Source organism: Synechococcus sp. Lug-A (genome assembly GCF_024345655.1).
Classification (GTDB): Bacteria; Cyanobacteriota; Cyanobacteriia; order PCC-6307; family Cyanobiaceae; genus MW101C3.
In genome coordinates this window covers 1-54,740 of sequence record NZ_JAGQBN010000012.1, presented here as the reverse complement: position 1 = coordinate 54,740, position 54,740 = coordinate 1, and the positions used below count along the sequence as shown (strand labels likewise).

55 protein-coding genes and 1 tRNA gene (1 of these 56 running past the window's edge) are annotated in these 54,740 nt (G+C 68.2%); 25 read left to right on the top strand and 31 right to left on the bottom strand.

Annotation, left to right across the window (positions count from 1 at the left end):
- A protein-coding gene (locus tag KBY86_RS10275) for a sulfurtransferase TusA family protein (protein WP_255100476.1) crosses the window boundary here: on the top strand, positions 1-107 show its 3' portion. 157 nt of this gene lie to the left of the window's left edge; only the last 107 of its 264 coding nucleotides appear in the window; the start codon falls outside the window, past its left edge; its stop codon occupies positions 105-107.
- 2 nt (positions 108-109) lie between these two features.
- Positions 110-1,144, top strand: coding sequence for a ribosome small subunit-dependent GTPase A (rsgA, locus tag KBY86_RS10270; RefSeq protein ID WP_255100477.1), 1,035 nt, complete (start codon positions 110-112; stop codon positions 1,142-1,144).
- Here rsgA and KBY86_RS10265 read toward each other — a convergent pair.
- The 3 genes from KBY86_RS10265 to murC form a co-directional block, all read right to left on the bottom strand.
- Positions 1,119-1,454, bottom strand: coding sequence for a YbaB/EbfC family nucleoid-associated protein (locus KBY86_RS10265; RefSeq protein ID WP_094511181.1), 336 nt, complete (start codon positions 1,452-1,454; stop codon positions 1,119-1,121). The two genes, rsgA and KBY86_RS10265, sit on opposite strands and share 26 nt — an antisense overlap.
- A gap of 91 nt (positions 1,455-1,545) precedes the next feature.
- A complete protein-coding gene (gene murB, locus KBY86_RS10260; RefSeq protein WP_255141025.1) occupies positions 1,546-2,466 on the bottom strand; it encodes a UDP-N-acetylmuramate dehydrogenase in 921 nt (306 codons plus the stop codon).
- 3 nt (positions 2,467-2,469) lie between these two features.
- A complete protein-coding gene (gene murC, locus KBY86_RS10255) occupies positions 2,470-3,912 on the bottom strand; it encodes a UDP-N-acetylmuramate--L-alanine ligase (protein ID WP_255100480.1) in 1,443 nt (480 codons plus the stop codon).
- A gap of 162 nt (positions 3,913-4,074) precedes the next feature.
- Here murC and KBY86_RS10250 point away from each other — a divergent pair, with 162 nt between their 5' ends.
- Positions 4,075-5,097 (top strand): type I glyceraldehyde-3-phosphate dehydrogenase, encoded by a 1,023-nt coding sequence (locus tag KBY86_RS10250; RefSeq protein WP_094511178.1) that lies wholly within the window; start codon positions 4,075-4,077, stop codon positions 5,095-5,097.
- A gap of 168 nt (positions 5,098-5,265) precedes the next feature.
- On the opposite strand, the gene thiL is transcribed toward KBY86_RS10250, so the two are convergent.
- Both thiL and KBY86_RS10240 read right to left on the bottom strand, forming a co-directional pair.
- The gene (gene thiL / locus KBY86_RS10245) at positions 5,266-6,309 is read right to left on the bottom strand and encodes a thiamine-phosphate kinase (RefSeq protein WP_255141024.1); all 1,044 of its coding nucleotides are present in this window, start codon (positions 6,307-6,309) and stop codon (positions 5,266-5,268) included.
- On the bottom strand, positions 6,302-7,318 hold the full coding sequence (locus KBY86_RS10240; RefSeq protein WP_255141023.1) for a peptidylprolyl isomerase: 1,017 nt from the start codon (positions 7,316-7,318) through the stop codon (positions 6,302-6,304). Before KBY86_RS10240 ends, thiL begins: the two co-directional genes overlap by 8 nt.
- A gap of 203 nt (positions 7,319-7,521) precedes the next feature.
- Between KBY86_RS10240 and efp the strand changes: the two genes are divergently transcribed.
- Both efp and accB read left to right on the top strand, forming a co-directional pair.
- Complete coding sequence (efp, locus tag KBY86_RS10235) at positions 7,522-8,082, top strand: elongation factor P (RefSeq protein WP_094511175.1); 561 nt, start codon at positions 7,522-7,524, stop codon at positions 8,080-8,082.
- A gap of 6 nt (positions 8,083-8,088) precedes the next feature.
- The gene (accB, locus tag KBY86_RS10230) at positions 8,089-8,577 is read left to right on the top strand and encodes an acetyl-CoA carboxylase biotin carboxyl carrier protein (protein WP_255141022.1); all 489 of its coding nucleotides are present in this window, start codon (positions 8,089-8,091) and stop codon (positions 8,575-8,577) included.
- 48 nt (positions 8,578-8,625) lie between these two features.
- Here the strand turns inward: accB and pdxA are convergent, their stop codons facing one another.
- Positions 8,626-9,642, bottom strand: coding sequence for a 4-hydroxythreonine-4-phosphate dehydrogenase PdxA (gene pdxA / locus KBY86_RS10225; RefSeq protein ID WP_255141021.1), 1,017 nt, complete (start codon positions 9,640-9,642; stop codon positions 8,626-8,628).
- On the opposite strand from pdxA, the gene KBY86_RS10220 reads away from it, so the two are divergent.
- A complete protein-coding gene (locus KBY86_RS10220) occupies positions 9,641-9,859 on the top strand; it encodes a hypothetical protein (protein WP_255141020.1) in 219 nt (72 codons plus the stop codon). The two genes, pdxA and KBY86_RS10220, sit on opposite strands and share 2 nt — an antisense overlap.
- 33 nt (positions 9,860-9,892) lie before the next feature.
- Here KBY86_RS10220 and KBY86_RS10215 read toward each other — a convergent pair whose 3' ends face one another.
- Positions 9,893-10,849: an SDR family NAD(P)-dependent oxidoreductase gene (locus KBY86_RS10215; RefSeq protein ID WP_255141019.1), complete on the bottom strand. Its 957-nt coding sequence runs from the start codon at positions 10,847-10,849 to the stop codon at positions 9,893-9,895.
- A 34-nt stretch (positions 10,850-10,883) separates the two neighbouring features.
- Here KBY86_RS10215 and KBY86_RS10210 point away from each other — a divergent pair, with 34 nt between their 5' ends.
- Entirely contained in the window at positions 10,884-11,129 is a 246-nt protein-coding gene (locus KBY86_RS10210) for a hypothetical protein (protein WP_255141018.1), read from the top strand.
- 15 nt (positions 11,130-11,144) lie between these two features.
- On the opposite strand, the gene KBY86_RS10205 is transcribed toward KBY86_RS10210, so the two are convergent.
- On the bottom strand, positions 11,145-11,561 hold the full coding sequence (locus tag KBY86_RS10205; protein WP_094511169.1) for an HNH endonuclease: 417 nt from the start codon (positions 11,559-11,561) through the stop codon (positions 11,145-11,147).
- A 261-nt stretch (positions 11,562-11,822) separates the two neighbouring features.
- On the opposite strand from KBY86_RS10205, the gene KBY86_RS10200 reads away from it, so the two are divergent.
- Positions 11,823-13,367, top strand: coding sequence for a DEAD/DEAH box helicase (locus KBY86_RS10200; protein WP_255141017.1), 1,545 nt, complete (start codon positions 11,823-11,825; stop codon positions 13,365-13,367).
- 103 nt (positions 13,368-13,470) lie between these two features.
- Here the strand turns inward: KBY86_RS10200 and KBY86_RS10195 are convergent, their stop codons facing one another.
- The 3 genes from KBY86_RS10195 to KBY86_RS10185 form a co-directional block, all read right to left on the bottom strand.
- On the bottom strand, positions 13,471-13,866 hold the full coding sequence (locus tag KBY86_RS10195; protein WP_255100489.1) for a hypothetical protein: 396 nt from the start codon (positions 13,864-13,866) through the stop codon (positions 13,471-13,473).
- 16 nt (positions 13,867-13,882) lie between these two features.
- Entirely contained in the window at positions 13,883-14,449 is a 567-nt protein-coding gene (locus KBY86_RS15310; RefSeq protein WP_399221393.1) for a DUF6554 family protein, read from the bottom strand.
- A 97-nt stretch (positions 14,450-14,546) separates the two neighbouring features.
- Positions 14,547-15,077 (bottom strand): AbrB family transcriptional regulator, encoded by a 531-nt coding sequence (locus tag KBY86_RS10185; RefSeq protein WP_255100712.1) that lies wholly within the window; start codon positions 15,075-15,077, stop codon positions 14,547-14,549.
- 85 nt (positions 15,078-15,162) lie between these two features.
- On the opposite strand from KBY86_RS10185, the gene KBY86_RS10180 reads away from it, so the two are divergent.
- Positions 15,163-15,459: a hypothetical protein gene (locus KBY86_RS10180; RefSeq protein WP_255100490.1), complete on the top strand. Its 297-nt coding sequence runs from the start codon at positions 15,163-15,165 to the stop codon at positions 15,457-15,459.
- A gap of 429 nt (positions 15,460-15,888) precedes the next feature.
- Positions 15,889-16,110 (top strand): hypothetical protein, encoded by a 222-nt coding sequence (locus KBY86_RS10170; protein WP_255141016.1) that lies wholly within the window; start codon positions 15,889-15,891, stop codon positions 16,108-16,110.
- 471 nt (positions 16,111-16,581) lie between these two features.
- Here the strand turns inward: KBY86_RS10170 and KBY86_RS10165 are convergent.
- Positions 16,582-16,653, bottom strand: a tRNA-Gly gene (locus tag KBY86_RS10165).
- Positions 16,654-16,717: 64 nt separating this feature from the next.
- Entirely contained in the window at positions 16,718-17,869 is a 1,152-nt protein-coding gene (locus tag KBY86_RS10160; protein WP_094511162.1) for an alanine--glyoxylate aminotransferase family protein, read from the bottom strand.
- A gap of 53 nt (positions 17,870-17,922) precedes the next feature.
- On the opposite strand from KBY86_RS10160, the gene cbiD reads away from it, so the two are divergent.
- The 5 genes from cbiD (at position 17,923) to mrdA (ending at position 23,714) form a co-directional block, all read left to right on the top strand.
- Complete coding sequence (gene cbiD, locus KBY86_RS10155) at positions 17,923-19,068, top strand: cobalt-precorrin-5B (C(1))-methyltransferase CbiD (RefSeq protein ID WP_255141015.1); 1,146 nt, start codon at positions 17,923-17,925, stop codon at positions 19,066-19,068.
- An 86-nt stretch (positions 19,069-19,154) separates the two neighbouring features.
- The gene (guaA, locus tag KBY86_RS10150) at positions 19,155-20,753 is read left to right on the top strand and encodes a glutamine-hydrolyzing GMP synthase (protein ID WP_255100493.1); all 1,599 of its coding nucleotides are present in this window, start codon (positions 19,155-19,157) and stop codon (positions 20,751-20,753) included.
- A 103-nt stretch (positions 20,754-20,856) separates the two neighbouring features.
- The gene (locus tag KBY86_RS10145; protein ID WP_255141014.1) at positions 20,857-21,465 is read left to right on the top strand and encodes a hypothetical protein; all 609 of its coding nucleotides are present in this window, start codon (positions 20,857-20,859) and stop codon (positions 21,463-21,465) included.
- A gap of 81 nt (positions 21,466-21,546) precedes the next feature.
- Positions 21,547-21,951 carry a hypothetical protein gene (locus KBY86_RS10140; protein ID WP_255141013.1) on the top strand — a complete coding sequence of 135 codons (405 nt, stop codon included), beginning with the start codon at positions 21,547-21,549 and terminating at the stop codon, positions 21,949-21,951.
- A gap of 5 nt (positions 21,952-21,956) precedes the next feature.
- Positions 21,957-23,714, top strand: coding sequence for a penicillin-binding protein 2 (gene mrdA, locus KBY86_RS10135; RefSeq protein ID WP_255141012.1), 1,758 nt, complete (start codon positions 21,957-21,959; stop codon positions 23,712-23,714).
- 48 nt (positions 23,715-23,762) lie between these two features.
- Here the strand turns inward: mrdA and KBY86_RS10130 are convergent, their stop codons facing one another.
- From KBY86_RS10130 to KBY86_RS10115, 4 genes are all read right to left on the bottom strand, one after another.
- Positions 23,763-24,896, bottom strand: coding sequence for a glycosyltransferase family 1 protein (locus KBY86_RS10130; protein WP_094511156.1), 1,134 nt, complete (start codon positions 24,894-24,896; stop codon positions 23,763-23,765).
- Between the two features lie 28 nt (positions 24,897-24,924).
- A complete protein-coding gene (locus tag KBY86_RS10125; RefSeq protein WP_094511155.1) occupies positions 24,925-26,121 on the bottom strand; it encodes an NAD-dependent epimerase/dehydratase family protein in 1,197 nt (398 codons plus the stop codon).
- Between the two features lie 82 nt (positions 26,122-26,203).
- The gene (psb34, locus tag KBY86_RS10120; RefSeq protein WP_094511154.1) at positions 26,204-26,371 is read right to left on the bottom strand and encodes a photosystem II assembly protein Psb34; all 168 of its coding nucleotides are present in this window, start codon (positions 26,369-26,371) and stop codon (positions 26,204-26,206) included.
- Between the two features lie 74 nt (positions 26,372-26,445).
- Positions 26,446-27,294: a thiazole synthase gene (locus tag KBY86_RS10115; protein ID WP_094511153.1), complete on the bottom strand. Its 849-nt coding sequence runs from the start codon at positions 27,292-27,294 to the stop codon at positions 26,446-26,448.
- A 54-nt stretch (positions 27,295-27,348) separates the two neighbouring features.
- Here KBY86_RS10115 and KBY86_RS10110 point away from each other — a divergent pair, with 54 nt between their 5' ends.
- Positions 27,349-27,897, top strand: coding sequence for a hypothetical protein (locus tag KBY86_RS10110; RefSeq protein ID WP_255141011.1), 549 nt, complete (start codon positions 27,349-27,351; stop codon positions 27,895-27,897).
- A 117-nt stretch (positions 27,898-28,014) separates the two neighbouring features.
- On the opposite strand, the gene KBY86_RS10105 is transcribed toward KBY86_RS10110, so the two are convergent.
- The 3 genes from KBY86_RS10105 to rpmI are packed head-to-tail and all read right to left on the bottom strand — an operon-like array spanning position 28,015 to position 29,304.
- Positions 28,015-28,674: a tetratricopeptide repeat protein gene (locus KBY86_RS10105; RefSeq protein ID WP_094511151.1), complete on the bottom strand. Its 660-nt coding sequence runs from the start codon at positions 28,672-28,674 to the stop codon at positions 28,015-28,017.
- A 26-nt stretch (positions 28,675-28,700) separates the two neighbouring features.
- The gene (gene rplT / locus KBY86_RS10100; RefSeq protein WP_094511150.1) at positions 28,701-29,048 is read right to left on the bottom strand and encodes a 50S ribosomal protein L20; all 348 of its coding nucleotides are present in this window, start codon (positions 29,046-29,048) and stop codon (positions 28,701-28,703) included.
- Between the two features lie 55 nt (positions 29,049-29,103).
- Positions 29,104-29,304, bottom strand: coding sequence for a 50S ribosomal protein L35 (gene rpmI, locus KBY86_RS10095; RefSeq protein ID WP_094511149.1), 201 nt, complete (start codon positions 29,302-29,304; stop codon positions 29,104-29,106).
- Between the two features lie 91 nt (positions 29,305-29,395).
- On the opposite strand from rpmI, the gene KBY86_RS10090 reads away from it, so the two are divergent.
- On the top strand, positions 29,396-30,973 hold the full coding sequence (locus KBY86_RS10090) for a SpoIID/LytB domain-containing protein (protein WP_315855859.1): 1,578 nt from the start codon (positions 29,396-29,398) through the stop codon (positions 30,971-30,973).
- Positions 30,974-31,058: 85 nt separating this feature from the next.
- Positions 31,059-32,432, top strand: a complete 1,374-nt coding sequence (locus tag KBY86_RS10085) for a glycosyltransferase (protein ID WP_399221410.1) — start codon at positions 31,059-31,061, stop codon at positions 32,430-32,432.
- Here KBY86_RS10085 and KBY86_RS10080 read toward each other — a convergent pair.
- The 5 genes from KBY86_RS10080 to tig form a co-directional block, all read right to left on the bottom strand.
- A complete protein-coding gene (locus KBY86_RS10080) occupies positions 32,429-34,480 on the bottom strand; it encodes a DNA polymerase III subunit gamma/tau (RefSeq protein ID WP_255141008.1) in 2,052 nt (683 codons plus the stop codon). The genes KBY86_RS10085 and KBY86_RS10080 overlap by 4 nt on opposite strands.
- Positions 34,481-34,511: 31 nt before the next feature.
- On the bottom strand, positions 34,512-35,183 hold the full coding sequence (locus KBY86_RS10075) for a lecithin retinol acyltransferase family protein (RefSeq protein WP_255141007.1): 672 nt from the start codon (positions 35,181-35,183) through the stop codon (positions 34,512-34,514).
- Positions 35,184-35,195: 12 nt separating this feature from the next.
- Positions 35,196-36,542 (bottom strand): ATP-dependent protease ATP-binding subunit ClpX, encoded by a 1,347-nt coding sequence (clpX, locus tag KBY86_RS10070; RefSeq protein WP_094511144.1) that lies wholly within the window; start codon positions 36,540-36,542, stop codon positions 35,196-35,198.
- A 98-nt stretch (positions 36,543-36,640) separates the two neighbouring features.
- The gene (gene clpP / locus KBY86_RS10065) at positions 36,641-37,321 is read right to left on the bottom strand and encodes an ATP-dependent Clp endopeptidase proteolytic subunit ClpP (RefSeq protein WP_094511511.1); all 681 of its coding nucleotides are present in this window, start codon (positions 37,319-37,321) and stop codon (positions 36,641-36,643) included.
- Between the two features lie 51 nt (positions 37,322-37,372).
- Positions 37,373-38,755: a trigger factor gene (gene tig / locus KBY86_RS10060; RefSeq protein ID WP_255141006.1), complete on the bottom strand. Its 1,383-nt coding sequence runs from the start codon at positions 38,753-38,755 to the stop codon at positions 37,373-37,375.
- Positions 38,756-39,204: 449 nt separating this feature from the next.
- Between tig and KBY86_RS10055 the strand changes: the two genes are divergently transcribed.
- From KBY86_RS10055 to KBY86_RS10045, 3 genes are all read left to right on the top strand, one after another.
- Complete coding sequence (locus KBY86_RS10055) at positions 39,205-40,323, top strand: aspartate-semialdehyde dehydrogenase (RefSeq protein WP_255141005.1); 1,119 nt, start codon at positions 39,205-39,207, stop codon at positions 40,321-40,323.
- On the top strand, positions 40,320-41,216 hold the full coding sequence (dapA, locus tag KBY86_RS10050; protein WP_094511141.1) for a 4-hydroxy-tetrahydrodipicolinate synthase: 897 nt from the start codon (positions 40,320-40,322) through the stop codon (positions 41,214-41,216). Before KBY86_RS10055 ends, dapA begins: the two co-directional genes overlap by 4 nt.
- A gap of 126 nt (positions 41,217-41,342) precedes the next feature.
- Entirely contained in the window at positions 41,343-43,319 is a 1,977-nt protein-coding gene (locus KBY86_RS10045; protein ID WP_255141004.1) for a ribonuclease J, read from the top strand.
- A 25-nt stretch (positions 43,320-43,344) separates the two neighbouring features.
- Here the strand turns inward: KBY86_RS10045 and KBY86_RS10040 are convergent, their stop codons facing one another.
- Both KBY86_RS10040 and tilS read right to left on the bottom strand, forming a co-directional pair.
- Positions 43,345-44,055: a hypothetical protein gene (locus tag KBY86_RS10040; RefSeq protein WP_255141003.1), complete on the bottom strand. Its 711-nt coding sequence runs from the start codon at positions 44,053-44,055 to the stop codon at positions 43,345-43,347.
- Positions 44,055-45,131: a tRNA lysidine(34) synthetase TilS gene (tilS, locus tag KBY86_RS10035; RefSeq protein ID WP_255141002.1), complete on the bottom strand. Its 1,077-nt coding sequence runs from the start codon at positions 45,129-45,131 to the stop codon at positions 44,055-44,057. Before tilS ends, KBY86_RS10040 begins: the two co-directional genes overlap by 1 nt.
- A 15-nt stretch (positions 45,132-45,146) precedes the next feature.
- Between tilS and KBY86_RS10030 the strand changes: the two genes are divergently transcribed.
- The 3 genes from KBY86_RS10030 to uvrB all read left to right on the top strand — a co-directional run bounded on the left by KBY86_RS10030 (position 45,147) and on the right by uvrB (position 48,571).
- Positions 45,147-45,902 carry a DUF561 domain-containing protein gene (locus KBY86_RS10030; RefSeq protein ID WP_255141001.1) on the top strand — a complete coding sequence of 252 codons (756 nt, stop codon included), beginning with the start codon at positions 45,147-45,149 and terminating at the stop codon, positions 45,900-45,902.
- Between the two features lie 136 nt (positions 45,903-46,038).
- Entirely contained in the window at positions 46,039-46,464 is a 426-nt protein-coding gene (locus tag KBY86_RS10025) for a phage holin family protein (protein ID WP_255141000.1), read from the top strand.
- A 100-nt stretch (positions 46,465-46,564) separates the two neighbouring features.
- On the top strand, positions 46,565-48,571 hold the full coding sequence (uvrB, locus tag KBY86_RS10020; RefSeq protein ID WP_255141048.1) for an excinuclease ABC subunit UvrB: 2,007 nt from the start codon (positions 46,565-46,567) through the stop codon (positions 48,569-48,571).
- A 20-nt stretch (positions 48,572-48,591) separates the two neighbouring features.
- Here the strand turns inward: uvrB and KBY86_RS10015 are convergent, their stop codons facing one another.
- Genes KBY86_RS10015 through holA form a run of 3 tightly spaced genes read right to left on the bottom strand, consistent with a single transcriptional unit; the run spans position 48,592 to position 52,786 of the window.
- Entirely contained in the window at positions 48,592-49,938 is a 1,347-nt protein-coding gene (locus tag KBY86_RS10015; protein ID WP_255140999.1) for an exopolysaccharide biosynthesis polyprenyl glycosylphosphotransferase, read from the bottom strand.
- On the bottom strand, positions 49,939-51,783 hold the full coding sequence (locus KBY86_RS10010; RefSeq protein WP_255100507.1) for an aspartate kinase: 1,845 nt from the start codon (positions 51,781-51,783) through the stop codon (positions 49,939-49,941).
- Between the two features lie 34 nt (positions 51,784-51,817).
- The gene (gene holA, locus KBY86_RS10005; protein WP_255140998.1) at positions 51,818-52,786 is read right to left on the bottom strand and encodes a DNA polymerase III subunit delta; all 969 of its coding nucleotides are present in this window, start codon (positions 52,784-52,786) and stop codon (positions 51,818-51,820) included.
- An 11-nt stretch (positions 52,787-52,797) separates the two neighbouring features.
- On the opposite strand from holA, the gene KBY86_RS10000 reads away from it, so the two are divergent.
- Complete coding sequence (locus KBY86_RS10000; RefSeq protein ID WP_255140997.1) at positions 52,798-53,421, top strand: precorrin-8X methylmutase; 624 nt, start codon at positions 52,798-52,800, stop codon at positions 53,419-53,421.
- An 8-nt stretch (positions 53,422-53,429) separates the two neighbouring features.
- Here the strand turns inward: KBY86_RS10000 and mutS are convergent.
- Positions 53,430-54,740: DNA mismatch repair protein MutS (mutS, locus tag KBY86_RS09995; protein WP_255140996.1), on the bottom strand; the 1,311-nt coding region annotated here is incomplete at its 5' end.

Below are 54,740 nucleotides of genomic sequence, written 5' to 3'. Positions count from 1 at the left end.
AGTTACTGGTGAGCGAGGGCATCCGCGAAGAGGGGCATGAGGTGCTGCGCATGAAGCCCACCGATGGCGCCGGGGCGCGTCTGCTGATCTGCCGCGACGGGGCCTGAGCGTGGAGCAGGAGCCGGTCACCGGCCGGGTCGTGGCTCTGCAGGCCAATTTCTGCAGGGTTTGGCTCGATCGGGCCGGCCCTGACCATCAGCTCGAACTGCTGTGCGTGCGGCGCACCCGGCTGGGCAAGAGCGGCCAGCAGGTCCATGTCGGGGATCAGGTGAGCCTCGATGGAATCGACTGGGCCGCCGGTCGCGCTGCGGTGAGCCGCCTGTTTCCTCGCGGCAGCCGGCTGGAGCGGCCCGCCGTGGCCAACTGCAGCCGGTTGCTGGTGGTGGTGGCGCTGGCGCAGCCGGAGCCGGATCCCGTCCAGATCACCCGCTTTCTCCTGGCGGCAGAGGCCACCGACCTGCAGGTGGAGCTGGTGCTCAGCAAGGTTGACCTGGTGCCCCGCCCCGTCCTGGAGGCGTGGCTGGTTCGCCTGAAGGGCTGGGGGTATGACCCGATCGGCCTGAGCGTGGCCACAGGTGAGGGGCTCGAGCTGTTGAGGCAGCGGCTGGTGAAACCGGGTATCACCGTGCTGTGCGGCCCTTCCGGCGTGGGCAAGAGCAGCCTGCTGAACGCCCTGATTCCAGCGCTTCAGCTGCGGGTGGCTGCAGTGTCCGGGCGGTTGCAGCGTGGCCGCCATACAACGCGGCACGTGGAGCTGTTCGCGCTGGGATCCGAGGCCCTGCTCGCCGATACGCCGGGATTCAACCGGCCGGATCTGCCGCTCGATCCCACCCGGCTGGCCGCGTTGTTTCCTGAAATGCGAGAGGCGCTGCGCTCGGGTGCGTGCCGGTACCGCAACTGCTTGCACCGCGGCGATCCCGGTTGCTGCGTCGGCACCGACTGGGACCGTTACCCCCACTACCTGCAGGCCTTGGAGGAGTTGTTGGCGGCCGGTGGCTCAGGGCCAGCGCGCCGTACGCAGGAGCCAGATGTTCAGGCACAGCGGACCGAGGTGCGGCTGGATCGCCGGCAGCGCCAGCCTTCTCGCCGCCGGCTGCGGCAGAGCCAGCAGGAAGGGCTCAGCCCCCCATCCCCGTCAGATTGAGCCCACCGGTGAGCTCTTCCATCCGCTCCTTCATGGTCGCGGTGGATTTTTCGTAGGCGGCCCGCAGCGCTTCGAGGGCGGCGGCTTCGGTGGCTTCGGCGCCGCAGGCCACCAGTTCGGGAGCCAGCCTGACCCGCAGGGGCTGTTGATTGCCCGAGAGCCACACGCTGGCGCGGCCGTCCTCACTGGTGCCCTCCAACTCCATGGCATCCAGTTCGTCCTGCAGTTTCTGGGCGTCCTGCTGGATCTGCTGCGCCTTGCGGAACGCTTCGGTGAGCTGGCCGAAGTTGGGAAGACCGAAGCCTGCCATGGGGACGATGTCGTGGGGCCACAGCGTACGTGGGCCGCCACGGTCGTTCAGCAGCACCTCTGGAACGGCTTGCCCCCCGCCGACACCCTGTTCAATCGGACATCGTTGCCCGATCGAAGCTGCCCAGGCGCTTCACTTCCGGGTGGAGCTCCAGGCCATGGGCCTGACGCACCCGCTCCTGCACCCGTTCGATCAGGCGGTTGATCTGCGCGGCGGTGGCCTCCCCCGTGTTGACGATGAAGTTGGCGTGCATGGGCGACACCATGGCGCCGCCCACCGTGCATCCCTTGAGGCCGAGTTCCTCGATCAGCCGGCCCGCCTTGAGCGGTTCCGGGTTGCGGAACACGCTTCCGCAGCTGGGCAGGTGGTAAGGCTGCGTTCCGGTGCGGCTCTGCAGATTGGCGCTCGTGCGCCGGTCGATCGCACGCGGATCATGGCCGGCGCTCAGCTGGAACCGGGCCGAGAGCACCAGCAGCGGCTCCTCCTGCAGGCGGCTGTGGCGGTAGGCGAACTCCAGGCTCGATGCCGGCAGGATGAAGGGAACGCTGCCCGGATCCGGCGCCACCACGGTGATGTCGCGCAGCACTTCTGCCGTGCAGCCTCCCTGTGCACCGGCGTTCATCGCCACACCACCCCCCACGGTGCCCGGGATGCCCACGGCCCATTCCAGCCCGCTCAGGCCCGCCCGGGCCGCCCGGCGCGCCAGGGTGGGAATCGGCTCTCCCGCTCTGGCTTCCACCAGGCCCGTGCTGGCGTCCAGCTGGCTGCCCTGGAGGCGGCGTGAGCAGAGGGTCAGGCCCGCCAGGCCGCTGTCGCTGATCAGCAGATTGGAGCCCGCGCCGATCAGGCGCCAGGGCAGACCGCGCTCCCAGGCCCAGCGGGCCATGGCCTGCAGTTCTTCCTCACTGGAGGGTTCCCCGAACCATTCGGCGGGGCCGCCCACCTTCCAGGTGGTGTGAGCGGCGAGCGGCAGCTGGGCGCTCAGGTTGGCCGGTGGTTCGCCGCCCGCCATCCCTCAGGCAGCCAGGGGTGTGACGACAGCGGCGCCGGGCAGGGCCTTGAGCCGGTCCCACAGCCCGTTGACGTCCCCGGCCCCCATCGCCAGCACCAGATCACCGTCCTGGCTCAGCGTCGCCACGTCCTGGGCAAGGTGCTGCATGTCGGCTGCCACACGCACCTCAAGGGCAGGGTGCAGCGCGGCGATGCGCTCCGCCAGCGATCCGCTCGACACCCCGGGGAGTGGCGCTTCGCCGGCGGCATACAAGGGCGCCAGCAGCACAGCATCGGCCTGGCCGAGGGCCTGGGCAAACGCTTCGCCGAATTCCGCCGTGCGGCTGTAGCGATGGGGCTGGAACACCGCCACCACCCGCCGCGGCACCGCCGGCAGCGGGCTGCGGCCGGTGCTCACCATCAGCCGCGCCATGGTCAGGGTGGCATTCACTTCGCTGGGATGGTGGGCGTAGTCGTCGACCACCAGACGCCCCTGCCAGCTGCCGCGGAAATCGAAGCGGCGGCCGGGAGCGCTCAGGGAGGGAATGGCCTGGCTGAGCGCTTCGAACGGCACCCCTTCCAGCCGGCAGGCGGCCAGGGCGCCGGTGGCGTTGCTGAGGTTGTGACGCCCGGGCAGCGGCAGCCGGAACTGCCCCACCTCTGTGCCCTGCTCGTAGAACGCGGCCAGGGTGCCGTCCCCCTCTTCTGCCACTGCGATGGAGGCGAAGTCGGCCCCGTCCGCGCTCTCGATCGACCAGCAGGCACTGGGCTGGAAATGCTGGTGCAGCACCGGGCAGTCCCGGTTGGTCAGCAGCCGGCCGCAGCCGGAGGCGAATTGCTGAAGGGTGCCGATCAGGGCCTCCAGGTCGGCGTAATGGTCGGTGTGGTCGAGTTCGAGGTTGGTGATCACCCCCAGGCTGGGCCGAAACTTGACGAGCGAACCGTCGGATTCGTCGGCTTCCGCCACCAGCAGCCTGCCGTTGCCCACCCGGGCGTTGCTGCCGAAGCCTGGAACGATGCCGCCGATCACGGCCGTGGGGTCGTTCGCGGTGGCGGCCAGCAGGGTGGCGACCATGGTGCTGGTGGTGGTCTTGCCGTGGCTGCCGGCGATCGCGATCGCGTCCTGGCTGTTGATCAGGGCCGCCAGCACATCGGAGCGGTGCACCACTGACAGACCCACGCGGCGGGCTTCGACCAGCTCGGGATTGCTCTGGGGAACGGCGGAGCTCACCACGATCTGCGGATCGGCCGCGGCTGTGGTGCGGATCGCCTCGATGGTGGCGGCGCTCTGCTCCTGAAACACCCGCACACCCCGGCGGCGCAGGGCCTGCAGCACGCTGTTGTCGCGGGGGTCGGAGCCGCTGACGGAAAAGCCCCGCTCCACCAGGATCTCGGCCAGGGCGGACATGCCGATCCCGCCGACACCGATGAAGTGCAAAGGCTGCCCGCGATCGACCAGCAGTCCCAACGGCGTCTCCAGGATGAACCGAAACTTAAGCGGCAGGATCCCCGCTTGTCCCTGCTGAGACACCTTGTGGCACCCGGCATGGCTCCCGTGGGGGCAGGGGCGCCATTTCTGTATGATCGGCAGCCAAAACCTCCCTTGTTAGCGGGTTTGCCCGCTGTTGCCATGGCTTTGCGTGTTGCGATCAATGGATTTGGCCGGATTGGTCGCAACTTCATGCGTTGCTGGCTGAGCCGCGGCGAGAACACCGGCATCGAAATTGTCGGCCTCAACGACACCTCCGATCCGCGCACTAACGCACACCTGCTTCAGTACGACTCCATGCTCGGAAAGATCCGGGACGCCAAGGTGAGCCACACCGATGACGCCCTGATCGTCAATGGACGCACCATCAAGTGCTTCTCCGACCGCAACCCCCTGAACCTTCCTTGGAAGGAATGGGGTGTGGATCTGGTGATCGAAGCCACCGGCGTGTTCATCGACAAGGAAGGGGCAGGAAAGCACATTCAGGCCGGTGCCCGCAAAGTGCTGATCACCGCTCCCGGGAAAGGTGATGGCATCGGCACCTTCGTGGTGGGTGTGAACGCCGATCAATACACCCATGACGGCTTCGACATCATCAGCAATGCCAGTTGCACCACCAACTGCATGGCGCCGATCGTCAAGGTGCTCGATCAGGCCTTCGGCATCGTCAAAGGCACGATGACCACCACCCACAGCTACACCGGTGACCAGCGCATCCTCGATGCCAGCCACCGTGATCTGCGCCGGGCCCGCGCTGCTGCCATCAACATCGTTCCTACCTCCACTGGCGCTGCCAAGGCTGTGGCTCTGGTGTATCCCCCGATGAAAGGAAAGCTCAACGGCATCGCCCTGCGGGTGCCCACCCCGAACGTGTCGGTGGTCGACCTGGTGCTGGAGGTGAGCCGCGGAACAACCCGCGAAGAAGTGAATGCGGTGCTTGAGGAATCGTCACGGAACGGCATGAAGGGAATCATCAAGTATTCCGATCTGCCGCTGGTGTCCTCTGACCATGCCGGCACTGATGAATCCACGATCGTGGACGCTGACCTCACCCTGGTGATGGGCGACAACATGGTGAAGGTGATCTCCTGGTACGACAACGAGTGGGGCTACAGCCAACGCGTTGTTGATCTGGCCGAAGTGGTGGCCCGCAACTGGGTCTGATCCTCCCGTTCCTCGTTCGCCCGGATCGCCCTTCCTCCGAATCGGGCCGTATTGCCAACTGAATCGGGTCTTCCTGCACGGCCTCTCCTGAGGGGGGGGTCGCAGGGAGGCCCTTTTTTGTGGGGCCGCCGCAACGCTGGTTTGCCCGGCCACGTGCTCCGGCACGCTTCAGCCGAAGTGCCGGAACCCGGCTGGGCCCTGCAGTGGCTCCTCTGTTCCCTGCCAGAGCAGCCGTCCTGTGCCGGCCACCAGCCGGCCGAGGCAGTGCACCCCCGGCAGGCAGGCCTGCAGGCGCTGGGCCCACCGCTCCGGCAGGGCCAGCACCAGCTCGAAATCTTCTCCGCCGCCGAGGCACCAGTCGGTGGCCTCCCGTAACGGCGCCATGGCCGGATCGATCGGCAGGGCTGAGCGATCCAGCAGCGCATCGCAGCCGCTGGTGCCGGCGATGGCAGTGAGTGCCGCCGCGAGCCCATCGCTGCTATCGGTGCCGCCCACCCGCCAGGGATCCCCGGGGGGCTGGCTTTGCTCCAGAGCCGCCACCACATCAAGACGCGCCTGAGGGCGCCGGTGTGCTGCGATCGCCCGCTGCCGCAGGTCTTCATTCAGGTCGGTGGCGGCGATGCTGCCGGTGATGAGCCCGTGCAGCGGCTGCTCCAGCAGCAGCGCCAGGCCCAGGCGGCTGAGCCCGTGGAGACCACTGCACACCAGCACGTCACCAGCACAGCCGTCCTGCCGCCGGATCGGCCCCTGCGGGCCCAGCCGGCCCAGGGCCGTCACCGCCAGCAGGCGCTCGCTGCCGCTGCTGCAGTCGCCCCCGAGCAGCGGCGCGCCGGTGGTGGCCAGCGCCGCGGTCAGGCCGCCGTACACCCCTTCCACCCAGGCCCAGGGGGTGCGGGGTGGGGCCACCAGGCCCACGGTGAGCCCCACCACCTCACGGCAGCCCATGGCGGCCAGATCCGACAGGTTGGCGGCGGCGGCACGCCAGCCCAGATCGCCAGGGCCCATGGTGGCGTCGTTGAAGTGCACCCCCTCCACCAGCACATCGGTATTGACCACCAGCACCCCGCCAGCGCGCTCCTCGATCAGGGCGGCATCGTCATCGAACTGGCCCGGCGGCGCGAAGGCCCGCAGACGCTCGAGCAGTCGCCATTCGCCCAGATCGCCGAGCGTGGGCGTGGAGCCCTCGCCGCAGGCGGCCGGTGGCTCAGGCATGGGGCCGCAGGTTCTCGGCCCCCTCCAGCACCGTGGCCTTGACGATGCCGTCATCGGCGGTGAGTTCTTCGAGCACATCAAAGCCGTCGGTGACGTAGCCGAAGGCGGCATAGCGCCCATCGATCAGGTTCAGCCCAGCGGGGGTCAGCTCGGCTTCGAACAGGAAGAGGAAGAACTGGGAGGAGCCGTCGTCGAGGGCTTCATCGGAATGGGCCCAGCCCAGGGTGCCCTTGGTGGCGAAGGGCAGGGTCGGGGTGGCCTTGTACAGGCCCAGGTCCTCGAAGGTCTGGTTGTAGAAGGGGGCCGCTTCGCCGGGTACCTTGATCTCCAGGGGCACCGGGCGGTTGTGCTGTGTCCTGGGATCCACGAAGCCGTCGGCGGGACCGGCGGGATCGCCGGTCTGGAGCACATAGAAGTCTTCGGCCCGGATGAAGGGCAGAGCGTCATAGAAGCCCCGCTGCACAAGATCCACGAAGGCCCCCGCGGTGATCGGCGCGTTGTAGCCATCCACCACGGCAGTGAGATCGCCCTTGGTGGTGGTGAGTCTCACGGTGGCCCGGCCCAGCAGCCGCGGCAGGTCGTCGAAGGCGGCAGGAATGGTGAACGGGAACGGACCCACCAGCTCGGCCTCGGCGGCGCCGATCCGGCTGAGTGCCTCGCGGCGGGCATCCAGGAAGGCCTCCCGGTCCTGGCGCTCAGCTGCTGTCGCCATGTCCTGGAGGGATCCTTGCAACTGTTCGAGCAGGGCTTCCGCTTTGTCGCGGTCCGCCGGGTCGAAGCTGTCGAGCAGACCCACACGACGGGTACCCAGCAGCGACTGGGAGCGGCGCACCACATTGTTCAGGGCGCTCCAGCGCTTGGCGCGCAGGTCGTCGCTGGTGCTTTCGAGCCGGTGCTGGAGATCCTGCAGATCGGTGGCTTCGATCGGCAGCGCATCCCGCAGCAGGGCAGCGGGATCGGTGACGGCATTGCCTGGGGGTAGGGCTGCAGCGACAGGCCGGGGCGCCATCAGCCCCGTCGCTGCGCAAAGCACCACGGCCAGGAGCAGGGCCCACAAACCACCGACCCGGGTCCTCCGCATCTGTCCGTCTGCCGTTTTCCGGACTTTGGCACAGCCGGCCGGTCCCGTTCCATCCGGCGCTGTCGCTGCAGCCGCACGGCGGGGAGGGGCCGAAGGGCAGCCGTACAATCCCGCTGACCCGTTCCCTCGGAATGATCTCCAGCAACGACTTTCGTACAGGCACCACGATCGAGCTGGATGGTCAGGTCTGGAGGGTCGTCGAGTTTCTGCATGTAAAGCCCGGTAAGGGTTCCGCGTTCGTGCGCACCAAGCTCAAAGGTGTGCAGAGCGGCAGCGTGGTGGAGAAAACCTTCCGCGCCGGCGAAACCGTTCCCCAGGCCCTGCTGGAGAAGTCCACCCTTCAGCACACCTACATGGAAGGCGACGACTACGTGTTTATGGACATGGGCAGCTACGAGGAAACCCGCCTTACCGCCAACCAGATCGGCGATGGGCGCAAGTACCTCAAGGAGGGCATGGAGGTCAATGTGGTGTCGTGGAATGGGTCCCCACTTGAGGTGGAGCTGCCCAACTCCGTGGTGCTGGAAGTCACCCAGACCGACCCCGGCGTCAAGGGTGACACCGCTACCGGCGGCACCAAGCCGGCGATCGTGGAAACGGGCGCCCAGGTGATGGTGCCGCTGTTCATCTCGATCGGTGAAAAGATCAAGATCGATACCCGCACCGACAGCTACCTGGGTCGGGAGTCCTGAAGCGCCATGCAACTCGATAACAACCAGCTCCACGCCCTGCTCACCTTCCTTGAAGGCAGCGACATCCAGGAGTTGAAGCTGGAGGGGGAGGATTTTCGTCTTGAGGTGCGCCGCAACCTGCCGGCCCCCTACCCCGTTCCTGCGCCTGCCGCCTACGCCCCGGTGGCGATGGCAGCCCCCGCACAGGCTGCGCCGGCCCCAGTCGCCCCCCAGCCCTCCAGCGCGCCGCCTGCCGCCGCCGCCCTGCGGGCCGATCTGGTGGAGGTCACCGCACCGATGGTGGGCACCTTCTACCGGGCGGCTTCACCGGGAGATCCCCCCTTCGTGGAGCTCGGCAGTGTCATTTCGATCGGCCAGACCGTCTGCATCCTCGAAGCGATGAAGCTGATGAATGAGCTGGAGGCGGAAATGACCGGCCAGGTGGTGGAAATCCTGGTGGAGAACGGCACCCCGGTGGAGTTCGGCCAGGTGCTGATGCGCGTCAAGCCCGGCTGATCCGCGCTGGTGTCCAGCAGCCCCGCTCCGTACCCGCGCTGCTGCCGATCAGCCCAGGTCCCAGGCGGCGGTGAGCGCCGCCACCATGCTGTCGGCGCGGGCGATGCCAAGTCCGGCGATGTCGAAGGCGGTGCCGTGATCGGGGGAGGTGCGTAGGAAGGGCAGCCCCAGGGTCACATTCACGGCCGCATCGAAGGCGAGCAGCTTCACCGGAATCAGGCCCTGATCGTGATACAGAGCCAGATAGCCGTCCGATCCCTCACCGTCACCACGCCAGGCGGCGGCGGCACCCAGCCAGCAGGTGTCGGGCGGCACCGGCCCCACCAGCTCCACGTCCGGATGGCGTCGCCGCCAGCGGTCCAGTGCCGGCACCAGCCACTCGACCTCCTCCTTCCCGAGCTGGCCTGCTTCGCCGGCATGGGGGTTCAGGCCCGCCACTGACAGCCGCGGATAGGGCTTGAACCGCTGGCAGAAAGCCAGCAGAACGTCAAGCTTGCGCTCCACCAGCGCCCCATCGAGACAGCGCGGGATGGCCGCCAGCGGGATGTGCGTGGTGGCCAGCAGCGTGTTCAGACGCCAGGTGGTCAGAGGGGAGCGGGCTGTGAACAGCATCGAGGCCTCCATGCCGCCGGCCAGTTCCGCCAGCCGTTCGGTCTGGCCGGGGTAGTGATGGCCCGCTGCATGCCAGGCGTGCTTCGCGATCGGCGCTGTGGTGATGGCGCGGCAGCGGCCGCTGGTCACCAGCGCTGTGGCGGCGGTGAGCCAGGCGAAGCTGGCGGCACCACTGGCCGCTGAACCCTGGCCGGGCTGTGGCGCTACCTCCAGCGGCAGGTCCAGCACCTCCAGGCCGCCGGGGTCGGCCAGGGGAACGCTGCTCAGCGGCTCCAGGCGCCGGTAGGTGTCTTCCAGCCAGCGGCGGCAACCCACCAGCACCACCTCCGCTTGCCGATCGCCGAGCAGGGCCAGAGCCTTGAGAGCCACTTCCGCGCCGATGCCAGCCGGGTCACCGAGGGAGACGGCAATGGCAGCGGGCTTAGTCTCGCGCTGATGGGAGAGTGACGACATGTTTCGGTGGTTTCTGATCGGATTGGCGGTGGTCGGAACAGCCGTCGGTCTGGAGCGGGGCTGGGTCACCGTGGATGGCTGCCGCTTCATGCAGGACACGAAGCTCCCCACCCTCAAGAACCTTCAACCGGATGCGGCCGGAGTCTGCCCCGAGCCCGGCGCTGACGCCTCCCCCGCCGACAGCCAAAGCATCGAACGGGTGTTCACCCGCCGCTGAACGGGCCCGGCGGAGTCGGCCGGAGACGTGGGCTCATGCGGCCTGATCGCCGTTGCCGCGCGCGGCCGTCCGGCGCTCTTCGGCGAGGGCCTCGCGAAAACCCTCGCGGTAGCTGGGGTAGCGCAGGGTGTAGCCCAGGTCATGGCAGAGCCGATGGTTGCTGGCGCGGCGATTTTCCACCCAGAAGCTGAGTGCCATCGGGCTCATGCCACCGCAGATGTCCTCAAACCGCTCCACGGTCGGCAGTTTGCAGTCGAGCAGATGGGCGGCGTAGCCCAGGCTTTCCGTTGAGGGGCAGGGGCGGTCGTCGGAGAGGTTGACGATCCGCGGGCGCCGCTGGGGCGGCAGGCCGATGCAGTGGATCAGCGCTCCCACGATGTCATCGACATGGACGCGGCTGAACACCTGGCCCGGCTTGTGCACGAGCCTGCTGGTGCCCTGCAGCAGGTTCTGGAAGGGGCAGCGACCGGGCCCGTAGATCGCCGGCAGGCGAAAGATCTGCACCGGCAGGCCACTGCAATCCCACGCCTGCTCACAGGCCAGCCGGGCGCGACTGCGCGACGCCCCTGGTGCGGGAGGAGTGGTCTCGTCCACCCAGCGACCGCCATGGTCGCCGTAGACGCCGGTGGTGGAGAGGTAGCCGATCCACTGCAGCGGCAGCTGGGCCAGCAGCGGGGCCAGATGTTCGAGCACCGGATCCTTTCCCTGCCCGTCGGGCGGGATCGTCACCAGCACATGGGTGATGCCGTCGAGCGCCTCGGCATCGGGCAACGCGCCGTTGTCGGGGTCAAAGCTCAGCCAGCGCAGCGGCAGCGCGCTGCCAGCGGATCCCCAGGGGGTGAGCGCCTCCGGCTGGGCCGGCTGGCGGCGGGAGGTGACCGCTACCGGCAGCGCGTGTTCGGTGAGGGCCTGGGCGAACCGCAGTCCGCTGTAGCCACCGCCCAGCACCAGCACGCTGGCCGGCCGGCCATTGACATCACCGACCGTCATGAGTACACCTGTATCACATTCATGGCTTTCGTTGATGACCGCCTCTTCTCTCTCTAGCTCCCGCAGGGTGCCCGCCGGCCCCTTCGTGGCCCGGAGTCAGCGCCCCGCCGCGCTTCCCTCTGCCCGCACGGCCACCTGGAACACCGCTCTGGCCTGGGCTCCGGCCGTGCTCGCCCTCAGCCTGGTGCTGGTCGTCGCCGTGCTCGCCCCGGAAGCCCCGGAGCGGGAAGAGGGGATCTGCGTCCGCCACAACGGCCCGGTGGCCTGCCGGGTCTGGTGAACCGGCGAGGCGCGCTCAGGCCGCCTGAAAGGCCCAGTCCGTCCCCGCTGGAGTGGCTCCGGCATGGAGCGGCGGGCTGGAGCTGGGCTCCGGGTTGGCCCACTGGAGCAGCCGCACCGCCAGGCGTAGATCCCCATCCATCCAGGCACGGATCGCCATGGCCCGCCGCGGGTCGTAGAAGCGCTGACGCCGGTACCAATCGAAGGGATCGGCATCGCTTTTGTGGCCGTTGCAGGCCAGGCAGGCCGGCACGCAGTTCGCTGTCACGCTCAGGCCACCACGGCAGCGGGGCATCAGATGATCAATGGATTCGGAGCGATTGCCGCAGTAAATACAACGATTGTCAGTGTGTTTGTGGAGAGATTGACGCCAGCGCCTGACGCGAAGTTTGGGGCAGAGATCTTCAAGGAACACCGCATCTCTCGCGTGCATCCTGATGGCTCAGTTGCGGAGAGTTTGCCCCCACCTCAAGAGATGTCAATGTGTCGAGGATTGCTTTTTTCGGCCTTCAGCGCCAACGGTTGCCCGTCGCCCCGATTCGACTAAATTTGTCTTCGGCCCGCTTGCAGCGCCCCCGTCGCCAGCCGCTCTCCCGCCGTCAGCAGCTCTCCCTCGGTCAGCCGCTCCCTCGGACCCCGCACGGCTTCCGCCGCCACCTGTCTGCTGCGTCTCGGCCCATCGGGACAGATCGAGGTGGTCTCCCCCTTTGATCCCGTCACTCAGGCCCAGTTGCGCGCCGTGCGGCCCCGGGGCCAGTGGCAGGCGCGGCGTGGTTGCTGGGCCTTTCCGCTCGAGGCCTCGCTGGCCTTGCGCCAGCTGCTTGGCCAGCGCTTCCGGATCGATCCGGAGCTGGCGCAGTGGATGGAATGGCTGGAGCAGCCCCTGCCGCCCCTGCCGCCTCACCGCACCCTCGTGGCCCAGGCCGCCCTGGATCAGCCTCTGGCCGATGGGCGCCGTCTGTTCGCCCATCAGCGGCTGGCGGCGCGTTGGCTGCTGGCTCGTCGCGGTGCCCTGCTGGCCCACGCCATGGGCCTGGGCAAGACGCTCACGGCGTTGGTGGCAGCCCGGGCCATGGTCCGGGCGGCGGATTGCCGCATCGCCGTGGTGGCTCCAACTGCCCTCCATCCCCACTGGCGGCAGGAGGGCCTCTCCCTCGCCCTGGATCTGGAGCTGATCAGCTGGGCGGCCCTGCCGCGCTCGTTGCCGCCGGCCGCCACGGTGTTGATCGTGGATGAGGCCCATTTCGCCCAGAACATCCAGGCGGCGCGCACCCAGGCCCTGCTGCGGCTGGCCAGACATCCGCGGCTGCGGGCGATCTGGTTGCTCACCGGCACCCCGATGAAGAACGGCCGCCCGGTTCAGCTGTTTCCGCTGCTGGCGGCAATCGGCCATCCCCTCGCCCAAGACCGGCACGCCTACGAGGAGCGGTTCTGTCAGGGGCACTGGAGCGAACGGGGTGGACGGCGCCAGTGGCAGGCGGTCGGAGCCGAGCGGCTCGATGAAATCCAGCGGCTGACAAGGCCGCTCGTGCTCCACCGCCGCAAGCAGGATTGCCTCGATCTGCCTCCAAAGTGCCGCCGCATGCTCCCGGTGGCGCTCGGGGAGTCCCAGGCGATGGCGTTCGAGCAGGAACTGGCCGCCAGGCTGGACGACTACCGCTGCCGGGCCGCCAGGGGCGAGGTGCGCCGCGACGCCGAGCCCCTCGCCATGCTCACCGCCCTGCGCCGGATCGGTGCCCAGCACAAGCTGCCTGCCGCCATCCAGCTGGTGGAGGCTCTTCTGCGCCAGGGGGAGGCCGTGGTGCTGTTCACCGCCTTCGTGGCCAGTGCCGAACAGCTGCAGGCCCGCCTGGGTGGCGCGCTGCTCACGGGTCGGCTGAAGGCGTTGGAGCGCCAGGCACAGGTGGATCGCTTCCAGGCCGGGGCGACGCCCTGCCTGGTGGCCACTTTCGGGGCTGGTGGCTTGGGCTTCACGCTGCACAGGGCCGCCCATGTGGTGCTGTTGGAGCGCCCCTGGACGCCGGGGGACGCGGAGCAGGCGGAGGACCGCTGCCACCGCATCGGCATGGCCGGACCGCTCACCAGCCATTGGCTGCAGCTGGGCGTGGCCGATCAGCTCGTGGACGGGATCATCGCCAGCAAGGCCGAGCGCATCACGCTGCTGCTGGAAGGCCGTCAGACGGCTCTGCGGCGCCAGGCGCTGCCGGCGATGGTGCGGCAGCTGTTCGAGCGCTGGTGATCATGGCGCAGTCCTCGGTTTCCAGTGATGGCTGACCCGTGCCCCGCGAGCCGTGCCCAACGACCGTGATTGGTCAGCGTGGGGCGGGTCAGCACCGCCCTGATCAGGTGCCAGGCAGCGGTGCCTTCTCCTGGCAGCCCTCCAGCCGGATGCGGATGTCGATGGCCAACTGGGAGTCCTCCGCTTGGTTGCCCTGTTGCCGCAGCAGCTGGGCGGCCCGTTCGATGTCCCTGCAGGCGGCCTCCTGATCGCCCCCCAGGCTGTGCAGCACGGAGCGCTCGCTCAAGGGGCGGGGATCGGTGGGGAAGGCCTGCACCGATGCGTCACAGCGCTGCAGCGCCGCCGGCAATTCCGCCAGTTTCACCTCACGCAGGCAGTCGTCGTTGGCTGGCGCGTCGCCCAGCTCCGGCGGCGGCGCCGCCGCACAGCCGATCAACGCCAAGCCGGCCAGGGCGACCGTGGTGAGCAGGCGGATCCCCTGCAGCCGGTTCCTGCTCAAGTGCAGTGCAACACCTTCAATTGTTGTAGCGCTCCTCGCGGGTCATGCCCCCCTGGATCGGCACCGGCCCGCTGGAGGTGACGGCAGGAGCCGCAGGGGCAGGGTTCTCGCTGCCGAACAGCGCCCCCAGGTACTGGCCGCAATCGGGGAAGGCGTCCGGGTTGTTGACCACCGCCTCGGTGATCATCACGGCGCCGTGCTGCGGAGATGTCTTGAACAGGCTCGCGGATTGCCGCCGGATCAGGGCATAGGCCGCCGTCCAGCTCACCTCGTGGTTGTTGCCCGCCTTGCGCATGAAGCAGTACACCTGCGCGCCCTTGCTGCCTTGATCGGCAGGCAGCGCTGTGGTGGCCTGGCTCAAGGCGGGCTGTGGGATCGCCCCGGCCGTCAGCAGGGAACCAGCCAGCGTGAACAGACCTGCTGTGAGGGCGGTGCGGATGCGGCGAAAGGAGCTGGCTCGCAGAGCACCGGCTGGAGCAAGGCCGGACTCGGTGGCGCTGGCTTGCAGAGTGCCGGCCCGAACAGTGTCGTGGCGAACAGTGTCTTGGTGAACAGTGGCGCGGCGAACAGTGGGGTGCTGCATGGAAGGGTGGAGGCGGGCCCGAGGCTGCTGGGCCCAACGTATCGGCCGTGCTTCGGCTGTCGAGGGGCCTCTGTGGCGGTTATGGCCAGGGCCGGGCTCAGCCCGATGACGAACCGCCCGTGCTGCCGAGCACCAGGCGCACGATCACAGGCAGCACCAGCAGCACGGTGATCAACCGCACGGCATGCAGGGCCGCCACGGCCGCCCCTACACCGAACTGCGCTCCCACAAGGCTCATGCCGCTGATGCCCCCCGGTGCTGCGCCCAGCAGGGTGATGACCGGATCCACGCCCAGCAAACGGCTCGACCACAACCCCACCACCAGGCCGGTGGCCACCAGGGCCACGGTGATCAGGATCGCCGGCCGCCACAACACACGCAGCTCCGCCAGCGCGGCACTCGTGAGCCCAGTGCCGATCACCGTGCCGATGCCGATCTCCAGCAGGGTGCGGGTTCCGGTGGGCCATTGGGCCACTTCGAGGCGCCCGCTCATGCTCGCCACGGCCGCTCCAAGCAGCGCGCCGGCCAAAGGGGCAGCAGGAATTCCGGTACGCAGAGCCAGTAGGCCCCCGGCCGTCCCGCACAGCAGATAGAGCACCAAAGTCGCTGGTGCAGCCATGAAGAAGATCCGCTGGTGGGATCCCTCAGTCTGAAAGACGACTTGAGCCCGCCGGGGATGTGTGTTGTCATCGGCGTTACCGACTTTGCCTGCGATGACGACCGAATCGGTGTCTTTCCGGATCACGCGAACCGCCGAGGATCTTGCCCAGACGGTGGCCGCCCTTTCCCATCGGCTGGTGAAGCTGGAACAGCGGCTTGGCGCCCTTGAAACGGCGATCCAGCGGCCTGAGTCGCCAGACCAGGCTCAGCTCGATGCCCTCGACCACGTGGAAGCGCTGCTTCAGGACTGCCGGCAGCTGCTTGATGAGCCAGGTCCCCAGGCGGAGGCGGTGGCCGAAGTGTTCCTGTCATCGGCACCCGAGCCGCAGAGCTACCGGGACGCCGCATAGCTCACCTTCTCTCGATGCACTGGCCAGGGGTGGCAGAATGAAAAGAAAGCGAACATGGCTTTCACCTATCCCGCTTGCCCCCTGCCACGGCCCCTCGGGTCGGCTGGGCTGAACGCCACCGGAACCTCCGCCTCCCGCACGTTCCCTTCCTGCACACCCCCTTCCGCTTATGTGGAGCGGGGTCACCAACGCGAAAAGCTTGAATTCGCCCTTGCTGTGGCGGTGAGTCGGGGTGATCAGTCTCGCGTGGAAGCCCTGAGATCGCAGATTGCCGATCTTGTCGACGAGGGAGAAGAGCCTGGAACATGAGCGTTTGGCGGCAGGCCCAGCCGTATGGCGGTCGGCAAAGCTGTTACTTTTCGCTGCGGCAAGAACTCAGGCAGCTCTGCTCGAAACCCCATACACTTGCGCTATTCATGATCTCCGGTTTTGACAGTCGTCGCTAAAAGCATGGCGGTGAAAGCAGTTTCGCACGAGCAGCGTTCTGCCCTCCTTCAAGAGATCAGCCGCCATGAGTCTGCTGCCAAAGCGGCAGCGCAAGAGGGCGATCTGGCTGAATCTGCGCGCTGCATTCTGCTGCTCCTCGAGTGCGAGCGTCGTGTGGGCGGCCTTGGCCCCCAGGTGTTGCAACTGATCAAACCCCGCGCCTGAGCCTGCACCCCCGCCTGGGTCAGCGGGCACCCTGCCGATCACGGCCTCACCCGGCCTGGCCTTCCCCAGGCAGGTGTTGAGCCAACGCCCTCGCGCTGCCTGCCTGGTGTGACGGCCTCACGGTCTGCCGCGCAAGGGTCAATGCCGCACCGCCCCTGCGCAGCGTTATCCGATCCGGCAGATGCCACAAGGGTTCCGGCGATGCTGGATAGGACCGGCAGATGTGAGGAACAGTCCTGAGCCGCAGACGGGCAACCTGCAGGTCGTTAGGGGGAAGGCGGAGAGTGCTTGAGAGCCTCAATCCAAGTGCTGCCAGGCGGTTGGGTGGCTTCCGATTAGCCAGGGGTGCGATTCATTCGCTGCACACGCTTCACTTCAATGCCCGATCATTGGGCGATGTGCTTGGAGCTGAAGCAGCTTCAGCAGTTAAGTGCTAAAAAGCTGAAATCAATTCAAATTGAAAATCTTTCAAGCGGGTGACCGGATTCGAACCGGCGACGTTCAGCTTGGGAAGCTGACATTCTACCACTGAATTACACCCGCATTCCTGCAATGTAGCAAGGTGCCGGAAGGCGGCCTCCTGGAAGGCCGCCCCGCGCGCTGCGCCTCAGCGGGCCAGCTCGGTGGCAGCGGCTGCCATGCCGGCTCCCACGGTGGCTGTGGCCATGCCCATCTCCTGCAGGGTGGCTTCGATCGCCGCCACCGCCGTGAGCACATCCCGGTCGCAGACGAAGCCGAGGTGGCCGATGCGGAACACCGAGCCCTTCAGGTGGTCCTGGCCGCCGGCCAGCAGGATGTCGTAGCGGGCCTTCACTTTCTTGCGCAGCACTTCGGCATCGATGCCGCTGGGTGCCACGGCGGTGATCGAGGGGCTGCCGTGGCCCTCCGCCGCGTACAGCGGCAGGCCGATCGCCTTCATGGCCGCGCTCACCGCGCGCCGGTGGCGTTCATGCCGGGTGAAGATCGCTTCCAGGCCTTCGCTCTGCATCATGTCGAGGGCGGCCTCGAGCGCGAAGTAGAGGTTCACCGGAGGGGTGAACGGATTGCTGTCCTGGGCGGCCGCTTTTCGATAGGCGCCGAGGTTCAGATAGAACTTGGGCAGGTCGGAGCGCTGCTGTGCCTGCCAGGCCCGCTCGCTCATGCCCACGAAGCCCAGGCCGGGCGGCATCATGTAGCCCTTCTGGGAGCCCGAGCCCACCACGTCGAGGCCCCAGGCGTCCATGGGCACGTTGCAGGCCCCCAGGCTGGTGACACAGTCGGCCACAATCAAGGCCTGGCCGTGGGCATGCACGTGCCGGGCGATCGTTTCCAGGTCGTTGATCACGCCCGTCGAGGTTTCCGAGTGGGTGAGGATCACCGCACGGATCGCTTTGTCCGTATCCGCCTCCAGCGCCACACGGAAGGCGTCCGGATCCAGAGGCTGGCCCCATTCGGCCTTGATCACCTGCACATCCAGCCCGTAGGCCTTCGCCACCTTGACCCAGCGCTCACCGAACTTGCCGTTGTCGCCGCAGATCACCTTGTCGCCGCGGCTGAGGATGTTGATGATCCCCGCCTCCATCGCCGCCGTGCCGCTGCCGGCGAGCACCAGCACATCGCTGCTGGTCTGATGCAGCCACTTGAGCTGCGCGGTGGTGCGCTTCACGATCGCCTGGAAATCGGCGCTGCGATGGCCGATCGGGTGGCGGCTCATCGCCAGCAGGACGGTCTCCGGCACCGGCGTGGGACCGGGAATCATCAGGGTGAGCTTGTCCTGCATGGGGAGTGGAAACGCGGGGGCGCAGCGGCACAATCAACCACCTTAAAAAACGGATGGTGAACGCTTCACCCGGCTACACCCTGCCGGTGTGGGTGACGGCGGCGGCGTGTGCCGCCGTGCAGGCGCTCCAGCGGGCGGAAGCTGGCCCTGCGGCTGCCTTCGAGGGCCTGCTGACACTGGAGTTGCTCGAGCCGCCCGGGCTGCGGCCGGTGCCGGTGGAAGCGGCGGCTCCGATCGGGCCAGGCCGAGCTCTCGGCATCAGTCGCTGCGACCCCGGCGCCGGCCTGGATCTCACCCGTGGCCTGGCGGTGTGGGTGGTGGCCTGCTGGATCCAGCCGCCGCCGGCCGGCGGCTCGTGCTTCGTGCTGGAGGCCGGCGAAGGGGTGGGGGTGCATGGCGCGACGGGTGACCTGTGCGCCTCCGCCTATGCCCGTGCCCTGCTGGAGGCGAACCTGCGGCCCTTGGTCGGTGCCGGCCGGGCGGTGTGCCTGCGGCTCGTGCTGCCTGAGGGCCGGGCCCTGGCGCTGCGCACCAGCAACGCGGCCTTCGGCGTGGTCGACGGACTGGCGCTGATCGGCACCCAGGCGGAGGTGCAGCGCAGCGCCGCTCCCGATCAACTGCAGGCCTGCCTGGCGGCCCTGGCGGCGCGCACCGCCACGGCCGGCTTCAACGGTGATCTCGTGCTTGTGATCGGCGAAAACGGCCTCGATCTGGCGCCCAGCCTGGGGCTCCCCGCCGGGCTGCTTCTCAAGGCCGGCAACTGGCTGGGGCCGGTGCTGGTGGCGGCGGCGGAAGCGGGAGTGCGCCGCCTGCTGCTGTTCGGCTACCACGGCAAGTTGATCAAGCTGGCCGGTGGGATCTTCCACACCCACCACCATCTCGCCGATGGCCGCGCCGAGGTGCTCACCGCCCTGGCGGCCCTTGAAGGTCTCAGCGGCGAGGCCCTCGGCCGCCTGCATGGTGCCGCCACCGTGGAGGCAGCGCTGAGCGAACTGGTGGCGGTGGACCCTGCCCTGGCCCAGCGGCTGGAGCGGCGCATCGCCGCGGCCATTGAGCAACGCAGCATGGCCTATCTGGCCCGCTACGGCAGCTTCCCCATGCGCGTGGGGGCCGCGCTGTTCGACCGCCGGCGCCAGCTGCGTGTGTGCGGACCTCAAGGCCAGGAGTTGCTGGAGGCATTCCGGCACCCTCTAGGGTGAGTCCCTCAGGCCTGGCGGCCCATGCGGGGCCTTGCTCCGGGGGCAACGCATCCGGCCAGCCGCCGATCAAGAAGCGTTCCGGTCGTATGTCTCAAGCTTCACAGTCGCTGGAACAGCCGGAGAGCCAGCGCCACCCGGCGATCGTGATCCTCGATTTCGGATCCCAGTATTCGGAGCTGATCGCGCGCCGTGTGCGGGAAACCGAGGTGTATTCCCTGGTGATGGGCTACGCCACCAGCGCCGATGAGCTGCGCGAGCTGGCCCCCAAAGGCATCATCCTCAGCGGTGGCCCCAGCTCGGTGTATGCCGAAGGGGCGCCTGTGTGCGATCCGGGCCTCTGGGATCTGGGCATTCCGGTGCTCGGGGTCTGCTACGGCATGCAGCTGATGGTGCAGCAGCTGGGCGGCAACGTGGTGGCGGCGGGGCGCGGAGAATACGGCAAGGCACCGCTTCAGGTGGACGATCCCACCGATCTGCTCACCAACGTGGAAAACGGCTCCACGATGTGGATGAGCCATGGCGATTCGGTGGAGACTCTGCCGCCTGGATTCGCGCGGCTGGCCCATACCAGGAACACGCCGGAAGCGGCAGTGGCGGATCATCGCCGCCATCTTTATGGCGTGCAGTTCCATCCCGAAGTGGTGCACTCCACCGGTGGCATGGTGATGATCCGGAACTTCGTTTATCACATCTGCGGCTGCGAGCCAGATTGGACCACCAGCGCCTTCATTGAAGAAGCCGTGGCCGATGTTCAGGCCCGTGTCGGCAGCAAACGGGTACTGCTCGCCCTCTCCGGCGGCGTGGATTCCTCCAGCCTCGCCTTTCTGCTGCACAGGGCGATCGGGGACCAGCTCACCTGCATGTTCATCGACCAGGGCTTCATGCGCAAAGGGGAGCCTGAATTCCTGATGGAGTTCTTCGATCGCCAGTTCCATATTCGCGTGGAATATATCAATGCCCGTGATCGTTTCATTGCCAAGCTCAAGGGCATCACCGATCCGGAAGAGAAGCGCAAAATCATCGGTGCCGAGTTCATCCGTGTGTTCGAGGAGGAGAGCAAGCGACTCGGCCCCTTCGATTACCTCGCCCAGGGCACCCTCTATCCCGATGTGATCGAATCGGCCGGCACCGGCGTGGATCCCAAGACCGGCGAACGGGTGGCTGTGAAAATCAAGAGCCACCACAACGTGGGTGGCCTACCCAAGGATCTGCAGTTCAAGCTGGTGGAGCCGCTGCGGCGTCTGTTCAAAGATGAGGTGCGCAAGGTGGGCCGCAGCCTCGGCCTGCCCGAAGAGATCGTGCGCCGCCATCCCTTCCCGGGGCCTGGCCTAGCGATCCGCATCCTGGGCGAGGTCACGGCCGAGAACCTCAACATCCTGCGCGATGCCGATCTGGTGGTGCGCGAGGAGGTGCGGGATGCAGGGCTCTACCACGACATCTGGCAGGCGTTTGCGGTGCTGCTGCCGGTGCGCAGCGTTGGTGTGATGGGCGACAAGCGCACCTACGCTTATCCGATCGTACTCCGTTGCGTGTCCAGCGAAGACGGCATGACCGCCGATTGGTCGCGCTTGCCCTACGACCTGCTGGAGAAGATCTCCAACCGCATCGTCAATGAGGTGCGGGGCGTGAACCGGGTGGTATACGACATCACCAGCAAGCCTCCCGGCACGATCGAGTGGGAGTGACAGCCGGCTGAAGGCGCCTCCGGCGGCGTTCTTTTGTCTGGTCTGGGTCTGGTCTGGCCCGCCCGGGACAGCTTCGATACCATCGGGGCCCGGCCTTCCTCTCTTGACTGTCGCCCTCGAGCAGGACCCGCAGCTGCAGCGCCGCCTCCAGCAGGACAGCATCCAGCTGGCCGGAAAGGTGATCTACCTCAATCCCTTTCTGTATTGGCGGCGCTTCGATGCCAACACCGACCGCTGGTTGCGCGAACCCGGTCAGCTGCAGGAGGAGCAGATTCTCGCCAACCGGGGTCGCTTCTACCCCGAGGTGCTGTGGGAGGAGATCCCCGAGCAGGAGGCGCAGATCAAGGATGGCGCCGTGGAGATGTTCCTCAAGACCCTGGAACTGATCAGCACCTTCAACCCCGAGCTCAGCGCCGGCCACCTGCTGGAGGTGGAGCGCAAGATGGCCGTCACCAAGAAACGCTCCTTCGAGCGCTGGGTGGAGAAGTCATTGCGCCGCCGGCAGACGTTGGAGCGGCAGGAGCGCCGCCGCTTCGATCGGGAGCGGCTGCTGCGCAGCTGGGGAGAGTGGGCAGGGCTGGAGGTCACCCGACAGGCCGTGCTGCCGTTCACCGCGGTGCTGGTGCTGGCAGTGGGGGCCGGTTGGATGGTGGGCTCGCGCGAGTTCTGCCGCCAGATGATCGTCGATCCCGGCGTGCAGCGGCTGCCCTGAGTCCCTGCCACCTCCGGAGGGCGTCAAACTGGGGGCAAAGCCGCTCGCCTGCGCGGGTGGTGCTGCCTCGGTTGCTTCGGCATGGCTGATCCTCTCGATTCCCTTCGGCTCGCGCTGATGCAGGAGGTATTGCCGGTAGGTATGGCGGTGGTCGAGCGGGCGCGCAAGGGGGGCCCGCGCGAGGTGGTGGAAGCGTTCACCGCTTCGTCCGACCCGCTCGCCCAGCTGAAGCAGGAAGGCGATCCAGCGGCGCGGGCCGTGCGCCAGAGCCTTGATCAGATCCAGCCCGGTCTGGGCAATCCCGTGATGAAGGTGGAGGTGCACGATGTGGCCCCGCCACCGCCCTGGTCGCCGCAGGCGGGCGATCCGGCCGCCACCGGATTCTCAGAGGCCGCAGACCCGCAGCGGGAGCGGGAGGCGCTGCAGACCACCCTGGCCCGGATCTCCGAGCGCCTGGCGCTGCTCCAGCACCGCCTGGAGGCCTGACGCCCATGGCCGCTGGGCATCTGCACGGACAGGCCCGCCACGCGGGCATGCGGCACCAGCCGGCCTGGCTGCTCGGGCTGATCGTGCTGGTGCTGGGGGCGATGGGCGCCCGGCTCGTGTGGCTGCAGCTCGCGCAGGGGGCAGAGAACAAGCTGCTGGCGGATCAGAACCGCATTCGCCTGCTGCCGCGCCATCCGATGCGCGGCCGTCTGCTTGATCGCAACGGCCAGGTGCTGGCCAGCAGCCGCCTCACCTACAACCTCTACATCCAGCCCCGGCTTGTCGATGACGCAGCCTGGCCGTCGCTGCGGGTGCAGTTGGCTGCGCTGCTGGCGCTCGACCCGGCGCAGCTTGATGCCAAACGCAAGGACGGCAGAGCCGTGGACGGCTTCCGCGTTGAACTGGCGGGCCCCCTCAGCACCGAGCAGGTGTTGCGTTTTCGCGAGCAGGCCGAGTCGCTCAAAGGGGCTGATGTGGATGTCGACGTGCTGCGCGCCTACCCGCACGGACGGCTCGGCGCCCACGTGCTCGGCTACACGAGCAGCATCACGGAGGAGGAATACAAGGAGCTGTCTGAAACGGGCTACCGCCTGCAGGACCGTATCGGTCGCACCGGCCTGGAGCGCGTCTACGAGAACCACCTGCGCGGCGAGTGGGGGGGACAGCAGCTGGAGGTGAACGCCGATGGGCAGGTGCAGCGGGTGCTGGGCGACAAGCCGTCGCGGGCCGGCAACGATCTGCGCCTCACCCTCGATCTGGAGCTGCAGAAGGCGGCCGAGAAGGCCCTCAGCGGGGTGAGCAAGGGGGCGATCGTGGCGATGGATCCCCAGACCGGCGCGATCCGGGCCATGGCCAGCCGCCCGAACTTCGATCCCAACATCTTCTCAGAGGGCCCCACCACAGCGCAGTGGAACGAGCTCAACCGCCCGGAAGCCCCCATGCTCAACCGGGCGCTGCGGGGGTTCCCGCCCGCCAGCACCTTCAAGGTGATCACCGCGATCGCGGGGCTGGAATCGGGCTTGTTCAATCCCGCCTCCACCATCCTCACCTCAGGCTCCTTCTGCTACGACGGCCAGTGCTACGCGGATCACGGCAGCTTCGGCAGCATCGGCTTCCGCCTGGCCATGGCGGTGAGCAGCAACAGCTTCTTCTACCGGCTGGGCCTCAAGACCGGCCCCGATGAACTGTTCAGAGCGGCCCGCCGCCTGGGCTACGGCAGTCTCACCGGTGTCGAACTCAAGGGGGAGGAGAGCCCCGGCTTGCTGGGCGATCCCGCCTGGAAGCGCCAGGTGCTCGATGAGCCGTGGACCTCGGTGGACACGATCACCTCCTCGATCGGCCAGGGGGCCGTCACCGTGACGCCGCTGCAGATGGCCCGTCTGTATGCGGCAATCGCCAACGGCGGCTGGCTGGTGACGCCCCACCTGGCGGAGCGGCCGGTGGAGCGCCGCTGGATCGGCCTCAAACCCAGCACCTTGAAAGTGTTGCGGGAGGGCCTGCGCGATGCGGTCACCAGCGGCACGGCCACCCTGCTGAACGACCCTTCGCTGCCCGCCGTGGCCGGCAAGACAGGCACCGCCGAGGATCCCCCCCGGCCAGACCATGCCTGGTTCGGCGGCTATGCGCCGGCGGGCAAGCCCAACCTGGTGATCATTGCCTTCGGCGAGAACAGTGGCGGCTACGGCGGCACCGTTGCCGCACCGATGGTGAAGGCCCTGCTCACCACCTGGTTCCGTGACACCCTGCCCCAGCTGCGCAACTGAAGCCGCCAGCAGGTGACATCGGATGGCTTCAAGCTGCTACGGGGGGCTTCAGGCCACCAGTTGCAGAGGGGGGCGCACCACCTCGCTGTAGAAGCGCCGCAGTTGCTGGGTGGCGCCCGCCCAGCCCCAGCGCTCTGCTTCTGCTCGTGCCGCCAGCCGCAGGGCCTGGCGCCGTTCGGTGCTGGCCAGCAGCCTTTCGGTGGCGGCGGTGAGGCTGGCCGGGCTGTCGGGATCGTAGAGGCAGCCGTTCACTCCGTCGGTGACGATGTCGGGGATGCCGCCGCGGTTGGCGCCCACCACCGGGCAACCGGCCGCCATCGCCTCCAGCAGCACCAGCCCAAGCGTTTCGGTGGAGGAGGGGAACAGGAAGGCATCGGCGCTGGCATAGGCGCTGGCCAGATCCTCGCCGCCCAGGTAGCCCACGAACGTGGTGGCGCTGCCGGCGAACACCTTCTCAAGCTGCTGGCGGTGTGGGCCATCACCCACCAGCGCCAGCCTGGCCTGGGGCAGGGCATCGAGCACCGGCCGGATCCGCTCGATCTGCTTCTCCGCCGAGAGCCTGCCCACGTAGAGCAGCAGGCTGTCGCTGTCGCCGTGCACGCCGGTGAGTTTGCTGCGCATGGTCTGATTGCGCCATTCCGGTCGGAACAGATCGGTGTCGACTCCCCGCTGCCACAAGGCGGTGTGCTGGATGCCGTGCTGGCTGAGTTCCTCCACCATCGCCGTGGAGGTGCAGAGGTTGAGGGCCGCCTGGTTGTGGGCCGCCTTTAGCAGCTCCCACAGCAGCGGCTCGAACATGCCCATGCCGTAGTGCTCGAGGTACTTGGGCAGGTGGGTGTGATAGCTGGCCACCAGGGGCACGCCCCGGGTACGCGCCAGCCAGATCCCGCCCAGGCCGAGCACCGCCGGGTTCACCACGTGCACCAGGTCGGGTTTGAAGGCGTCAAGCGCCTCGGCCACCAAGGGCCGCGGCAGCGCCAGCTTGAGCTCGGGGTAGAGCGGCAGGGGCAGGGCCGGCACGCCGATCACCCGTGCGCCCATGAAGGTGTCCGGGGCTCCTTCGGGGCAGAACAGCAGCACCTCGTCGCCCGCATCCACCAGGTGGGTCACCGTTTTGGTGAGCCGCGTGACGATGCCGTCGACCTTGGGAAGGAAGGTTTCGGTGAACAGTGCGATCTTCACGTGGACGGCGTGCCTGCAGACGGTCCGTTCAAACCACCGGTTGGAGCGCGGCCGCCTGGCTGTGGGTCCATGTGGACACGCAGGGAATGCGGGAGCGATCGCAGCGATCGGCCCAGCGGCGTGCCACATCCACAACTTCGCCCAGTAGGCCGTCGTCGAGGGTGGTGGGCTTGAGCCCCAGCTCGATCAGGCAGCGGTTGTCGACGATCAGGTCGTTTTCGATGGCCTCCTTGCGGGGGTTGGGGAGGTGGTTGAGCTTGGCCCCGGTGACGGCCGCCACCTTTTCGGCCAGATCCTTGACCTTGTGGCTTTCGGTCATCTGGTTGTAGATGCGCACCTTCTCCCCTGAGGCAGGGGGATTGTCGATCGCCAGCTCCACGCATTTCACCGAATCGCGGATGTGGATGAAGGCGCGGGTCTGGCCGCCGGTGCCATGCACCGTGAGCGGATAGCCGATCGCCGCCTGCATCAGGAAGCGATTGAGCACGGTGCCGTAATCACCGTCGTAGTCAAAACGGTTGACCAGGCGCGGATCCCTGTCAGTGAGGTCGGTGTTGGTGCCCCAGACGATGCCTTGGTGCAGGTCGGTGACGCGGATGCCGTCGTTCTTGTTGTAGTAGAAGAACAACAGCTGATCCAGCGTTTTCGTCATGTGGTAGACGCTGCCTGGATCGGTGGGGTGAAGGATTTTCTCCTGGAAGCGGGTGCCATCGGGCTGGGGAACTTCCACCGTGAGATAGCCCTCGGGGATGGTGGCGCCACGGTGGGATCCATAGCCGTACACCCCCATCGTTCCGAGGTGAACGATATGAATGTCGAGACCGCTTTCAACAATTGCACAAAGAAGATTGTGCGTGCCATTCACGTTGTTATCGACCGTGTAGCGCTTGGTGGCGCTCGACTTCATCGAATAAGGGGCGGCCCGTTGTTCGGCGAAGTGCACCACGGCACTGGGGCGCTCACTGCGCAGCAGCCCCAGCAGCAGGTCGTAGTGCTGGGCGATGTCGAGTGCCACGAAACGGATGGGCCGGCCTCCGGTTTCCTCCCAGGCACGCAGGCGGTCGTTGATCGTGGCGATCGGAGTGAGCGATTCGACCCCAAGGTCGATGTCGATCTTGCGGCGGCTCAGGTTGTCGACGATCACGACGTCGTGACCGGCGTCGGCCAGGTTCACAGCGCAGGGCCAGCCGCAGAAGCCGTCGCCGCCGAGAACGAGAACCTTCACGTCTGAACTCCTGCTGAACGAGCGATTGCTCTCTTGGGGCAAGCTACTACAGGCATTCCGCCCCCCTCGTGCAGCAGTGGCGTCAGCTGATGCCGACCGCCACGCCCACCATGGCCAGCACCAGCAGCCCACCGGCGATCAGCAGGACGGTGGTGCTGCGGCTGCGTTCACCGCCGGCTTCGACCACCTGCATCCGCGGTTCTCTGGCAAAGGCGTTGAGCCTGCCCCCGTCCTCCTTGGTGACCGACATGGTGGGGTGGCCCGATTCAGAAAGCGAACCTTAACGATGTCCTTCGGCGCCGGCATCGAGGCCGAAAGGGAATGTCACAGGCGCGGAGCCTCGGTGTTGCCAACCCGTCCCCACTGGGGTGAGCTGGCCTGGGCGTCCTGTCGCTGCGGCAGGCGCCCGGCCTTCCAGGCGCACCGGCCCGCCTCCGTGGCCTGAGCCATCGCCCAGGCCATGGCCGGTGGATCGCCTGCCATGGCGATGGCGCTGTTGATCAGCAGGGCGTCAGCCCCCATCTCCATGGCCTGGGCCGCTTCGCTGGGTACGCCCAACCCCGCATCCACCACCACCGGCACCCCCGCCGACTCGATGATCAAGGCGATGTTGGCGGCGTTGCGAATGCCCTGGCCGGAGCCGATCGGAGAGCCCAGCGGCATCACGGTGGCGCAGCCCACCTCCTCGAGTCGACGGGCCAGCAGCGGATCGGCGTTGATATAGGGCAACACGGTGAAACCCTCCTTCACGAGCCGCTCGGCCGCCTCGAGGGTGCCGAATGGATCGGGCAGCAGATGGCGGCCGTCGGGGATCACCTCCAGCTTCACGAAGGTGTTGTCTTCCTGGCCGGCGAGCTTGGCCAGCTCGCGGCCCAGCCGCGCCACCCGCACGGCCTCATCTGCGGTGGCGCAGCCGGCGGTGTTGGGCAGCATCCAGATCGTGCTCCAGTCGATCGCCTCAATCAGGCCCTGATGGCCTGCCGCCGCCGCCTGCACCCGCCGCACCGCCACGGTGACGATGTCGCAGCGGCTGGCCGCCAGGCTGGCCTGCATCGCCGCTAGCGAGGGGTATTTGCCCGTGCCGGTCATCAGGCGGCTGCGGAAGCGGCGACCGCCGATCACCAGCGTGTCGTCGGCGAGGGCGGACGGATCCGAAGCCGGAATCTGCACCATGGGGAGAAGTTACAGCGCACGCCTCCTAACCTTCGCGCAAGCCCGCTTGGTTCCATGACACCGGTTCTCCCCCTGCTGCTCGCCGCCAGTGCGGTGCCGGTGGGCAGTTTTGTCCCGTTCACCCTGCCGCCCGCCTCGCCGCTGGACACCTCCTTCAGTGAGACCGGTCCGGTGGAAACCTTCGATCCGGTAGGCCGGGCCGTACTGCTTGCGGCCCAGTTGCCGCGGCAGTGGCGCGGCAGTTACCAGGCCTTTGGCGGCGGCGTCCCCACCCCTGTGGAGCTGCGCCTCGACACCGTGACGGCCATGGGTCAGATGATCGATCTGCGCGGCACGCTCACGGTGGGCGGCACCTCCTCGCCGGTACAGGGCAACCTCAATGCCAAGTCTGATCAGCTGGAGCTCATCCCCTTGATCGACACCCTCACCTTGGGCCTCGAACCAGGCGGTGATTTTCTCGGCCTGCAGGGCTTCTCGCTGATGGGCTGGAATGCACCGCGGCTCACCAATCCCGGCGGTCGGCTGGTGCTTGATCCCGTGAATTTCAGCCCACCCGCTTCCCGGCCAGCCGGCCAGGTGGCGCCGGTCCGCGGGCTGTGGTGACGACAAGCGAGCGCCCCTGAGGCAGCGAACCTCAGGGGCGGCTGGCCCTCTCCAGGCCATGGGTTCGGTTCCCGCTGTCGCTTTAAGCGGATCAGCCTGGAGCCTGACGCCCTGTGGTCAGACCGGTGTGTTGGTGGGCGAGGGTTTTGGGGACGATTTGCTGCCTGTGCTGCTGGACCCAGCTGATGATGAGCCTGGCTCGCCAGTGCCCGCAGCCATCCCCTGGCCGCTGGTCGCCGGGGCTTTCAGTTCAGCTGGAAAGCGACGATCGAGCAGCTTCAGGCGCTTGAGGGTTGTTTTGTTGGTGGGATCGAGGCTGAGGGCCTTGGCATAGGTGTCCCGCGCCTCATCCGGTTTGCCCTGTCGCTCGAAGGCGTAGCCCAGGTTGTTGAGTGCTACCGGGTAATCGGGTTTGGCCTGAAGAGCTGCCTTGTAGTGGCGGATCGCACTGGCGTAGTTGCTCTGGGCCGCCAGGGAAAAGCCAAGCGCGTTCTGAATCAGCGCCTGCGCCTCGGGGGGCTCACCGCCACTCTTCTTCTGGGCCAGGCGAAGGGTGTCCACCGCCTGGGCGTAGAGGCGCTTGCGCAGCTGCACAGAGCCGAGTTCGTAGAGAACGGCAGGGTCCTTGCCGTCCCCTCCCTTGGCTTGCCCCTCAAGCCGGGCCAGCGCCGCTTCATCGCGGCGGACCCGCATCACCTGCAGGGCGATGACCACGGCTGCACCGCCGAGCAGAAGGATCAGGCCGATCAGATAGGCCTGAGGCAGGAGAATGTCCATCGGGCCTCCCCGCAGTGCGGTGGTGATCAGCGCGTAGCGGCCGAAACCACGCTGGTGAAACTGGCGGGATCAGCCACGGCGAGCTGGGCCAGCATCTTGCGGTTCAGCAGCATGTCGGCTTTTTTCATGCCGCCCATCAGCCGGCTGTAGCTCAGCCCGTTCATGCGGGCGGCGGCGTTGATGCGGGCGATCCAGAGACGGCGGAAATCGCGCTTCCGGCGGCGACGGTCGCGGTAGGCGTTGCACAGCGCCTTCATCACCCGCTGGTTGGCGGTGCGGAACAGGCTGCCGTTGCTGCCCTGGAAGCCACGGGCCAGGCGGAGGATCTTGTTACGGCGTTTACGGGCGACGTTGCCCCTCTTGACGCGGGCCATGGTGAGTTCTCAGGGCGAAATGGAAAGGAAAAGGAGTGGGCGACCTGGCGAGAGGTCATCCGGCGTAAGGAAGCATGCGGCTGACGTTGTCGGCGTCGCGTTCGTCGACCACCGCCATCGTGCCCAGAAAACGCTTGCGCTTGGGGCTCTTGTGATCGAGCAGGTGGTTGCGGAACGCATGCCGGCGCATGAATTTTCCGCTGCCGGTCAGCTTGAACCGCTTCGCGGCAGCTTTGCGGGTCTTGAGCTTCGGCATGTCCTGCGCGACTTCACAAACAACCAAACTACGACTTGGTAGTGCCGGCTGCCAACTCCCCCCGTCCGCTTTGCCCATGCTCCGCCAGCTGTTGCGTCCTTCCGCCCCCCTCTCCCTGCAGCCCGGGTCTGCCCTGGCGCCGGTGGCCCTCGGGCTGGCGCTCACCCTGCTGGCGGCACCCGGCTGCCGTGCTGTCCCCGCTCTCGACCCCCTCCCGGCCCCTCTGCCCCTGCACTGGCCCACCAGTGCGCCGCCGCCGGTGCAGCCCGCCCAGCCTGTGTTGTGGGTGTCGCTCGGCCCACGCCTGGGCCCTGCTCCTGGCGGGGTGGCCAAGGCCGCTCCACTGGTGCTCCAGGCGGCGGCGGGTGAGCTGGTGGTCACCGACGCCGACGGCCAGCGGCTCTCGGGGTCCAGCGTTCGCCTGCGCTGGCAGGAGGTGCCCCTGGCGGAGCCGTTCCAGCTCGCCCGCACCGTGCTGGGCCCGTTCGCCAGCTTCGAGAGTGCGGAACAGGCGGCGACGGCCTGGCGGGAGCTCGGCGTGACTCCGGTGATCGCTCATCCCGCCGAATGGGAGGTATGGGCGCCTGCCGCCACCCAGGCTCCGGCCGGCCTGCAGGCCCGGCAGGTGGAGCAGCGGTTCAGCCAGCGGCTGGTGCTGACGTCCGGGGAGCCGGGAGCTGCCGGTGCGGCATTGAAAGGTCCGCTGCGGATCACGGCGCCGGGAGGGCTGCGCTGGGAGGGCGGTGTGTTCCAGGGGCCGTTCCGCCTGGCGAGCAACGCCTACGGCGGTTGGACTCTGATCGAGGAGGTGCCGCTGGAGCGCTACCTGCTGGGGGTGGTGCCCCATGAGATCGGCGCCGGATCACCGCCGGCCGCCCTTGCCGCCCAGGCGGTGCTGGCCCGCACCTGGTCGCTGCGCAACAAGCACCGCTATGCCACCGATGGCTACCACCTCTGCGCTGACACCCAGTGCCAGGTCTACGCCGATCCGCGGCAGGCGGGGGCGGCGGTCCGGTCTGCGATCCAGGCCACCCGGGGCCAGGTGCTCACCTGGCAGGGACAGCCCATCCATGCCGTCTATCACGCCACCAACGGGGGAATGGCCGCCGGCTTTGAGGAGGTGTGGAGCGGCTCGCCGCTGCCCTATCTGCAGGCGGCGCCGGATGGCCCACCCGCTTTCAACGCGCGGTTTGCCGTGCCCCTGGCGTCGTCGTCGCTGCCGGCGCTGCTGGCCAACGGCGGTTCCGCCTATGGCGCCTACCACCCGCGCTTCCGCTGGCAGCGCCTGCTGACGACCGCTCAGGTGCAGCAGGCCCTCACCACGGCCCGGTTGCCGGTGGGCACCCCCTTGAAGCTCAGCGTGCTGGAGCGGGGACCGAGCGGCCGCGTGATGGCGCTGGCCATCGAGGGGAGCGAAGGTCGCCAGGTGCTGCGCCGCGATGCCATCCGCCGCACCTTCCGGCAGCTGCCCAGCACCCTGTTTGAGCTGAGAGCGGAGGGAGCCGGCCGCTGGCGCTTCAACGGCGGCGGCTTCGGCCATGGCGCCGGCCTCTCTCAGGCGGGTGCGATCGATCTGGCCGGTCGTGGCTGGACCCTGCCACAGCTGCTGAGTCGGTACTACCCGGGGACCCAGCTCCAGCCGCTGGAGGCGCTCGGTCAGGGCCTTTAGAGTTCGGCCCAGTTCGAGCCCTGCCACGACCGGGACCCTGTCGCGTGCGGCGTGGCATCACGGAGAGCGTTCATTCATGCCAGGCCTGACCGCTGCGAAGACCGCCTCTCGTCCTCGGCGTGGCAAAGCGGCGCTGTTTGTGCTCCTGTGCGGTTGTGCCGGCGCGGCGCCCCACTGGGTGGAGCCGCCCCGCAACCTGCTGCCGGCGATCAGCCTCACCTTGCTGCTGGGCGCCTATGTGATCCGCACCGTGCTGTTCCGGCTCTGGAAACCCCAGCCGCCGGTGGCCCTCCCCGAGGCCTTGGACCACTGGCCCGACGTTGATGTGGTGGTGGCGGCGCGGGACGAGGAGGCGGTGATCGGGCGCCTGGTGGAGCGGGTGGCGCAGCTGAGCTACCCCGAAGGCCAGCTGCGTCTCTGGGTGGTGGACGACGGCAGCGAAGACCGCACAGCCGCGCTGTTGGAAGAGATTGGCAGCCGCCACTCCCTGCTCACGGTGCTGCGCCGTCCGCGCGATGCCGGTGGCGGCAAGTCGGGGGCGCTCAATGCCGTGCTGCCCCAGCTGCGCGGCCGCTGGATGTTGGTGCTGGATGCCGATGCCGGCATGCCGCGGGATCTGCTGCAGCGGCTGATTCCCTACGCAGAAGCGGGCAGCTGGGCGGCGGTGCAGCTGCGCAAGGCGGTGGTGGAAGCCGATCGCAACCTGCTCACCCAGGCCCAGGCGATGGAGATGGCCCTTGACACCGTGATCCAGCAGGGACGGCTGGCCTCCGGCGGTGTCCCCGAACTGCGTGGCAATGGCCAGTTGCTGCGGCGTGATGCCCTGGAAGCCTGTGGCGGCTTCAACGAAGCCACCGTCACCGACGACCTCGACCTGAGCTTCCGCCTGCTGCTGGGCGATTGCGGCATTGGCGTGCTCTGGGATCCGCCGGTGGAGGAGGAGGCGGTGCGCACCCTGCCTGCTCTCTGGCGGCAGCGGCAGCGGTGGGCCGAGGGGGGCCTGCAACGCTTCTTCGACTATTGGCCCAGCCTCGTGGCAGGTCCGCTGGCCCCTTCCCGCAAGCTCGATCTGGCGGCGTTCTTTCTGCTCCAGTACGCCCTGCCGGTGGTGTCGATCGCCGATCTGCTCACAGCCTTGGCCACCCGCACGCTGCCATCGATCTGGCCGCTGTCGATCGTGGCCTTCGGCCTCTCCGGGGCGGCGATCGTGGCCGGCTGCCGGCGCAGCAGCGAAGGCCCACCCCTGCCCAACATCAATCCCTTCACTGCCGCCCTGGGCATCGCCTATCTGGCCCACTGGTTCGTGGTGATTCCCTGGGTGGCGCTGCGCATGGCCCTGCTGCCGAAACGTCTCGTCTGGGCCAAGACGCTTCACGTGGGCGAGGCATCCGGCGAGGAAAGCCACGAGGACACGGACGATCTCACCGGTGAGGCTGACCTCACCACCCAGGTCTCCTAGGGCGGGTTCGCCCCATCCTGCTGCCCTGGCACCGGCCCGTCGAACGCAACCACCTCGCCGTTGAAGAAGTCCGCCAGGCGCCGCGCCTTGTCGTCGAGCGGCACGGGGGGTACAGGTGGACCGGGAGGTGTGGCCGTGGTGAGGCCTGCGGCCACCGCGGGTGCTGGAAGGCCAGTTGCAGCAACGACAGCCATGGCAGTGGCAGCCCCAGGCCCTGAACCGGCGGCGGAGGGCGCCTGCGCCGGCTGCAGCCCCGGTACAGGCGGTGGCACAGCAGCTGGCGGGGAGACCGTTCGCAACGGCATCGCCGTGGCGGCTTCCGGTCGCTGTGCCTGGTCCGGTCCCTGGCCCAGTCCCGGTGCCGCTGGTGCTGGCGTTGGCGCCCCTCCGCCCGGCACGGCCCCAGCGGGTGCCCCTGAAGCGTTAGCGGTGGCACGCGGTGGACCTGGGGCGTCGGCGCTCTCCAGCACGAGCTGGCGGGCGGAGCCCAGCGCACTTTGCAGAGCTTTCTCCAGCAGCGGCAGGCGGCTCTGCACCATCGCCACCCAGTTGCCGCTGACCCGCACCACCGCCCGCTGGCCGTCGAGGCGCACCAGTGCCGCCTGCTGGGACAGGAGCATGCGGGTGGAGGGAAGCTCCAGGCTGGCCAGGATCTGTTGCCACAGCTCGGTGAGGTCACTGCCGCCCCCTGGGCTGGAGGGCGCCTGGGCTGCGGGAATAGGGGCTGCGGGCACTGGGGCCCCTTCCCTCGGCACGCCGGGCTCTGCGGCTGCAGGGGCCGAGGTATGCGCGGCTGCAGGGCCATGCGCATTCGCAGCTGGCGCGCTGGGAACGGCTGGGGCATGGGCGGGCGCAGCAGCTCCCGGCGGAACTGAAACCGGCGCGGCGGGCCTGCGGATGGGGGCGCCGGGCGCGGCGGGGAGGGGCACGGCGGCGCTGCCCGTCGACGCTTCGGCCAGCAGGCCCAGCAGCAGCACCTCCAGCCACAGGCGTGGCTGCACGCTCTGGCGCAGCTGCTGTTCGCTGCCCTTGAGGCCGGCCTGCCAGCTCAGCAGCCGCGGGGTGGAGATGCGGGCCGCCAGCTCCGGCAGCTGGGGCCGGAACTGGGGGGAAAGGCTGCTCAACTCCAGGCGCCCGGGCGCGGCTGCGGCCACCGTGAGGTCGCGCAACAACGAGGCCAACCCCTGCAGCACCGCCCCCGGGTCGCGGCCCCGCTCCAGCAGCTCGCGGCAGGTTTCCACCACGGCCAGCGGCTCAGCCGCGGCGAGGGCCGCCGCCAGGGAGAGCAACTCCTGCTCCGGCACCGCCCCGAGCAGCTCCCAGACGGCGCTGGCCTCCACCGGGGCCGGCAGCAGGCTGAGCTGGTCGAGCAGGCTTTCGGCATCGCGCAGACCGCCCTGGGCCCGCTGGGCCACCACATGCAGGGCCTCGGGCGTGATGCTGATCGCTTCGAGCCGGGCGATCTCGCCCAGGTGGGTTTCGATCGCTTCCAGCGGAATGCGGCGGAAATCGAAGCGCTGGCAACGGGACAGGATTGTGGGCAGCACCCGCTGCGGATCGGTGGTGGCCAGCACGAACACCACCCGCGGCGGTGGCTCCTCCAGGGTCTTGAGCAACGCATTGAAGGCGGCGGTCGAGAGCATGTGGCACTCGTCGATCACGTAGACCTTCCAGCGGGCCTGCACCGGCGCGAAGCGCGAGCGTTCGATCAGTTCCCGGATGTTGTCGACGCCGGTGTTGGAGGCCGCATCGATCTCGATCACATCAAGGGCATTGCCCGCCGTGATTGAACGGCACAGCTCGCAGACGCCGCAGGGTTCGGGGGTGGGGCCGTCGGCGGCGATGCAGTTGAGCGAGCGGGCCAGGATCCGCGCGCTGGAGGTCTTGCCGGTGCCGCGTGGACCGCTGAACAGATAGGCGGGCGCGATCCGCCCCTGCCGCAGGGCGTTGCTGAGGGTGGCCACGATCGCCTGCTGCCCCACCAGCTGGTCGAAGCGCTGGGGACGGTACTTGTGATGGAGCGGCTGGTAGGCGCTGGCCTGGGTCATGGCGGGGTCCCCGACGGCCTGATCAGCGAGGTTACTGGGGGCTAACGGTGCCCAGCAGACGCTCCAGCCGGCCTTCCAGTTCCTCCACCGCTTCCAGCTGATCGGCCAGGTTCTGGGCCTGCAGCCGGAGGCGGTCGAACTGGTCGCTGCTGCCGCCATTCCAGCGGGCTTCGGCCTGCTCCAGCTCCAGCTCCAGCCGCTGCTGCAGCTTCAGCCGCAGGGCATCGAGCTGCTCCAGGCTGCGGCGGGCCAGCTCGCGGCCGCGCTCCAGCTGGGTGCCGTCGATGGTCAGACCCTGGCGCAGCAGCAGGCGCACGGCCACCAGCAGGGCGGCGGGGATGAACTGACCCAGGGCCAGGGCGCCGAGGCTGCCGGTGCCCAGCCATCCCTCCACCTGGGAGCTGCGGTGCCGCCCGGTCTTGCACCAGCTGGCGAAATGCTCGCAGTTGTTGAACACCAGGTTGTAGCGCTGCTCGCCCAAGCGGCCCATGGCGCGCCGCAGGGTCACGCCCACCGGCGACACCTCCCCTTCCGGGTAGCTCACCACGCTGACCGCTTCGCCACGGGAGAAGTCGGCGAGCGGGCTGCGCAGGATCTGGCGGCCCTCCAGGTAGTGGGCCACCGTACCGTCGCCCAGATCGATGCCGTGGTGGTCGAACAGGCCGTGCTGGCGCGGCACCTGCAGATGGTCAGCCGTTGCCATGGCGGCTGTGCCTCAAGCGGATTCCTGTTTGTCGACCAGGCCGGGGTAGGGAAGAATCTTGGCGCGCGAGCGCTGCTCCACCAGCTCACGGGTGATCGTGAAGGTGGTGATCGCGTCGTTGGAGGGGATGTCGTACATCACATCGAGCATCAGTTCCTCGACGATGCCCCGCAGCGCCCGGGCGCCGGTGCGGCGGCGGTGGGCCTCCTGGGCGATCGCCTCGATGGCGCCGGCCTCGAACTCCAGCCGCACGTTGTCCATGCTCATCAGGGTCTGGAACTGCTTCACCAGCGCGTCGCGCGGCTCGGTGAGGATGGCTTCGAGGGAGCGGATGTCGAGCGGTTCGAGCACGGCGCTCACCGGCAGCCGGCCGATGAATTCGGGGATCAGGCCGTAGCGCACCAGGTCGTCGGGTTCGAGGTGGCGCAGCACGTGGGCCGCCTGCTGCTCCTTCTGGACGCGGCTGCGGCCGCGGCCGTCGCTGGGCAGAAAGCCGATCGAATTGCGACCCAGCCGCCGCTGCACCACATCCTCGAGGCCGGTGAAGGCGCCGCCGCAGACGAACAGGATCTGGCTGGTGTCGATCTGGATGCAGTCTTGGTAGGGGTGCTTGCGGCCGCCCTGCGGTGGAACGTTGGCCACCGTTCCCTCCAGCATCTTGAGCAGGGCCTGCTGCACCCCTTCGCCCGAGACGTCCCGCGTGATCGAGGGGTTCTCGCTCTTGCGGGCGATCTTGTCGATCTCGTCGATGTAGATGATGCCTCGCTGGGCCTGCTCCACATCCAGGTCGGCCTTCTGCAGCAGTCGCAGCAGGATGTTCTCCACGTCTTCGCCCACGTAGCCGGCTTCGGTGAGCGTGGTGGCGTCGGCCACCGCGAAGGGCACATCAAGCAGCTCGGCGAGCGTCTGGGCCAGGAGGGTCTTGCCGGAGCCGGTGGGGCCGATCAGCAGGATGTTGGATTTGTGCAGCCGGGTGGCGAGATGGTCGGTTTCGCCCTGCCCATCTCCCTGCCAGGCGAGGCGTTTGTAGTGGTTGTAGACCGCCACCGACAGCACTTTCTTGGCTTCGTCCTGCCCCACCACCTGCCGGTCGAGGTAGGCCTTGATCTCCCGCGGCTTGGGGACGGTGGCAAGGGTGGGGGCCGGTTTGGTGCCCTTCCTGGGCGCAGGCTTGCGGCCGCTGTCGTGGTGGGTGCGGGGGCTTCCGGCCGTGTCCACCAGCTCTTCATCGAGAATCTCGTTGCAGAGATCGATGCATTCGTCGCAGATGTAAACGCCTGGTCCGGCGATCAGCTTCCGCACCTGTTCCTGCGATTTTCCGCAGAACGAGCACTTCAGATGGGCGTCGAACTTTGCCATCGCGTGGGATCCGGGAGCGGAGGAGGAACGCTGGAGGCCGGAACTCCAGATGGGGCCGGAATGACGGGGTCAGACGAAGGAGGCCGCACTGGCGCGGCTCAGGCCGGCATGGTGTCAGTGACGACACGGTCGATCAGCCCGTAGGTCACGGCTTCGTGTGGAGACAAAAAGTAGTCGCGGTCGGTGTCTTCGGCAATCTTTGCCAAGGGCTGGCCGGTGTGTTCGGCCATCAGTCCGTTCAAGGTGTCTTTGAGGAAAAGGATCTCCTTCGCCTGGATTTCGATGTCGACCGCCTGGCCCTGGGCTCCGCCCAACGGTTGGTGAATCATGATCCGGGCGCTTGGCAGCGCCATGCGCTTGCCCTTGGTGCCACCGGAGAGCAGGAAGGCCCCCATGCTCGCGGCCAGTCCGTAGCAGATGGTGACCACATCGGGGGCCACCTGCTGCATGGTGTCGTAGATGGCCAGACCTGCGGTGACCGAACCGCCGGGCGAGTTGACGTAGATCTGGATGTCCTTGTCGGGATCTTCCGCCTCCAGGAAGAGCAACTGGGCCACCAGCGAATCGGCCACGGCGTCGTCGATGCCGGTGCCGAGGAAGATGATCCGCTCGCGCAGCAGACGCGAGTAGATGTCAAACGCCCGCTCGCCCCTGCCGGATTGCTCCACCACCGTGGGGAGCACCCCCGGAGCGGCCTGGGGCCCCGCGCCGCTGAGGGCCATGGGTGGTTGACCCTGCCAGCGGTTCTGGATCGGATGGGGGCGGAAGGCGTCGATCACGCGGCCGTGGGGATGCAAGGGGAGATGGGGTCAATCTATGGCCGCTGCGCTTCAGCCCGCTGCGGCAGGAGGTTCGGTGGCGGCTTTGTCAGCTCCCTCGCTGGCTTGTGCGGCCGGCTCCGGCGCCTTCTCGGTGACGGTGCTGTTCGCCTCCAGCCACTCCAGCAGCTTCTCGCGCAGCAGATCGTCGGCCACGGCCAGCCGCAGCCGCTCGGGGTCGATCTTGCTGGTGTCGCTGAAGCCCTTGCTCACCTCCTTCACCTTGGCGTCAATGACGGCCGGCTCCACCGCGATCGCTTCGGCCTCGGCCAGAGCCTGCAGGGCGAAGGTGCGCTTCAGCCGCTGCACCGCCTCAGGACGGGAGGTGTCCATCAGGCTGCGCACCAGCTCCTGGGTGAACAGCTTCTTGACGTCCATGCCCTGCTGAGCGATCTGGCTGGCCGTCTGCTCGATCAAGGAGCGCACTTCCTGCTGGATCAGACTTTCGGGCAGCTCCACCTCCAGCTGCTCCACCAGTGCATTGAGCAGGGCTTCCTGGCGGCCGTTGCGGGCGCGCCGTTCGGCGTCATCGCGCAGCCTGGTCTCCAGGTCGGCCCGCATCTCGGCCACGGTGGCCTTGTCACTGGCTTCCTGGGCGAAGGCGTCGTCGAGGGCGGGCAGTTCGCGGGTCTTGAGGTCGCTGAGCGTGATCGCGAAGCTGGCGGCCCGGCCGCGCGCGTCTTCCTGGGGGTAGTCGTCGGGGAACTGGCAGCTGACCTGGCGCTCCTCGCCGATGGTCATGCCGAGGATGCCTTCCACGAATCCGGGGATCATGCGGCCATCGTCGAGCTCCACCTCCAGGGCTTCGGCGGTACCGCCCACGATCGGCTCACCGGTGTCGGCGTAGCTGCCGCTGAAGCTCACCACCGCCACATCGCCGTTGGCGGCGGGCCGGCCTTCCACCGGCACCAGGGTGGCCCGCTGGCGGCGGGATTGCTCGATCAGTTCATCGATGCGGGCCGGGTCGAAACTGACCGCTTCCGCTTCGGCCGTCAGGCCGGTGGTGGCCTTCAGGCTGGGGGTGGGCTGCACATCAAGTTCCAGGGTGAGCACCAGGGCATCACCGGGGTTGAAGCGCTCCAGCAGCGCCTCGAAGCCTTCGCTCAGTTCAGGGCTGCTGAGCGCCTCGATCTTTTCCTGAGCGAGCGCATCGCGCCAGACGCTGTCGACCAGGTCTTCGAGGGCGGTGGCGCGGATCCGCAGCGGACCGATCTGCTGCAGCAGCACTGGCCGCGGCACCTTGCCGGGCCGGAACCCCGGCAGGCGCACGCTGCGGCTCAGCTTGTTGACCGCCGCTTCGTAGCTGGCCTGGGAACGGCCGCCAGGGATCTCCACTTCCAGGGCCAACCGGCTGCCGGGGAGGGGGCTGGTCTTGACCTTCAAAGCAGAGCTCATGGACGAACCGGCTGGACCGGCGGGGCAGGGCAGCTCCCGATACTAGAAACTCGCCTCTCCCCCCCCTATGGACCGTGCAGAGGCCGCCCCAGGCAGGCCCATCCTTGTTCGCCAAAGCGATGGGGTCCGGGTAAGGTGATCGGGACGACAAACAGATCCATATCCCCATCCGGTTCGACGCCGGCTGGAAACGCTCTTCTCGTAAAGCCCGAGTCCAGGCCGTTTCCACCCCGTCTGAATCGCCGCGCTTGCTGCACAGAGTTTTCACACCCCCCGCTCCCCTCACCGTTCCCTTTTCGTCTTTCTTCATTTCCCTCGCTTCGTCGGTCGGCCCACTCCGTTCTCTTTCCAAGCGCTCGTTGCAAGGCCCGGCCGCTGCCTCCTGATCCGTTTCGGCTCCACCCCGTCTGAATCCATTTTCGTCTGCTGCTCCGTTCTCCCCCGCCAAGTTGTCCACCGCACCATTCGCCTCCTTTCTGAACCGCCAGCCGCTCACCGTCGCCGTACTCGGCGCCACCGGTGCGGTGGGCTGTGAACTGCTTGAGCTGCTGGAGGAACGCCAGTTCCCGGTGGCCGAGCTGCGCCTGCTGGCCTCCCCCCGTTCCGCTGGCCGCAGCCTCACCTGGCGGGGCGAGTCGCTCACCGTCCAGCCGGTCGCCCCGGACGCCTTCGAAGGGGTGGACCTGGTCCTGGCCTCTGCGGGCGGCTCCATCTCCCGGCAGTGGGCGCCAGTGGCGGTGGCGGCCGGCGCCGTGGTGATCGACAACTCCAGCGCGTTCCGCCTGGATGAGGATGTGCCGCTGGTGGTGCCCGAAGTGAATCCGGCGGCGGCGTTCGCCCACCGGGGCATCGTGGCCAACCCCAACTGCACCACGATCCTGCTCACCCTGGCCCTGGCTCCTCTTCAGGCCCGGCGTCCGATCCGGCGTGTCGTGGTGAGCACCTACCAATCGGCCAGCGGCGCGGGAGCCCGGGCGATGGAGGAGCTGCGCGCGCTCAGCCGCACCGTGCTCGATGGTGGCCAGCCCGTGAGCACGGTGCTGCCCCACTCGCTCGCCTTCAACCTCTTCCTGCACAACTCGCCGCTGCAGGGCAACGGTTACTGCGAGGAGGAGCTGAAGATGGTCAATGAAACCCGCAAGATCATGCAGCTGCCGCAGCTGCGCCTCACCGCCACCTGCGTGCGCGTGCCCGTGCTCAGGGCCCATTCGGAGGCGGTGAACATCGAGTTCGAAGAGCCCTTCCCCCCCGAGGAGGCCCGTGCCCTGCTGGCGGCGGCACCCGGTGTGGAGCTGATCGAGGATTTCGATGCCAACCGTTTCCCCATGCCCACCGATGTGACCGGCAGGGATCCTGTGGCGATCGGTCGGTTGCGCCAGGACATCAGCGATCCACATGCGCTGGAGCTCTGGCTCTGTGGCGATCAGATCCGCAAGGGGGCCGCGCTCAACGCCATCCAGATCGCCGAGCTGCTGTTCGACCCGTCCCGCCAGCCCCCAGGTGGCAGGACCGAGCCCTCCGCGGCAACACCATCCCGCGCGCAATCCCTTGCAGGAGGTGCCGGTTGACACTGGTTGCCGCGCCTTTCGGCCGGGTGCTCACCGCCATGGTCACGCCGTTCGCGGCCGATGGCTCCCTTGATCTCGATCTGGCTGCCCGCCTGGCGGTGCACCTGGTCGCCCATGGCTCCGACGGTCTGGTGGTGTGCGGCACCACCGGCGAATCCCCCACGCTCAGCTGGGATGAGCAGCATCAGCTGTTCCAGGCTGTGAAGGAGGCGGTGGGACCCGGCGCCAAGGTGCTCGCCGGCACCGGCAGCAACTGCACGGCCGAGGCCGTGGAGGCGATCTCCCAGGCGGCCGCGCTCGGTGCCGACGGTGCCCTGGTGGTGGTGCCTTACTACAACAAACCGCCCCAGGAGGGGCTCGAGGCCCACTTCCGGGCCGTCGCCAGCGCCGTGCCGGAGCTGCCGATCATGCTCTACAACATCCCCGGCCGCACTTCCTGCAGCCTGGCCCCGGAGACCACCGAGCGGCTGATGGATCTGCCCAACGTGGTGAGCTACAAGGCCGCCAGTGGCAGCACCGACGAAGTCACCCAGCTGCGGGTCCGCTGCGGATCAGCCCTGGCGATCTACAGCGGCGACGATGCCCTCACCCTGCCGATGCTGGCGCTCGGGGCTGTGGGTGTGGTGAGCGTGGCCAGCCATCTGGTGGGCCCCCGGATCCGGCAGATGATCACCGCCTTCCATGCCGGCGACCATGCCACCGCCCAGGCGCTGCACGAGCAGATGATGCCGCTGTGCCGGGCGCTGTTCTCCAGTACCAATCCGATCCCGGTCAAGGCCGCCCTGCAGCTCGAAGGCTGGCCCGTGGGCGCCCCCCGACTTCCTCTTGTTTCTGCCGATAGCGATGTGCGTGAACGATTGACCACGGCCCTGGCCGCCCTGCGTCCCACGTGACGCCAAGGCTCCCCTCCGGCATGGCCTCGCCCGGAACTCCTGCTTCAGCTTCACCGCACCAGACCACAACATCTGCTCCACAGCTCCATTCCCCTTCGTTCCGGATCTGATCCGGAGACACCCCTGATGACCTCAAGCACCAACGGCAAACAACCCTGTCTCCGAGTCATTCCCCTCGGCGGCCTGCACGAGATCGGCAAGAACACCTGCGTGTTCGAGTACGGCGATGACCTGATGCTGGTGGATGCCGGCCTGGCCTTCCCCAGCGACGGCATGCACGGCGTGAACGTGGTGCTGCCCGACACCAGCTATCTGCGCGAAAACCAGAAGCGCATCCGCGGCATGATCGTGACCCACGGTCACGAAGATCACATCGGTGGCATTCCGCATCACCTCAAGAACTTCAACATCCCCGTGATCTACGGGCCGCGGCTGGCGATGTCCATGCTGCAGGGGAAAATGGAGGAGGCAGCGGTCACCGATCGCACCGTCATCCAAACCGTGAGCCCCCGCGATGTGGTGAAGGTGGGGCAGCATTTCAAGGTGGAGTTCATCCGCAACACCCACTCGATCGCTGACAGCTTCAGCCTTGCGATCACAACCCCCGTGGGCGTGGTGGTGTTCACCGGCGATTTCAAGTTCGACCACACCCCGGTGGATGGCGAATACTTCGACATCCAGCGCATGGCCCATTACGGCGAGCAGGGCGTGCTCTGCCTGTTCAGCGACTCCACCAATGCCGAGATTCCCGGCTTCACCCCGCCCGAGCGGGCTGTGTTCCCGAATCTGGATCGACACTTCGCCAATGCCGAAGGGCGGGTGATCGTCACCACCTTCGCCAGCTCGGTGCATCGGGTGTCGATGATTCTGGAGCTGGCCATGAAGCACGGCCGCAAGGTGGGCCTGCTGGGCCGCTCCATGCTCAACGTGATCGCCAAGGCGCGCGAGCTGGGCTATATCCGCTGCCCCGATGAGCTGTTCGTACCGATCAAGCAGATCCGTGATCTGCCCGACCGTGAAACCCTGCTGCTGATGACCGGCAGCCAGGGTGAACCCCTCGCTGCCCTGAGCCGCATCTCCCGTGGCGAGCACCCGCAGGTGCAGGTGAAATCCACCGACACGATCATCTTCTCGGCCAGCCCGATCCCCGGCAACACCATCTCAGTGGTGAACACCATCGACCGGCTGATGATGATGGGGGCGAAGGTTGTGTACGGCAAAGGCGAGGGCATCCACGTGTCCGGACACGGTTGCCAGGAGGATCACAAGTTGATGCTGGCGCTTACCCGGCCGAAGTTCTTCGTGCCCGTGCACGGTGAGCACCGCATGCTCGTATGCCACTCCAGGACGGCCCAGTCGATGGGGGTCCCCGCCGACAACATCCTCATCATCGACAACGGCGATGTGGTGGAACTCACCCCCGACCGCATCCACAAAGGGGAACCGGTGAAGGCCGGCATTGAGCTGCTCGATGCCTCCCGCAACGGCATCGTCGACGCTCGTGTGCTCAAGGAGCGCCAGCAGCTGGCTGAAGACGGGGTGATCACCCTGCTCACCGTGATCAGCACCGATGGCGTGATGGCGGCCCCGCCGCGGGTGAACCTGCGCGGCGTGGTCACCACAGCCGATGCCCGCAAGCTCTCGGTCTGGGCCGAGCGTGAAATCACCTGGGTGCTGGAGAACCGCTGGAATCAGCTCTCCCGCAACAGCGGCGGCAAGGCCCCCGATGTGGATTGGGTGGGCGTGCAGCGCGAGATCGAAGTGGGGCTGCAGCGCCGGCTGCGCCGCGAGCTGCAGGTGGAGCCGCTGATCATCTGTCTGGTCCAGCCTGCTCCTGGTGGCACGCCCGCCTACAAGGGCCGCGCCGATGCCGAGCCCGACACCCGGCCGGCTCCCCGCACAGTGCGGCACCAGAGCCGCGAGGTGGTGCGGGATGGTGCGGTGCGCACGGCCCCGGCGGCTGCCGCCACGCCAGCTCGTCAACTCGCCGTGGCCGTACCAGCGGCCGCCGTCGTCAAGGAGGAGCCTCAGGCAGAGCGCCGCGAGGAACCTGAAATGCCCGCCAACCGGGTGCGCCGCCGCCGTTCCACCGCCGCGGGCTGACGTCGCTGCCGGGTGGTGCTGGGCCTCAGTCCAGCACCACCCGCAGCAGTCCTTTCATCAGCTCCGCTTCCTCTTCGGGGCTGATTTCCAGCGGAGGCAGGGACGTGAGCCCCGCATCGGCGGTCCAGCGGGTTGCCGGCGTGGTGTCTTCCACCACCCGCACGTTCACGGTCTCGATGGGGGGCGGGACCGGCAGCACCGTCTCGATCGCCAGTCTGCTGCTGCCGGAGGCCGCACCCTGGGCAGAGCCGCCCTTCGGGGTCGTGGGCATGAACGGCAGCGAGCTGTACGCGCTTGCCTCGAGGTCGAGCAGCTCCGCCTCCTCGTCGTCCCCGTTTCCGCTCAGCCAGGGCATGGCGGCGTTGCCGCCGATCTTTGGCTTGGCCGGTCGATCAGGAACATGCCCCGGCTCGGACTCACTGGCCTGTTGTTGCAACGCCTTCTCGGTGAGCTCCACCCCCTGCGCCGCCAGGTCGCGGTAGATGGGGTCGAGGGCGTTGTCGAGCACGTTGTGGTACAGCTGCCCGGCGCGCAGCGGCTGCTGCAGCCCATAGAAATTGATGTGGCCGAGCAGCAGCTTGAGGCGGAGCACCTGGGGGCGGTTCCCCGTGCCCTCCACTTCCTTCATCAACGCTTCGGCGCCGGACAGGGCTTCGTCGTAGCGACCCTGGCTGTAGGCCAGCTCCACCACGCCGTAATTGCGATCGAAGCTGACCTGATCGAACACTTCGGACATCAGTGGGGGGTGGCGTGGAGGGTCGAAGCCGATGCTGGATCGGTGCGGCTGACTGACCGCTCCAGTGTGAGCGTTGCGCGCCCCCACACCAGCCGCCAGCCCTCGGCAAGATCCAGGCTGCCAGCCCCGCGCTCCGGCGGCAACCGCTGCCTCAGACGCTCCAGCTGGGAGCTCAGCGGCCCGGAGCCCGTTTCCCGCTCGATCCAGTGGTGCAGCACCGCCCGCTGAGTGGCCGCCGACAGACCGGCAAGGGCGGCACGCCTGAGCGTGCGGGGGCTGTCAGGCTCGCTGAGCGCTGCGATGCTGAGGGCCAGCAGCTCGCTCTGCAGCGCCTGGCCGTGCTCCAGCCGTTCGGCCAGGGCGTTCATGCGCCGGCTGGCCCCGGGATGCAGCTCCTCCAGCACCGGCAGCACCTGATGGCGAATGCGGTTGCGGCTGAAGCGAGGATCCGTGTTGCTGGAGTCGGGCCACACGGGCAGGCCACGGTCTGCGCAGAACCGCTCCGTTTCTTGACGCATCAGCCCCAGCAGCGGCCGGGCGATCTGAACAGTGCCGCTGCTGGGACGCAGGCGTCTCAGGCTCGCCAGGCCCCGCAGATGGGTGCCGCGGGCCAGGTGCAGAAGCATGGTTTCGGCGCGGTCGCTGGCGGTGTGGCCCGTGGCCACCCGGCGGCAACCCAGCCCCAGCGCCTGGTGCTGCAGGCAGTGGTAACGCCATTCCCTGGCCTCCGCTTCCGAGGCCAGCGCTCGGTCAGGGGTGGCCAGCTCCAGCGGCAACTGCTGCTGCCTGGCCCAGGCGGCAAGCTCCCGGGCCTGGCTGCTGGCTTCGGGGCGCCAGCCGTGATCGCCGTGCCAGAGATGGAGTTGCCACTGGTGCAGGCGGCGCAGGTCGAGCAGCAGCCCGGTCATCGCCATCGAATCCTGCCCGCCGGAAACCGCCAGCAGCAGCCGCTCACCCGGTGGCAGCAGATCGGGCTGCAGCAGCAGGGTGCGGTGCAGGCGCAGGTGAAGAGGGCTCCACGGGGAGGCGGCAGCTGGCGGCTCCCCGTGCATGGCGGGTGGGACAATGCCAGTCATCCGCTGCCCCCGCCGATGTCCCGTCTTGCCAGTCTGCCCGCTGCTCTGCAAGCTTCGCTGGCCTCGCGGCGGATGCTGAAGGTGATCGCGGGCCTCACCAATCGCGACACGGCCTCGGTGGCGGCGGTGAGCCGGGCGGCGGGCGCTGGCGGCGCCGACCTGATCGACGTGGCCTGTGACCCCGAGCTGGTCCGGCTGGCGACGGCGGCCTCCGGTCTGCCGATCTGCGCTTCGGCGGTCGACCCCGAGCTGTTCCCCGCGGTGGTCGCCGCCGGCGCCGCCATGGTGGAGATCGGCAATTTCGATGCCTTCTATCCGCTGGGCCGCCGCTTCGGTGCCGAGGAGGTGATCGCCCTCACCCGCCGCACCCGGCAGTTACTTCCCGACGTGGTGCTGTCTGTCACCGTGCCGCACATCCTGCCGCTGGATGAGCAGGAGCAACTGGCAGTGGCCCTGGCCGCCGAAGGCGCTGACATCATCCAGACCGAAGGCGGCACCAGTGCCCTCCCCCACAGCGCCGGCATCCTCGGCCTGATCGAGAAGGCGGCACCCACCCTGGCGGCGGCCCACACGATCAGCCGCGCCGTCCCCCTGCCGGTGCTGTGCGCCTCCGGCCTCTCGGCCGTCAGCCTGCCGCTGGCGATCGCCGCCGGCGCCAGCGGCGTGGGCGTGGGCTCGGCCATCAACCGCCTCCACGACGACCTGGCGATGGTTGCGGTGGTGCGCAGCCTGCGCGAGGCGCTCAACGGCGTTCCGGCAGCCGTTCATTGATCCGATTGGCTGCTTGGCCAAAGCTGGGTGCCGCCGCGGTTGCTTCGCCTGTCTCCTGGGCCATGAAGGAATGTGCCCAGCGCCCTATCCACCCCCTGGTGAGGTGGATAGGGTTCAGTGTCTGCATCTTTGACGCATGGGAGCCTTTGTCTGGCTGCTGCAGTGGCCCATCCGCGCCGGCATCCTGCTGATCGTGGCGGCTCTCCCCCTGGGGGTGGAGATGTCCAGCTTCGGGACGGCCATGCTCTCTGCTGTGGTGATCGGCCTGCTGGGCACCCTGCTGGTGTGGCCGCTGAAACTGCTGCTCGCTCTCCCCTGGGCGGTCACCAGCCTGGGTGGATTGATCGCCCCGGTGACCTTCCTGTTCAACTGGCTGATCACGATCATCCTGTTCGCCTTGGCGGCGTGGCTGATCCACGGCTTCCGGCTGCGCGGTGGAGCGGTGAGCGCGATCTTCGGCGCCCTGGCCTACAGCATCCTCAGCACCTTGATTCTCGGCCTGCTGGGCCTCAATGTGAGCTTCACCCGTGCAGGTCTGCTGGCCGGGGCCGGCCTCAGCTGAAAACTGGCGGGCTGTGGGCGGCTCTCCGCCGCTTCACCCCTTGCGGCTTCCTTAGGATCAGGTGCTACCGGCAGGCCTGCTGGCCTGGCATCCGAGCGGCATGCCCCGTTATCAGCTCACAGCCCCTTATGAACCCAAGGGGGATCAACCGACCGCCATCGAGACCCTCACCCGCGGCGTGGAGCAGGGGCAGCGCTTTCAGACCCTGCTGGGCGCCACCGGAACGGGCAAGACCTTCTCGATCGCGAATGTGATCGCCCGCACCGGCAGACCCGCCCTGGTGCTGGCCCATAACAAGACATTGGCGGCGCAGCTGTGCAACGAACTGCGCGAGTTCTTTCCAGAGAACGCCGTTGAGTATTTCATCTCCTATTACGACTACTACCAGCCCGAAGCCTACGTCCCTGTTTCTGATACCTACATCGCCAAGACGGCCTCGATCAACGAAGAGATCGACATGCTGCGGCACTCCGCCACCCGTTCGCTGTTCGAGCGCCGCGATGTGATCGTGGTGGCCTCGATCAGCTGCATCTATGGCCTTGGTATCCCCTCGGAATACCTCAAGGCGGCGGTGAAGTTCCAGGTGGGGGAGACGCTCAATCTGCGCGGCTCGCTGCGGGAGCTGGTGAACAACCAGTATTCCCGCAATGACCTGGAGGCGGGCCGCGGCCGCTTCCGGGTGAAGGGCGATGTGCTGGAGATCGGCCCCGCCTATGAAGACAGGCTCGTGCGCATTGAGCTGTTCGGGGATGAGGTGGAGGCGATCCGCTACGTGGACCCCACCACCGGTGAGATATTGCAGAGCCTGGAGGCGGTGAACATCTACCCCGCCAAACACTTCGTGACCCCCAAAGATCGGCTCGAAGTGGCGATCGACGCGATCCGCACGGAGCTACGCGATCGTCTCGAGGTGCTGCATGCGCAGGGCAAGCTGCTGGAGGCCCAGCGCCTCGAGCAGCGCACCACCTACGACCTGGAAATGCTCAAGGAAGTGGGCTACTGCAACGGTGTGGAGAACTACGCCCGCCACCTCGCGGGCCGCCAGGCCGGCACTCCGCCCGAATGCCTGATCGATTACTTCCCCGACGACTGGCTGCTGGTGGTGGATGAAAGCCACGTCACCTGCTCCCAGCTGCATGCCATGTACAACGGCGACCAGGCACGCAAGCAGGTGTTGATCGACCACGGCTTTCGCCTGCCCAGCGCCGCTGACAACCGCCCGCTCAAGGCGGAGGAGTTCTGGGAAAAGGCCCGCCAGACCATCTTCGTGTCCGCCACTCCGGGGCAATGGGAGATGCAGCAGAGCGAGGGCCACATCGCCCAGCAGGTGATTCGCCCCACCGGCGTGCTGGATCCGATCGTGGAGGTGCGCCCCACCGAGGGGCAGGTGGATGATCTGCTGGCTGAAATCCGGGTGCGGGCGGAGCGCTCGGAGCGCAGCCTGATCACCACCCTCACCAAGCGCATGGCGGAGGATCTCACCGATTACCTGGCTGAGAATGGGGTGCGGGTGCGCTATCTCCACTCCGAGATCCACTCGATCGAACGCATCGAGATCATCCAGGATCTGCGCAATGGCGCGTTCGATGCTCTGGTGGGCGTGAACCTGCTGCGCGAAGGGCTCGATCTACCGGAAGTGTCGCTGGTGGCGATTCTCGATGCCGATAAGGAAGGCTTCCTGCGGGCAGAACGCTCCTTGATCCAGACGATCGGCCGCGCCGCCCGCCATGTGAGTGGGGTGGCGTTGCTCTATGGCGACAACCTCACGGATTCGATGGCGAAGGCTATTTCCGAAACCGAGCGGCGGCGTGCCATCCAGCATGCCTACAACGAAGAGCACGGCATCACCCCTACCCCCGCCGGCAAGCGGGCCGGCAACTCGATCCTGGCCTACCTGGAGGTGTCCCGCCGCCTCAACGACGATCAGCTGGAGCAGGCTGTGGAGCTGGCCGTTCACAACGAAGCCCCGCTCGAAGCGCTGCCGGAGCTGATCACCCAGCTGGAGGACAAGATGAAAACGGCAGCCAAGAACCTCGACTTCGAAGAAGCGGCCAACCTGCGCGATCGCATCAAGCAGTTGCGTCAGAAACTGGTGGGTCATCACTGAGCCATGCTGCGATCAGCTGGTCAACGCCCGGAGGCCTTCAGCACGGTTTTGATCGTTTTGGCGAGGATCAGCAGATCCAGCCAGATGCTGCCGTTGCGCAGGTAGTAGAGGTCGTAGCTGAGCTTCAGCTGCGCATCTTCCACGCTGGAGCTGTAGGGCATGTTCACCTGGGCCCAGCCGCTCAGGCCCGGGCGGATCCAGTGCCGCAGCCGGTAGTGGGGGATGCGCTGCTCCAGCTCCCCTTCCAGCTCCGGCCGCTCCGGCCGTGGGCCGATCAGGCTCATCTCGCCGCGCAGCACGTTCAGCAGCTGGGGCAGTTCATCGAGGCGGGTGCGCCGCAGCCACACACCCACCGGGGTGATGCGTTGATCATTGGGCTCCGACCACCTGGCCCCGCCCAGTTCCGCCTGTCGCACCATCGAGCGCAGCTTGATCACCTCAATGGCTTTGCCCATCAGGCCGGAGCGACGCTGGCGGTAGAACACAGGTCCGCCATCGCCCAGGTGGATCAGGGCTGCAGCCGGCAGTAGCAGCGGCGCAGCCAGCAGCAGCAGCAGCAGGCTGATGGCCACATCGGCGAAGCGCTTGAGCTGCCTCTCCACCGTGGGCTGACGCCCTTCGATCCGCCCGGAGAACAGCAGCCATTGGTGGCCCACCCACTGCGGCGGGATGCGTTGCAGCTCCTGCTCGGCCATCTCGGCCAGGGTGGTGAGTGGCCCGCCCAGCCAGGCCAGCTGCTCCGCCTGCCGCATCAGGGCGGGGTCGGCCTGCACACCCGGGCTGAGGGCGATGCCATCCAGCCCGCCCGGCAGCTTTTCATGGTCCATGGGATGCCCGTCCACCGGCGACACCTGGGCGCGCGCATCCTGGATGGCCAGTGCCGGTCTCCCCGCCTGGTGCCCCCACTCCCGCTCGATCGCCGCGATTTCCTCCGGCAGCGCCAGCACCCGCCAGTGGTCGTTGCCGGGGTGGCTGGAGACCTGCCGGATCGCCAGCCGCACCAAGGCGCTCCACAGGGCCAGCAACACGAACATCGGGATGAGGCTGCCGCGGTGCAGCACGGCCACAGCCGGGCCTGCCCGCACCAACCAGCCCAGCAGGGCGGCGGCACTGAGCGACACCGCGCTCGTGACCCCGAGCCGCAGGGCCAGGCGCATGCGGCGCATGTCGGCGCGGCGCAGCACGGTGTACGAACCGAACAGCCAGCCGAAGGTCCAGTAGAGCAAGACCAGGATCAGCAGCAGGCCGGCGCTCGGATCGCTCGGCGCCTGGCGCGCCCGGCCGATCAGCAGCGCCAGCACGACGAGGCCGGCGGCATCAAGCCCCGCCGCCAGGGCCAGCCATCGACGGGTGGAGAGCCAGTGCACCTAGGCGTCTGCGGGGAGGGCGGCGTCGTGGCTGGCGGGAGCCTCGCTGCCTTGCGCCTGATGGCTGGCCTCGCCGCCCAGCGCGAAGCAGGCGTGCACAACCTGCAGGGCCTTGACGCCATCGTCTTCGGCCACCACACAGCTGGTGCGGATCTCGCTGGTGGCGATCATCTCGATGTTGATGCCCGCTGCCGCCAGGGCCCGGAACATGCGGCCCGCCGTGCCGGGTGTGCAGGGCATGCCGGCGCCCACGGCGCTGACCCGGGCGATGGCGCTGCCCTGCTCGAAGCTCGCTTCCGGCCACTGCAGCAGCAGCGGTTGCAGTGCCTGGCGGGCCCGCGCCAGATCCTCCCGTCGCAGCGTGAAGCTCATGTCGCGGCTGCGGGTGGGCCCTTCCCCGCGGGTGCGCTCCGACTGCACGATCGTGTCGAGGCTGATGCCCGCATCCGCCAGGCTGCGGCAGACGGCGGCGGCGGTGCCGGGCCGATCGGGCACCTGCCGCACGGCCACCTGGGCCTGATCCCGGTCGAGGGCCACGCCCCGCACAGCGGGATCGTTGACCCTGCAGGGCAGCGGGTTCTGGCGCAGCTGGTGCTCCTGCAGCTCGAACACTTCGGCGGCGGCCCGCAGGGCCCGGTGGCCTTGGCTGCCGTCCACCAGGCAACTCACCTTCACCTCGCTGGTGGCGATCATGCGCAGGTTGATCCCATAGCGCGCCAGGGTGTCGAACAGGCGCGCGGCAATGCCCGGCCGCCCCATGATCCCGGCTCCGGAGATGCTCAGCTTGGCCAGGCCCGCCTCGCTGCTCAGGGCCGTGTCGTCGGCCTGGAGATCGCCGAGCAGAGCGCGGCACACCGTGAGTGAGGCCTCCAGCTGATCCTCCGCCACTGTGAAGGCGATGTCGTTGGTGGTGCCGTCATGGGTCGATTGCACGATCAGATCCACGTTCAGGCCGGCGGCCGAGAGGGCCTCGAACAGCAGGGCGGCCACACCGGGTCGGTCGGGCACGCGGGTGAGGGCCAGCACCGCCTGGTGCTCCTCGAGATCGGCGCCATCGACGGGACGGCCCAGTTCCAGCCCACCGCTGCCGATCGGGCGCGGCGGGCCACTGGTGAGCCGGGTGCCGGGGGCCTCGCTCCAACTGGAGCGCACCACCAGCGGCACGCCGTAGTTGCGGGCGATCTCCACCGCCCGTGGGTGCAACACCGAGGCGCCGAGGCTGGCCAGCTCCAGCATCTCGTCGCAGCTCACCTGCTCCATCAGCTGGGCATCCGCCACCTTGCGGGGGTCGGTGGTGAGCACGCCCGGCACATCGGTGTAGATCTCGCACACCGACGCCGCCAGCGCCGCCGCCAGCGCCACGGCCGAGGTGTCGGAGCCGCCGCGGCCCAGGGTGGTGATCTCCGGCGTACCGGCGCTGCCGCTGCTGGTGCCCTGGAAGCCGGCCACCACCACCACCTGGCCCTCCTCCAGCAACCGCTCGATCCGGTCGGTGCGCACCTCCAGGATCCGCGCGCGCCCGTAGGACGACTCGGTGACGATCCCCACCTGGGCGCCGGTCATCGACACGGCCGGCACGCCGATCGCCTGCAGCGCCATCGCCAGCAGGGCGATCGACACCTGCTCACCGGTGGCCAGCAGCATGTCCATCTCCCGCTGGGGAGGGGTGGTGGTGATCGCCCGGGCCAGGCCGGTGAGTTCGTCGGTGGTGTGGCCCATGGCCGACACCACGATCACCAGATCGTGGCCCTCCTCGCGGCTGGCGGCGATGCGACGCGCTACGGCCTGCAGGCGTTCCACGCTGCCGACGGAGGTGCCCCCGAACTTCTGAACCAGCAGGGCCATCCCGGTGCGCGCGCGAACGGTGGATCGGTCCTGATTATCGGAGGGGGGCTGACAGGAACCCATCGCGGAAGGCGTCGCCGGCTTCGGTGCCCCGTTTGAGCGCCGCCTCCACCTCCAGCAACTGCCCCAGCAACCGCAGCAGCCGCTCCGCCGACCGTCCGCGCAACTGCTTGCGCAGCACGTAGATGCGCCTGGGGTTGCCGATGCCGGCCGCCTTGGCGATCACGGCCACGTCCTGTTCGCCCTGGGCGTCCAGCAGGCTCACCCACACCCAGCCCCGCAGCTGGCCGGCGAGTGTGGCCACGATCCGCAGCGCCGGTTCGCCCGCCCGCACCAGCTCGTCCACCAGGGCGATGGCCTCGCCGGCGTCCCCGCGCAGCAGCGCTTCCCCCACCGCCAGGCTGCTGGTGCTGTGGCCCGCCACCAGCGCCGCCACCGCCGCGCCGTCGATCGGGCGCTCACCGCAGAACACGGCGAGCTTCTCCAGCTCACTGGCCAGGCGGGCGCTGTCGCTGCCGATCGCACCCGCCAGCGCTTCGATCGCCGCCGGCGTGGCCGTCAGGCCCAGCGAGCGGGCAGTGCTGCGTACCAGCTCCAGCTGGCCCTCTCCATCCCACACCGCCGGCAGCACGAAGCTGCGTTCCTTGGCGATCGCCTTGAGGGCTTTGGTGGTGCGCAGGCGTGCGTCCGGTTTGCCTTCGCTCACCAGCACCAGGTGGCTGGTGGCGGGGATCAGCTCCAGGCTGGCCTCCAGCTGCATGGCCAGCTCCGCCGGACAGGTGTGGCAGAAGGGGCTGCGCTGCAGCACCACCACCCGGTCACCGCCGCCGAACGGGCCGGTGCGCGCCTCGATCAGGGCCTGGCCGGCCTGGGCCGTGTCGTTGCCATCAAGCCGGCTGAGGTTGATGCTCTGCCAGACCGGATCCACTGACGCGGTGATCAGCTCCTCCACCGCCCGTTGACGGCTGGCCTCGTCGTCGCCCCAGTAGAGATGGATCGGCATCGGGGCAGGCCGTGGACCATCCGATCTTCACCGAAAGCGTGCGGCGGATCCGGGGCTGGCTGGGGCCCACCGGTCTTGACCCCGTGCAACAGGAGGTGCTCGAGCGCCTGGTGCACAGCAGTGGCGATCTGGCCATTGCGCCGGAGCTGCGCTTCAGCCCGGGCGCCTGCGTCGCCGGCCTGGCGGCCCTGGCGGCCGGGACGCCGATCCTCACCGATACCGCGATGGCGGCGGCCGCGGTGACCCCGATGGCCCGCCGCAGCTTCGGCAACCCGGTGCACAGCGTGCTGGCCTGGGCGCCCGCTCTGGCGCCTGAAGGCAGCACCCGCTCCGCTGCGGGGATGGCCCCGGCCCTGGCGGCCCTGCCGGGGGCGGTGGTGCTGATCGGCAGTGCCCCCACCGCGCTTGAACGGCTGCTGGAGCTGGTGGCCGCCCCCGAGCCGGTCGCGGGCGTGGTGCCGCCGGCGCTGGTGATCGGCATGCCGGTGGGCTTTGTGGGGGTGGCCGAGAGCAAGCGCCACCTGGCCGCCAGCGGTCTGCCCCAGATCCGGCTGGAGGGCAGCAAGGGGGGGGCTGGTCTGGCGGCGGCGGCGGTGAACGCCCTGCTGCGGCGCGCCTGGCTGGATCGGGCCTGAGGCCTTCCCTAGGCCGCCACCTGCAGCCCCACCACCACGTGGCTGTTGGCCTCGATCCGTCCGAGCACCTGTCGGGCGCGGCGCACCACCTGCTGGGGCACCCCGGCCAGGCGGGCCGCCTCGATGCCGTAGCTGCGGCTGGCGCCGCCGGGACGCACCTGATGCAGGAACACCAGCTGATCGCCGGTTTCCTCCACCAGCACCTGGAAGTTGGCCACGTTCGGGAGCAGCTCGGCCAGCTCGTTGAGCTCGTGGTAGTGGGTGGCGAACACCGCCCGCGCCCGCAGGCCGTCGGCCAGGTGCTCCGCCACCGCCCAGGCGATCGAGAGGCCGTCGAAGGTGGCAGTGCCGCGCCCGATCTCATCGAGCAGCACCAGAGAGCGATCGGTGGCGTGGTGCAGGATGTTGGCCGTTTCGGCCATCTCCACCATGAAGGTGGACTGGCCGGTGGCGAGGTCATCCACGGCGCCGACCCGGGTGAAGATGCGGTCGCAGAGGCCGAGCCGGGCGCGGCTGGCGGGAATCCAGCTGCCGATCTGGGCCATCAGCTGCAGCAGGCCCGTCTGGCGCAGATAGCAGCTCTTGCCACTGGCGTTCGGCCCGGTGAGCACCACCAGATCGGGCTGGTCCGCCTCGCCCAGGTGGATGCCATTGGCGGTGAAGGGCTCCTCCACCAGCAGCTGTTCCACCACGGGATGGCGGCCGGCCTCGATCCAGAGGCTGCGGTCGGCGGTGAGCTCGGGGCGGCAGTAGCCGCAGGTGGCGGCCACCTCAGCCAGCGAGGCGATCGCATCGAGGCGGGCCACGCGCCGGGCGGCGCTGCGGATCGGCGCGGCCAGGGCGCCGACGGCGGCGCGCAGCTCGCTGAACAGTTCGTACTCCCGCTGGGCGGCGCGAGCCTGGAGCTGCAGGATGCGGCCCTCGCGTGCCTTGAGTTCGGGCGTCACGAAGCGCTCCTCGTTGGCGAGGGTCTGGCGCCGGATCCAGTGCTCGGGCACCCGTGTGGCCCGGGCCCGGCTCACCGAGAGGAAATAGCCGAAGGTGCGGTGAAACTGAACCCGCAGCGAGGGGATGCCGCTGCGTTGCCGCTCCGCTTTCTCCTGCTCCACCAGCCAGGCCTGCTGGTCGTCGAGCCGGTTGCGCAGCCCATCGAGTCGCGCGTCGACGCCGTCGTGGATCAGCCCCCCTTCCGTGAGGCTCAGTGGCGGGGTGTCCCGCAGGGTGTGACGCAGCTGCTCCACCAGCACCGCCAGTTCGGGCGGCGGTTCGCGCAGGGCCGCCAGGGGCTCGCTGCGCGCCGCCGCCAGCAACGCCGCCAG

Bases quoted from the DNA above. Each gene is read 5' to 3' on its own strand.
- KBY86_RS10265 (WP_094511181.1), bottom strand. From the start codon at position 1,454: ATGGCAGGCTTCGGTCTTCCCAACTTCGGCCAGCTCACCGAAGCGTTC.
- murB (WP_255141025.1), bottom strand. From the start codon at position 2,466: ATGGCGGGCGGCGAACCACCGGCCAACCTGAGCGCCCAGCTGCCGCTC.
- KBY86_RS10250 (WP_094511178.1), top strand. From the start codon at position 4,075: ATGGCTTTGCGTGTTGCGATCAATGGATTTGGCCGGATTGGTCGCAAC.
- thiL (WP_255141024.1), bottom strand. From the start codon at position 6,309: ATGCCTGAGCCACCGGCCGCCTGCGGCGAGGGCTCCACGCCCACGCTC.
- KBY86_RS10240 (WP_255141023.1), bottom strand. From the start codon at position 7,318: ATGGCGCCCCGGCCTGTCGCTGCAGCCCTACCCCCAGGCAATGCCGTC.
- efp (WP_094511175.1), top strand. From the start codon at position 7,522: ATGATCTCCAGCAACGACTTTCGTACAGGCACCACGATCGAGCTGGAT.
- accB (WP_255141022.1), top strand. From the start codon at position 8,089: ATGCAACTCGATAACAACCAGCTCCACGCCCTGCTCACCTTCCTTGAA.
- KBY86_RS10220 (WP_255141020.1), top strand. From the start codon at position 9,641: ATGTTTCGGTGGTTTCTGATCGGATTGGCGGTGGTCGGAACAGCCGTC.
- pdxA (WP_255141021.1), bottom strand. From the start codon at position 9,642: ATGTCGTCACTCTCCCATCAGCGCGAGACTAAGCCCGCTGCCATTGCC.
- KBY86_RS10215 (WP_255141019.1), bottom strand. From the start codon at position 10,849: ATGACGGTCGGTGATGTCAATGGCCGGCCGGCCAGCGTGCTGGTGCTG.
- KBY86_RS10210 (WP_255141018.1), top strand. From the start codon at position 10,884: ATGACCGCCTCTTCTCTCTCTAGCTCCCGCAGGGTGCCCGCCGGCCCC.
- KBY86_RS10205 (WP_094511169.1), bottom strand. From the start codon at position 11,561: ATGCACGCGAGAGATGCGGTGTTCCTTGAAGATCTCTGCCCCAAACTT.
- KBY86_RS15310 (WP_399221393.1), bottom strand. From the start codon at position 14,449: ATGCAGCACCCCACTGTTCGCCGCGCCACTGTTCACCAAGACACTGTT.
- KBY86_RS10180 (WP_255100490.1), top strand. From the start codon at position 15,163: ATGACGACCGAATCGGTGTCTTTCCGGATCACGCGAACCGCCGAGGAT.
- KBY86_RS10160 (WP_094511162.1), bottom strand. From the start codon at position 17,869: ATGCAGGACAAGCTCACCCTGATGATTCCCGGTCCCACGCCGGTGCCG.
- cbiD (WP_255141015.1), top strand. From the start codon at position 17,923: ATGGTGAACGCTTCACCCGGCTACACCCTGCCGGTGTGGGTGACGGCG.
- guaA (WP_255100493.1), top strand. From the start codon at position 19,155: ATGTCTCAAGCTTCACAGTCGCTGGAACAGCCGGAGAGCCAGCGCCAC.
- KBY86_RS10140 (WP_255141013.1), top strand. From the start codon at position 21,547: ATGGCTGATCCTCTCGATTCCCTTCGGCTCGCGCTGATGCAGGAGGTA.
- mrdA (WP_255141012.1), top strand. From the start codon at position 21,957: ATGGCCGCTGGGCATCTGCACGGACAGGCCCGCCACGCGGGCATGCGG.
- psb34 (WP_094511154.1), bottom strand. From the start codon at position 26,371: ATGTCGGTCACCAAGGAGGACGGGGGCAGGCTCAACGCCTTTGCCAGA.
- KBY86_RS10115 (WP_094511153.1), bottom strand. From the start codon at position 27,294: ATGGTGCAGATTCCGGCTTCGGATCCGTCCGCCCTCGCCGACGACACG.
- KBY86_RS10110 (WP_255141011.1), top strand. From the start codon at position 27,349: ATGACACCGGTTCTCCCCCTGCTGCTCGCCGCCAGTGCGGTGCCGGTG.
- KBY86_RS10105 (WP_094511151.1), bottom strand. From the start codon at position 28,674: ATGGACATTCTCCTGCCTCAGGCCTATCTGATCGGCCTGATCCTTCTG.
- rplT (WP_094511150.1), bottom strand. From the start codon at position 29,048: ATGGCCCGCGTCAAGAGGGGCAACGTCGCCCGTAAACGCCGTAACAAG.
- rpmI (WP_094511149.1), bottom strand. From the start codon at position 29,304: ATGCCGAAGCTCAAGACCCGCAAAGCTGCCGCGAAGCGGTTCAAGCTG.
- KBY86_RS10080 (WP_255141008.1), bottom strand. From the start codon at position 34,480: ATGACCCAGGCCAGCGCCTACCAGCCGCTCCATCACAAGTACCGTCCC.
- KBY86_RS10075 (WP_255141007.1), bottom strand. From the start codon at position 35,183: ATGGCAACGGCTGACCATCTGCAGGTGCCGCGCCAGCACGGCCTGTTC.
- clpX (WP_094511144.1), bottom strand. From the start codon at position 36,542: ATGGCAAAGTTCGACGCCCATCTGAAGTGCTCGTTCTGCGGAAAATCG.
- tig (WP_255141006.1), bottom strand. From the start codon at position 38,755: ATGAGCTCTGCTTTGAAGGTCAAGACCAGCCCCCTCCCCGGCAGCCGG.
- KBY86_RS10045 (WP_255141004.1), top strand. From the start codon at position 41,343: ATGACCTCAAGCACCAACGGCAAACAACCCTGTCTCCGAGTCATTCCC.
- KBY86_RS10040 (WP_255141003.1), bottom strand. From the start codon at position 44,055: ATGTCCGAAGTGTTCGATCAGGTCAGCTTCGATCGCAATTACGGCGTG.
- tilS (WP_255141002.1), bottom strand. From the start codon at position 45,131: ATGACTGGCATTGTCCCACCCGCCATGCACGGGGAGCCGCCAGCTGCC.
- KBY86_RS10030 (WP_255141001.1), top strand. From the start codon at position 45,147: ATGTCCCGTCTTGCCAGTCTGCCCGCTGCTCTGCAAGCTTCGCTGGCC.
- KBY86_RS10025 (WP_255141000.1), top strand. From the start codon at position 46,039: ATGGGAGCCTTTGTCTGGCTGCTGCAGTGGCCCATCCGCGCCGGCATC.
- uvrB (WP_255141048.1), top strand. From the start codon at position 46,565: ATGCCCCGTTATCAGCTCACAGCCCCTTATGAACCCAAGGGGGATCAA.
- KBY86_RS10010 (WP_255100507.1), bottom strand. From the start codon at position 51,783: ATGGCCCTGCTGGTTCAGAAGTTCGGGGGCACCTCCGTCGGCAGCGTG.
- holA (WP_255140998.1), bottom strand. From the start codon at position 52,786: ATGCCGATCCATCTCTACTGGGGCGACGACGAGGCCAGCCGTCAACGG.